General features: G+C 69.9%; 36 protein-coding genes and 2 pseudogenes. 29 read left to right on the top strand and 9 right to left on the bottom strand.

What is annotated here, in order from left to right; translation table 11 throughout:
* Positions 1–99: pseudogene (locus tag ACWELJ_RS15640) on the bottom strand (3-methyladenine DNA glycosylase); the annotation flags it as partial.
* A 6-nt stretch (positions 100–105) separates the two neighbouring features.
* Here ACWELJ_RS15640 and ACWELJ_RS15635 point away from each other — a divergent pair.
* Complete coding sequence (locus ACWELJ_RS15635; RefSeq protein WP_452366832.1) at positions 106–831, top strand: SDR family oxidoreductase; 726 nt, start codon at positions 106–108, stop codon at positions 829–831.
* A gap of 34 nt (positions 832–865) precedes the next feature.
* Here ACWELJ_RS15635 and ACWELJ_RS15630 read toward each other — a convergent pair whose 3' ends face one another.
* Positions 866–2,098 (bottom strand): lycopene cyclase family protein, encoded by a 1,233-nt coding sequence (locus ACWELJ_RS15630; protein WP_452366831.1) that lies wholly within the window; start codon positions 2,096–2,098, stop codon positions 866–868.
* A gap of 77 nt (positions 2,099–2,175) precedes the next feature.
* The gene (locus ACWELJ_RS15625; protein WP_452366830.1) at positions 2,176–2,652 is read right to left on the bottom strand and encodes a hotdog fold domain-containing protein; all 477 of its coding nucleotides are present in this window, start codon (positions 2,650–2,652) and stop codon (positions 2,176–2,178) included.
* 189 nt (positions 2,653–2,841) lie between these two features.
* Here ACWELJ_RS15625 and ACWELJ_RS15620 point away from each other — a divergent pair, with 189 nt between their 5' ends.
* The 15 genes and pseudogenes from ACWELJ_RS15620 to ACWELJ_RS15550 all read left to right on the top strand — a co-directional run bounded on the left by ACWELJ_RS15620 (position 2,842) and on the right by ACWELJ_RS15550 (position 13,375).
* A complete protein-coding gene (locus ACWELJ_RS15620) occupies positions 2,842–3,261 on the top strand; it encodes a hypothetical protein (protein WP_452366829.1) in 420 nt (139 codons plus the stop codon).
* Between the two features lie 503 nt (positions 3,262–3,764).
* Positions 3,765–4,070: a 30S ribosomal protein S10 gene (gene rpsJ / locus ACWELJ_RS15615; protein WP_040804197.1), complete on the top strand. Its 306-nt coding sequence runs from the start codon at positions 3,765–3,767 to the stop codon at positions 4,068–4,070.
* 14 nt (positions 4,071–4,084) lie between these two features.
* The gene (gene rplC / locus ACWELJ_RS15610) at positions 4,085–4,750 is read left to right on the top strand and encodes a 50S ribosomal protein L3 (RefSeq protein ID WP_452366828.1); all 666 of its coding nucleotides are present in this window, start codon (positions 4,085–4,087) and stop codon (positions 4,748–4,750) included.
* Complete coding sequence (gene rplD / locus ACWELJ_RS15605; RefSeq protein WP_379381510.1) at positions 4,747–5,418, top strand: 50S ribosomal protein L4; 672 nt, start codon at positions 4,747–4,749, stop codon at positions 5,416–5,418. The genes rplC and rplD overlap by 4 nt, the downstream gene beginning before the upstream one ends.
* On the top strand, positions 5,415–5,720 hold the full coding sequence (rplW, locus tag ACWELJ_RS15600) for a 50S ribosomal protein L23 (RefSeq protein ID WP_067712168.1): 306 nt from the start codon (positions 5,415–5,417) through the stop codon (positions 5,718–5,720). Before rplD ends, rplW begins: the two co-directional genes overlap by 4 nt.
* 32 nt (positions 5,721–5,752) lie before the next feature.
* Entirely contained in the window at positions 5,753–6,583 is an 831-nt protein-coding gene (rplB, locus tag ACWELJ_RS15595; RefSeq protein WP_213558070.1) for a 50S ribosomal protein L2, read from the top strand.
* Between the two features lie 14 nt (positions 6,584–6,597).
* Entirely contained in the window at positions 6,598–6,879 is a 282-nt protein-coding gene (gene rpsS / locus ACWELJ_RS15590) for a 30S ribosomal protein S19 (RefSeq protein WP_019931198.1), read from the top strand.
* Positions 6,876–7,277 carry a 50S ribosomal protein L22 gene (gene rplV / locus ACWELJ_RS15585; protein WP_213558069.1) on the top strand — a complete coding sequence of 134 codons (402 nt, stop codon included), beginning with the start codon at positions 6,876–6,878 and terminating at the stop codon, positions 7,275–7,277. The genes rpsS and rplV overlap by 4 nt, the downstream gene beginning before the upstream one ends.
* Positions 7,278–8,084: a 30S ribosomal protein S3 gene (gene rpsC / locus ACWELJ_RS15580; protein ID WP_033091021.1), complete on the top strand. Its 807-nt coding sequence runs from the start codon at positions 7,278–7,280 to the stop codon at positions 8,082–8,084.
* Between the two features lie 3 nt (positions 8,085–8,087).
* Positions 8,088–8,504 carry a 50S ribosomal protein L16 gene (gene rplP, locus ACWELJ_RS15575; RefSeq protein WP_452366827.1) on the top strand — a complete coding sequence of 139 codons (417 nt, stop codon included), beginning with the start codon at positions 8,088–8,090 and terminating at the stop codon, positions 8,502–8,504.
* Positions 8,504–8,743 (top strand): 50S ribosomal protein L29, encoded by a 240-nt coding sequence (gene rpmC / locus ACWELJ_RS15570; RefSeq protein ID WP_040804215.1) that lies wholly within the window; start codon positions 8,504–8,506, stop codon positions 8,741–8,743. Before rplP ends, rpmC begins: the two co-directional genes overlap by 1 nt.
* Positions 8,740–9,036: a 30S ribosomal protein S17 gene (rpsQ, locus tag ACWELJ_RS15565; protein WP_357285070.1), complete on the top strand. Its 297-nt coding sequence runs from the start codon at positions 8,740–8,742 to the stop codon at positions 9,034–9,036. The genes rpmC and rpsQ overlap by 4 nt, the downstream gene beginning before the upstream one ends.
* 240 nt (positions 9,037–9,276) lie before the next feature.
* On the top strand, positions 9,277–9,867 hold the full coding sequence (locus tag ACWELJ_RS15560; protein ID WP_452366826.1) for a hypothetical protein: 591 nt from the start codon (positions 9,277–9,279) through the stop codon (positions 9,865–9,867).
* A 139-nt stretch (positions 9,868–10,006) separates the two neighbouring features.
* Positions 10,007–10,561 (top strand): annotated as a pseudogene (locus tag ACWELJ_RS15555) (FAD/NAD(P)-binding protein); the annotation flags it as partial.
* 1,425 nt (positions 10,562–11,986) lie between these two features.
* Positions 11,987–13,375, top strand: a complete 1,389-nt coding sequence (locus ACWELJ_RS15550) for a lyase family protein (protein ID WP_452366833.1) — start codon at positions 11,987–11,989, stop codon at positions 13,373–13,375.
* A 25-nt stretch (positions 13,376–13,400) separates the two neighbouring features.
* Here ACWELJ_RS15550 and ACWELJ_RS15545 read toward each other — a convergent pair whose 3' ends face one another.
* Positions 13,401–13,823 carry a DUF5997 family protein gene (locus ACWELJ_RS15545; protein ID WP_452366825.1) on the bottom strand — a complete coding sequence of 141 codons (423 nt, stop codon included), beginning with the start codon at positions 13,821–13,823 and terminating at the stop codon, positions 13,401–13,403.
* Positions 13,824–13,883: 60 nt separating this feature from the next.
* Between ACWELJ_RS15545 and ACWELJ_RS15540 the strand changes: the two genes are divergently transcribed.
* The 4 genes from ACWELJ_RS15540 to ACWELJ_RS15525 all read left to right on the top strand — a co-directional run bounded on the left by ACWELJ_RS15540 (position 13,884) and on the right by ACWELJ_RS15525 (position 18,886).
* Positions 13,884–14,846 carry a LysR family transcriptional regulator gene (locus ACWELJ_RS15540; protein WP_452366824.1) on the top strand — a complete coding sequence of 321 codons (963 nt, stop codon included), beginning with the start codon at positions 13,884–13,886 and terminating at the stop codon, positions 14,844–14,846.
* Positions 14,847–15,048: 202 nt separating this feature from the next.
* Positions 15,049–15,561, top strand: a complete 513-nt coding sequence (locus tag ACWELJ_RS15535) for an EXLDI protein (RefSeq protein ID WP_452366823.1) — start codon at positions 15,049–15,051, stop codon at positions 15,559–15,561.
* Positions 15,562–15,599: 38 nt separating this feature from the next.
* The gene (locus ACWELJ_RS15530) at positions 15,600–17,759 is read left to right on the top strand and encodes an MMPL family transporter (RefSeq protein ID WP_452366822.1); all 2,160 of its coding nucleotides are present in this window, start codon (positions 15,600–15,602) and stop codon (positions 17,757–17,759) included.
* A 377-nt stretch (positions 17,760–18,136) separates the two neighbouring features.
* A complete protein-coding gene (locus ACWELJ_RS15525) occupies positions 18,137–18,886 on the top strand; it encodes a sulfotransferase domain-containing protein (protein ID WP_452366821.1) in 750 nt (249 codons plus the stop codon).
* 185 nt (positions 18,887–19,071) lie between these two features.
* Here the strand turns inward: ACWELJ_RS15525 and ACWELJ_RS15520 are convergent, their stop codons facing one another.
* Complete coding sequence (locus ACWELJ_RS15520) at positions 19,072–19,836, bottom strand: CPBP family intramembrane glutamic endopeptidase (RefSeq protein WP_452366820.1); 765 nt, start codon at positions 19,834–19,836, stop codon at positions 19,072–19,074.
* A gap of 46 nt (positions 19,837–19,882) precedes the next feature.
* The gene (locus ACWELJ_RS15515; RefSeq protein ID WP_452366819.1) at positions 19,883–20,815 is read right to left on the bottom strand and encodes a pseudouridine synthase; all 933 of its coding nucleotides are present in this window, start codon (positions 20,813–20,815) and stop codon (positions 19,883–19,885) included.
* Between the two features lie 123 nt (positions 20,816–20,938).
* Between ACWELJ_RS15515 and ACWELJ_RS15510 the strand changes: the two genes are divergently transcribed.
* The 3 genes from ACWELJ_RS15510 (at position 20,939) to ACWELJ_RS15500 (ending at position 25,450) form a co-directional block, all read left to right on the top strand.
* Positions 20,939–21,790 carry a DUF4190 domain-containing protein gene (locus ACWELJ_RS15510; RefSeq protein WP_452366818.1) on the top strand — a complete coding sequence of 284 codons (852 nt, stop codon included), beginning with the start codon at positions 20,939–20,941 and terminating at the stop codon, positions 21,788–21,790.
* Positions 21,791–21,884: 94 nt separating this feature from the next.
* Positions 21,885–23,717 (top strand): ABC transporter ATP-binding protein, encoded by a 1,833-nt coding sequence (locus ACWELJ_RS15505; RefSeq protein ID WP_452366817.1) that lies wholly within the window; start codon positions 21,885–21,887, stop codon positions 23,715–23,717.
* The gene (locus ACWELJ_RS15500) at positions 23,714–25,450 is read left to right on the top strand and encodes an ABC transporter ATP-binding protein (protein ID WP_452366816.1); all 1,737 of its coding nucleotides are present in this window, start codon (positions 23,714–23,716) and stop codon (positions 25,448–25,450) included. Before ACWELJ_RS15505 ends, ACWELJ_RS15500 begins: the two co-directional genes overlap by 4 nt.
* Positions 25,451–25,499: 49 nt before the next feature.
* On the opposite strand, the gene ACWELJ_RS15495 is transcribed toward ACWELJ_RS15500, so the two are convergent.
* A complete protein-coding gene (locus ACWELJ_RS15495) occupies positions 25,500–25,964 on the bottom strand; it encodes a hypothetical protein (protein WP_452366815.1) in 465 nt (154 codons plus the stop codon).
* A gap of 136 nt (positions 25,965–26,100) precedes the next feature.
* Here ACWELJ_RS15495 and ACWELJ_RS15490 point away from each other — a divergent pair, with 136 nt between their 5' ends.
* On the top strand, positions 26,101–27,396 hold the full coding sequence (locus tag ACWELJ_RS15490; RefSeq protein WP_452366814.1) for a SidA/IucD/PvdA family monooxygenase: 1,296 nt from the start codon (positions 26,101–26,103) through the stop codon (positions 27,394–27,396).
* On the opposite strand, the gene ACWELJ_RS15485 is transcribed toward ACWELJ_RS15490, so the two are convergent.
* A complete protein-coding gene (locus ACWELJ_RS15485) occupies positions 27,351–28,007 on the bottom strand; it encodes a GNAT family N-acetyltransferase (RefSeq protein WP_452366813.1) in 657 nt (218 codons plus the stop codon). The genes ACWELJ_RS15490 and ACWELJ_RS15485 overlap by 46 nt on opposite strands.
* Positions 28,008–28,161: 154 nt before the next feature.
* Here ACWELJ_RS15485 and ACWELJ_RS15480 point away from each other — a divergent pair, with 154 nt between their 5' ends.
* Genes ACWELJ_RS15480 through ACWELJ_RS15460 form a run of 5 tightly spaced genes read left to right on the top strand, consistent with a single transcriptional unit; the run spans position 28,162 to position 43,059 of the window.
* Positions 28,162–28,917, top strand: coding sequence for a thioesterase II family protein (locus ACWELJ_RS15480; RefSeq protein ID WP_452366812.1), 756 nt, complete (start codon positions 28,162–28,164; stop codon positions 28,915–28,917).
* Complete coding sequence (locus ACWELJ_RS15475) at positions 28,914–30,230, top strand: beta-ketoacyl [acyl carrier protein] synthase domain-containing protein (protein ID WP_452366811.1); 1,317 nt, start codon at positions 28,914–28,916, stop codon at positions 30,228–30,230. Before ACWELJ_RS15480 ends, ACWELJ_RS15475 begins: the two co-directional genes overlap by 4 nt.
* The gene (gene nbtC, locus ACWELJ_RS15470; protein WP_452366810.1) at positions 30,223–33,321 is read left to right on the top strand and encodes a nocobactin polyketide synthase NbtC; all 3,099 of its coding nucleotides are present in this window, start codon (positions 30,223–30,225) and stop codon (positions 33,319–33,321) included. The genes ACWELJ_RS15475 and nbtC overlap by 8 nt, the downstream gene beginning before the upstream one ends.
* 19 nt (positions 33,322–33,340) lie before the next feature.
* Positions 33,341–38,410, top strand: coding sequence for an amino acid adenylation domain-containing protein (locus ACWELJ_RS15465; RefSeq protein WP_452366809.1), 5,070 nt, complete (start codon positions 33,341–33,343; stop codon positions 38,408–38,410).
* Positions 38,407–43,059, top strand: coding sequence for an amino acid adenylation domain-containing protein (locus ACWELJ_RS15460; protein WP_452366808.1), 4,653 nt, complete (start codon positions 38,407–38,409; stop codon positions 43,057–43,059). The genes ACWELJ_RS15465 and ACWELJ_RS15460 overlap by 4 nt, the downstream gene beginning before the upstream one ends.
* Positions 43,060–43,121: 62 nt before the next feature.
* Here ACWELJ_RS15460 and ACWELJ_RS15455 read toward each other — a convergent pair.
* On the bottom strand, positions 43,122–43,879 hold a 758-nt coding region (locus tag ACWELJ_RS15455; RefSeq protein ID WP_452366807.1), incomplete at its 5' end, for an AMP-binding protein.

Genomic DNA, 43,879 nt, shown 5'->3' with positions numbered 1-43,879 from the left:
ATTGAGGGGGACGGCCGCGGGAGTGAAGAAGCGGAAGGCGTCGAAATGGGTGCAGCGGATCTGCATGGATTCGACGACCGCGTCGGTGCCGGCGGCACCCGGCGGGTGGCCGAACTCGCGGCCGCGCTGGAAGCGGGACGGCTGCACCATGTTTCGACCGCGCGGGTGGCTGGCGGCTGGGAAGGCCTGTTCACCGAGGACCTGGCCGACGTCGGCCAGCTGCTGCCCACCCCCTATCAGCGCGCCATGCTGCGGGCCGAACAGGACGTACGCGACCAGACCGCGGTGCCGTGGCGGATCTACCGGCCGTCCATCGTGATCGGCCACTCCCGCACCGGCGAGATCGACCGCATCGACGGCCCCTACTACTTCTTCCGGCTGCTGCGCATGGCCGCGCAACTGCCGCGCATCCTGCCCGTGGTGGCGCCCCAGCTCGGCGAAACCAATATGGTGCCGGTCGATTTCGTGGCCCGCGCGCTCGACCACATCGCGCACCGGCCCGGCGCCGGGCCCGACACGTACCACCTGGTGGACCCGCGCGAGCAGAGCGTCGCCGAGGCCTTCAACCTGTTCGCCGACGAGGCCGGAGCCCCGCACCTGATCGAGGTGATGCCCAAGCAGACCCTCGACGTCACGCTGCGGGTGCCCGGCATGGGGTGGGCGCTGCGGCAGCTCGGCATCCCGATGGAGGTCATCGAGGACTGCGAGTTCGCCTGCCGCTTCGACTCCCGCCACACCGCGGCCGCGCTCGCCGGGACCGATATCAAGGTGCCGCCGCTGGCCGCCTACGCCGGGGTGGTCTGGAAGTACTGGATCGAGAACTGGGTCTGACGCGCACGCCTTCCAGGGCCGAGCCGGTTTCGGCTCAGGGGGTGTTGTCCCCGGATAGCGGGCTGTCCGGGGACAGCAGCAGATCATCCAGGCTGCGGGCCCGACCGTAATCCCAACCGACCCAGCGGTTTCGATTGGTCCAGCCGACCAGGTCGTACCGCCAGGTGAACGGCCAGGTGGTCGCGACCGTCATGAACAAGGCCGACCCCAGCGCCGTGTAATCGTCGTGCGCCGACAACAGGGCGCGCTGCTGCCGCGGCGGCCGAGTGAAGAACGCCTCGAACATGGCGATGGACTGCGCGGTGGTGAGCCGCCCCAGCCCGTACACGCCGCGCATGCGCATCCAATAGACCAGCCGCGCCTGCCACGGCCACAGCGCCTCGATCGGGTCGGCGCCGCGCCGCACCGCGTCCAGCGCGGTATCGACCAGCGCCAGCGAATCCGCCACGCAATATCCGGTGATCGGATGCATCATGCCGCCGCGCGAACCGAACGGAATCACCTCGCCGCGACCGGCTTTCGGCGGCAGCTCGTCGAGCGGATAGTGGGCGGCCTCGGTCGGCTCGTCGCCGCGCAGCCGAATCCCGTGCGCCGCCAGCCGATTCAGGGTGCGCCGCCGCAACTCGTGCTGCGGCATGCCGCCGCGCAGGCCCAGACTGGTCTCCTCGAAGATGACCGTGCCGTCGCCCAGCGGCACCGAGTACAGGAACGACGGCGGCTCGTCCGGGCCCGCGCCGTTCTCGTCGCGCCAATCCAGGAGCAGCCCTTCACCGGCGGCCACCATGGGCGCGGCGATGTCCTCGTCCACGAAGATGCCGTGCGCGCTGGCGGTGCGGCGCGCGCCCGGCGTGGCCTGCCCGCGGGTGTCGAAGACGGTGGCCGCGCGCACCTCGGTGCCGTCGGCCAGCTCCACCCGGTGCGCCTCGACGGTGCGGGCGCGACCGGTGATCACGGTGGCGTCGTCGAGCGGGAGCGCGTCGAACAGGCCCTGCTTGGACAGCACGCAGTAGGGCCGTGGAACGCGGTGCTCGGCGGTGGTCCACACCGTGGGCGCCTCGATCCGGCTGGCAATGGCGCTGTGCCCCAGCCATTGCGGCAGCTCGTCCACCCAGCAGGAGAACGTCGGGGCCCACAGCCGCGTGGGCCGCGGATCCACCGCGACCACCCGCATGCCCGCCGCCATGGCACGGTGCGCCAACGCCCGGCCCGTGGGACCGAGCCCCACCACACACACGTCGGCGGCCCTGCCGACCTCCCGGCCACTCATACCCGCATTCAAACAGCCGGGACCCGCGCACGCCAGGTCGGTCCCGACTTCGCACCCCTGATTACTCGAGCGTCCGATTACTTGGGCGTCACCCAGGTGGTGATGTCGGCGTGCACGACCTCGAGCCCGGACCGGTCGTAGATCGACACCGGCACCACGAGTTCGCGCCCCTCGGTGATCCGCGCGAAGTCGGGCACCTCGTCCAGTCTCGCGACCGCCCGCAGTCCGGAGTTGGCCTTGGCCAGGTACTGCACGTTCATGGCCTTGGGGATCCACCGGTGGGTGTCGGGCACGGTGGCCTCCGACAGCATCCCCATCGCCACCTCGGCCAGGTTGCACGCCGCGATGGCGTGGAAGGTCCCCAGGTGATTGTGGATGCCGAACCACTTGGGCGCGGTCACCTCGCACAATCCCGGCTCCAGCCGCACCACGCTCGGCAGCACGGTGCCGAAGTACGGCACCCGGGCCACCATCCCGAGCGAGAACAGTGTGTGCCCGATCCGGTTGTCCGGAAGCTTCTTCCACCCGCGATACGTAGCGGTCTCTTTACCCATGCCCGTATCTTACTCAAAAGTAAGTTATCGGAAAGCCCCGCTCCGTATCCGTCATCGAATAGGTCGGCGACTTGCCTCGCCGCGCAGAACCGACCGGTTGCCAGTTATCTGAGAAGGCTGCGCCCGGAGCGCGGCTGGGAGCCGGCGCCACTCGGGCCGGCTATCGGGGAAATAGGAGTTTCCGACATCATGCGTATTCGTACCGCGGTGGCCTCCGCCGGCATCGCACTCGCCGGAGCGGCCGCCGTCACCGCGGCCGCCGGCTCGGCCGCCGCCTTCACGCCGCAGATCAACCCGGGACACGGCGTCCTCGTCTCCGTGGACCTCAACCACGACGAGACGGTGGCGCTCGCCGGCACCTGGATCCCGGCGGCGATCGACCAGATCAACGGGGCGAACAACCGGATCGCCCTCGATCCGTACTACTCGGAGATCCCGAAGATCAACGGGGCGGTGTACGGCAGCCTGACCGAGGTCGTCGGCGAAGCCGCGGCCACCCCCGGTGGGCAGGTCAGCATGGCCGTGGTCAACTCGCCGGTGATGCAGGGCGGCAACTTCCTGCTGGTGCAGGACCTCGGCGGCTGGGACTACTACCTCAACCATCGCTGATCGGCGATACGTGAGATGGCCGGTGCGGGAACGGGTTCCGCGCCGGCCGTCGCGCCGTCCGGCCCGGGGTGTCCCGACCCGGTGTGACCAGGGCCATTGAGTCCGGGGCGGGGGAGGGGTCGATTTGAAGTACCCCGGTGGCTCGAGGCATACTGTTCGGGTTGCCCACACCGGGTTGCGTCTTTTCCGTTGGATCGGCGCTGGTGGTGGGTGAGCAAGACCCAATTTTGCACCCCGCTGATTTGCGGCGTGGGTGCGTCCGGAACAATGTTCCGAGGCTTGTAAGGATTTTGGTCCGGGGCCGAGGAATGAGCGGCGGAGCGACACGCCCGACCGCGTGGACCGGATGAACCATGACAGATGAACAGCGGCGATGGATCGGGCCTCGGGCCTCGGTCGTGTGGTGGCTGATGCGTCTTCGTGTGTTCGGGCTGTGCAAATGAGGGTGGTTCGGGAGTGAAAGCTCCTGGGCCACAACGCAAGCGGAGAAAAGGACACTCAGCGTGGCGGGACAGAAGATCCGCATCAGGCTCAAGGCCTACGACCATGAGGCGATCGACGCGTCTGCGCGCAAGATCGTCGAGACGGTGACCCGTACCGGTGCCCGCGTCGTCGGCCCGGTGCCGTTGCCCACCGAGAAGAACATCTACTGCGTCATCCGGTCGCCGCACAAGTACAAGGACTCGCGCGAGCACTTCGAGATGCGTACGCACAAGCGGCTTATCGACATCCTCGACCCGACGCCGAAGACGGTTGACGCCCTGATGCGTATCGACCTGCCGGCCAGCGTCGACGTCAACATTCAGTGACGGGGACTTCGAATATGACTGACAACAAGAGCCGTCCGGCCGCGGGCATCCTGGGCACCAAGCTCGGCATGACCCAGGTCTTCGACGAGAAGAACCGCGTCGTTCCCGTGACCGTCGTCAAGGCGGGCCCGAACGTCGTTACCCAGATCCGCACCGTGGAGCGCGACGGCTACTCGGCCGTCCAGGTCGCCTACGGCGCCATCGACCCCCGCAAGGTGAACAAGCCGGTCTCCGGTCAGTTCGCCAAGGCCGGTGTCACCCCTCGCCGCCACATCGCCGAGCTGCGCGTCGCCGACGCCGCCGCCTTCGAGGTCGGCCAGGAGATCAACGCGGACGCCTTCGAAGAGGGCAGCTACGTCGACGTGACCGGCACCTCCAAGGGCAAGGGCTTCGCGGGCACCATGAAGCGCCACGGCTTCCGTGGCCAGGGTGCCTCGCACGGTGCGCAGGCCGTGCACCGTCGTCCGGGTTCCATCGGTGGTTGCTCCACCCCGGGCCGTGTCTTCAAGGGCATGCGCATGTCGGGCCGTATGGGTAACGACCGCGTCACCACGCAGAACCTCTCGGTCCACAAGGTGGACGCCGAGAACGGCCTGCTGCTGATCAAGGGCGCGATCCCGGGCCGCACCGGCGGCATCGTGATCGTCAAGAGTGCAGTGAAGGGTGGTGCCCGGGCATGAGCACCGAGACCAAGACCAACCTGACGCTCACGGTCAAGGCCGCTGGCGGCAAGACCGAGGGCACCGTCGAGCTCCCCGCGGAGATCTTCGACGTGACCGCGAACATCGCGCTGATGCACCAGGTCGTCGTGGCCCAGCAGGCCGCGGCTCGCCAGGGCACGCACGCCACCAAGACCCGCGGCATGGTCCGCGGCGGTGGCAAGAAGCCGTACCGCCAGAAGGGCACCGGCCGTGCGCGCCAGGGTTCGACCCGTGCGCCGCAGTTCGCCGGCGGTGGCACCGTCCACGGCCCGCAGCCGCGTGACTACACCCAGCGTCTGCCCAAGAAGATGAAGGTCGCCGCGCTGCGTGGCGCTCTGTCGGACCGGGCTCGCAACGAGCGCATCCACGTGATCACCGAGCTGGTCGCGGGTCAGACCCCGTCGACCAAGTCGGCCAAGTCCTTCCTCGCCGAGCTGTCGGAGCGGAAGAACATCCTGGTCGTCGTCGGCCGTGAAGATGTCACCGCGTGGAAGAGCGTGGCGAACCTGCAGGGCGTGCACCCGATCGCCCCGGACCAGCTGAACACCTACGACGTCCTGAAGTCGGACGAGATCGTGTTCTCGGTCGAGGCGCTCAACGCCTTCGTGCACGGCCCCGCCGAAGCTGCACAGGAGGAGAGCAAGTGACCACCATCGCCGATCCCCGCGACATTCTGCTGGCGCCGGTGATCTCCGAGAAGTCCTACGGACTGATCGAAGAGGGCACCTACACCTTCATCGTGCACCCGGACTCCAACAAGACGCAGATCAAGATTGCCGTCGAGAAGGTTTTCGGCGTCAAGGTGACCAGCGTCAACACCGCCAACCGTCAGGGCAAGCGCAAGCGGACCCGCTTCGGCTACGGCACGCGTAAGAGCACCAAGCGCGCGCTCGTGACCATCTCGGCCGACAGCAAGCCCATCGAGATCTTCGGAGGCCCGGTCGCGTAAGCGGCGGGGACTTCAGGAAGGCAGAAGAACTCATGGCAATTCGTAAATACAAGCCGACAACCCCGGGTCGCCGCGGCGCATCGGTCTCGGACTTCGCCGAGATCACCCGCTCGACCCCCGAGAAGTCGCTGCTGCGTCCGCTGAGCAAGACCGGTGGCCGTAACGCGCAGGGCCGCATCACCACTCGTCACAAGGGTGGTGGCCACAAGCGTGCCTACCGTCTGATCGACTTCCGTCGCCTGGACAAGGACGGCATCCCGGCCAAGGTCGCTCACATCGAGTACGACCCGAACCGCACCGCCAACATCGCGCTGCTGCACTTCGCTGACGGCGAGAAGCGCTACATCATCGCGCCCAAGGGCATCGCCCAGGGCACGAAGATCGAGTCGGGCCCCGGCGCCGACATCAAGCCCGGCAACAACCTGCCGCTGCGCTCGATCCCGACCGGTACCACGGTGCACGCCGTGGAGCTGCGTCCGGGTGGTGGCGCCAAGCTGGCTCGTGCCGCGGGCATGTCCATCCAGCTGCTGGGTAAGGAAGGCGCCTACGCCGTCCTGCGTATGCCCTCCGGTGAGATCCGTCGTGTCGATGTGCGCTGCCGCGCCACCATCGGCGAGGTCGGCAACGCCGAGCAGTCGAACATCAACTGGGGCAAGGCCGGCCGTATGCGGTGGAAGGGCGTTCGCCCGACCGTCCGTGGTGTGGTCATGAACCCGGTCGACCACCCGCACGGTGGTGGTGAGGGTAAGACCTCCGGTGGTCGCCACCCGGTCTCCCCGTGGGGCAAGCCCGAGGGCCGCACCCGTAAGCCCAACCGTCCCAGCGACAAGCTCATCGTCCGCCGCCGCGGCAAGAAGCGTTAAGGAGGAGGTTAGACATGCCACGCAGCCTGAAGAAGGGCCCGTTCGTCGACGAACACCTCCTCAAGAAGGTGGACGTCCAGAACGAGAAGGGCACGAAGCAGGTCATCAAGACCTGGTCGCGTCGTTCCACCATCATCCCCGATTTCATCGGTCACACGTTCTCGGTCCACGACGGCCGCAAGCACGTGCCGGTGTTCGTGTCGGAGAACATGGTTGGACACAAGCTCGGTGAATTCGCGCCGACCCGCACGTTCAAGAGCCACGTCAAGGAAGATCGGAAGAGCAAGCGGCGATGAGCACTGAAACTCAGAACCCGACCGCGCGCGCGACCGCCAAGCACGTTCGCGTGACGCCGATGAAGGCGCGCCGCGTCGTGGACCTGGTCCGTGGCCGCAGCGTGCAGGACGCGCTGAACATCCTGAAGTTCGCGCCGCAGGCCGCGAGCGAGCCGGTTGCGAAGGTTGTCGCCTCGGCGGCCGCCAACGCCGAGAACAACCTCGGCCTCAACCCGGCGACCCTGGTCATCTCGACGGCGTTCGTCGACGAGGGCGCGACCATGAAGCGTTTCCAGCCGCGTGCCCAGGGCCGCGCGTTCCGGATCCGCAAGCGCACCAGCCACATCACCATCGAGGTCGAGAGCGTGCCCACCGCCGGCGCTGCCACTCGTAGCCGCCGGAAGGGAGGGGCAAAGTAAATGGGACAGAAGATCAATCCCCATGGCTTCCGCCTCGGTATCACCACCGACTGGAAGTCGCGTTGGTACGCGGACAAGCAGTACGCGGACTACGTGAAGGAAGACGTCGCGATCCGCAAGCTCCTCGCCACCGGCATGGAGCGGGCCGGCATCTCGAAGGTCGAGATCGAGCGCACCCGTGACCGCGTGCGGGTGGACATCCACACCGCGCGTCCGGGCATCGTGATCGGCCGTCGTGGCGCCGAGGCCGACCGCATTCGCGCCGAGCTGGAGAAGCTCACCAAGAAGCAGGTTCAGCTGAACATCCTCGAGGTCAAGAACCCCGAGTCGGACGCTCAGCTGGTTGCTCAGGGTGTTGCCGAGCAGCTGTCCAACCGTGTGGCGTTCCGTCGCGCGATGCGCAAGGCCATCCAGTCGGCCATGCGTTCGCCGAACGTCAAGGGCATCCGTGTGCAGTGCTCCGGCCGTCTCGGCGGCGCGGAAATGTCGCGCTCGGAGTTCTACCGTGAGGGTCGCGTGCCGCTGCACACGCTGCGCGCCGACATCGACTACGGCCTGTACGAAGCGAAGACCACCTTCGGCCGCATCGGCGTGAAGGTCTGGATCTACAAGGGCGACATCGTCGGCGGCAAGCGCGAGGTCACCGCTGTGGCCCCGTCCGGCCGCGACCGTGACGACCGCCCGCGTCGCGAGCGTCCGAGCCGCCCCCGTCGCAGCGGTGCCCAGGGCACCACCGCGACCAGCACCGAGGCCGGCCGCGCCGCTACCGCTGTGGCGGAGGCTCCGGCAGAGAACCAGGAGGGCTGACCTATGTTGATGCCCCGCAAGGTCAAGCACCGTAAGCAGCACCACCCCGGCCGTTCCGGCATGGCGAAGGGCGGCACCGCGGTGTCGTTCGGTGAGTACGGCATCCAGGCTCTGGAGCCGGCGTACGTCACCAACCGTCAGATCGAGTCGGCGCGTATCGCGATGACCCGCCACATCAAGCGTGGCGGCAAGGTCTGGATCAACATCTACCCGGACCGCCCGCTCACCAAGAAGCCGGCCGAAACCCGCATGGGTTCCGGTAAGGGTTCGCCGGAGTGGTGGATCGCGAACGTCAAGCCCGGACGCGTCATGTTCGAGCTGTCGTACCCGAACGAGGAGACCGCTCGTGAGGCCCTGCGCCGCGCGATGCACAAGCTCCCGATGAAGTGCCGGATCGTGACCAGGGAGGAGCAGTTCTGATGGCTACCGCCAACCCGACTGCAGAGCTCCGCGAGCTCGACAATGAGGCGCTCGTCGCCAAGCTGCGCGAGTCCAAGGAAGAGCTGTTCAACCTGCGCTTCCAGATGGCGACCGGTCAGTTGCAGAACAACCGCCGCCTGCGCGTGGTCCGCCACGAGATCGCGCGCATCTACACGGTCATGCGCGAGCGCGAGCTCGGCCTGGCCTCCGGTCCTGAAGGCAAGGGAGACGCCGCATGAGCGACGCCAAGGGCCCGGCCAAGACGCCGGCCACCCAGGAGGAGCGGGGCCAGCGCAAGACGCGCATCGGCTACGTCGTCTCCGACAAGATGAACAAGACCATCGTGGTCGAGCTGGAGGATCGCGTGAAGCACTCGCTTTACGGCAAGATCATCCGCACCACCTCGAAGGTGAAGGCCCACGACGAGAACGAGATCGCCGGTGTCGGCGACCGCGTGCAGCTGATGGAGACCCGTCCGCTGTCCGCCACCAAGCGGTGGCGTCTGGTCGAGGTGCTGGAGAAGGCCAAGTAGCCTGCTCCATGACTTGAACCAAGTCATTGATCATCGGTCCGCTTCCCTCGGGGGAAGCGGACCGATGTGTTTTCGGGGTGAGAGTGCCGGAACCGCTTGCCATTCGGGAAGCGGTTCCTTTCTTTTTGTCCGGATACTGGCCGGTAATGCCAAATCTGGACGAGTGTGACCAAACTGAAACCCCATATGTCCAAACGGAATTGGCGTGTCGCCCGTCGAAGGCGTTAGCGTGTACGGGCTATGAGGGATGCTGCAACAACTTCCGGGGCTTGGCGGATCGACGACCGGACCGCGGTGACATTCCGCGACGCGGCCGTGGCCTGGTCCCTGGCCGCCCATGAGGTCCTGGCCGAATGCGCTTCGGGCTACGGACATTTCGTCACCGTGAATGAACTCGCCGAGCGGGTGCAGGAGATGTCGGGCATTCGCACCGACGCGCCGACTCGCACCTGGATGGACGCCATCCTGCGCAAGGTCGCGCGCCGCTGCCACAATGCCGGCGAACCGCCCCTGACCGCGCTGTGCGTCAAGCAGAACCACAAGGTCAGCGACAGCTACAAGTACGTGCTGGAGCTGGCGCACCTCCCGATTCCCGCCGATCTCGAGGTGCACGCCGCCTACGCCCGGTGGCAGTGCTATGCCGCCTACGGCGCGGACATCCCGACCGACGGTGGCATTCCGCCGCTGATTCCGCGCAATGGCGGCGCGCCGCGCCGGGTCACCGCGGCGGCCGCGGCTCCGGCGGCCAAGCCGGAACCGGAGGCGCGCAAGGCCGTGTGCGTCAACTGTTTCACCGAGCTCCCGGCCAACGGCGTCTGCTACTACTGCTGATAATTCCGGCACCGCAGACATTCCCGGCGAAGCAGACGTTCCGTACCGCTCATTCTTGAGGGCCTGTTCCACCCGCTGCTAGCCTCGGCGGCGTATCCGGATTCGGATATGGCTAATCGAGCGCGATCGGTGAGTTTGCATGCTCGACAATGTTTTACGGATCGCCATTGTTGGAGTCGGCCCCCGAGGTCTGAATGTTTTCGAACGTGTTTGCGCTAACGCTCGTCAATTAGGTATCGCCGACGGTGTCGAGCTGGTGGTCATCGACTCGAGCCGGGTCGGCACCGGCTCGGTCTGGCGGACCGATCAGTCGTCGCACCTGCTCATGAACACCGTCGCCGAGCAGGTCACGATATTCACCGACGACACCGTCGAGATGGCGGGCCCGGTCGAACGGGGCCCCAGCCTCTACGAGTGGTCGAACTTCCTGGCCAAGATCGGCAATTTCGCGGGCCTGCCCACCACCGCCTTCGGCGCGGCCCTGCGGATTCTCCCCGACACCTATCCGCCGCGCGCCTACTACGGCCACTACCTGCGCTGGGCATTCGAACGCACCCGCGATCGATACGCCGAATGGGTGCGGGTCCGCGAAATCGTGGCAACCGTGGTGGATCTGCGCGACGGCCCCGGTGGTTTCCAGGAGCTCGAGCTCAGCACCGGGGAACGGCTGCGCGGCCTGCACGCGGTGGTGCTCACCCAAGGCCATCTGCCCGAAGCCGCCCCGGCCGCGGCGGGGTCGCTCGCCGAGTCCGCGGACCGCCTGGGCCTCACCTACTTCCCGCCCGGCAATGCCGCCGACGCCGATATCGACCGGGTGCCCGAGCGTGAGCCGGTCATCCTCCGCGGCCTGGGCCTCACCTTCTTCGACTATCTGGCATTGCTGACGGCGGGCCGCGGCGGCCGGTTCAAGGAGACCGAGGCGGGCCTGGAGTACGTCGCCTCGGGCCGGGAACCGCTGATCATCACCGGCTGTCGGCGCGGCGTCCCGCATCACGCCCGTGGCGAGCATCAGAAGGGCGTCGCCGGCCGCTATCAGCCGCTGCTGCTGAACGCCGACCGCATCGCCCGATTGCGCTCGCGCGCCAGGAATTCCGGTGACGTGTCCTTTCGCCGCGACGTGTGGCCGTATATCGCCCGCGAGGTGGAGTCGGTCTACTACACCGGCGTGCTCGCCGACCGGGTGAGCCCGCCCCGGCTGTCCTCCTTCCGCGACCGCTACCTGCTGGCCCGCACGCCCGCCGACGCGGAGGAGCTGCTCGACCGCTTCGGCGTCCCGGCCGGGGACCGCTGGGACTGGGAGGCCCTGACCGATCCGACCGGCGGCCGCTGCTTCACCGATCCCGCGGATTTCCACGCCTGGCTGCTGTCCTATCTGGACGCCGACGTCCATCAGGCCCGGCTGGGCAATGTGCGCGGCCCGATGAAGGCGGCCCTGGACGTGCTGCGCGATCTGCGCAACGAGGTGCGCCTGGTGGTCGACCACGGCGGAATCGCGGGTTCCTCCTACCGCGACGACCTGGATCGCTGGTACACGCCGATGAACGCCTTCCTGTCCATCGGCCCGCCGGCGCACCGGATCTCGGAACTGGCGGCCCTGATCCGCGCGGGCGTGGTGCGGGTCGCCGGTCCGGGCATGCGGGTCCGGGCGGACGCCCGGCACGAGTGCTTCGTGGTCGATTCGCCCCGGGTGGGCGATTCGGCGGCGCGGGCACGTTCCCTCATCGACGCCTGGGTGCCCGCACCGGACCTGCATCGGACCGCGGATCCGCTGTTGCGCAACCTGTTGCGCCGCGCGGAGGTGCGCGGCTACGTGATCGCCTCGCCGGACGGCGGCCGCTACCGCACCGGCGGCCTGGCGCTGGCCCCGGGCACGCATCATCCGGTGGACGCGCAGGGCCGGATCCATCCGCGCCGCTACGCCTTCGGGGTGCCGACCGAGGCGGTGCGCTGGGTGACGGCGGCGGGCCCGCGCCCGGGCGTGAATTCGGTGACCCTGGCCGACGGCGACGCCATCGCCCGCGAGATCCTCACCGCCCATCGCTACGCGGGCCGGGCGCCGAATCAGCGTGGGGTGCAGCGGCATTCCGAACTCGTGGACGAGAGTGAAAGGCACACCGACATGACGGTGGAATGCGGGCTGCTGGCCCCGGTCGGGGCGGGTACGCCGGTGGAGTCGCTGCTGGGCGACGACGCGTGGATCGAGGCCATGCTGGAGGTCGAGCTGGCGCTGGCGCGCGCCGAGGCCCGCCTGGGCATGATCCCGGACGCCGTCACCGGCCACCTGGCCACCGCGGTGCGCGAGCACGAGTTCGACGCCCGCGAGATCGCGCGGGCGGCGCGCGGAGCCGCGAATCCGGTGGTGTGCTTCGTGGAACGCCTGCACGCCGCGGTCGCGGACGTGGATCCGGTCAGCGCGGATTACGTGCACTACGGCTCCACCAGTCAGGACATCCTGGACACCGCGACCATGGTGATCGCCTCCCGGGTGCTGGCGGTGATCGTCGCCGACCTGGACGCCATCCTCGCCGCCCTGGCGGAATTGGCCCGCCGCCATCGGGATACGCCGATCGCGGGCCGTACCCTGGCCCGGCACGCCGTGCCCACGACGTTCGGCGCGAAGGTGGCGGTGTGGATGCAGGGCCTGCTCGACGCCCGGGAGCGCCTGGCCCGGGTGCGCGGCACGCTGCCGGTCCAATTGGGCGGTGCGGCGGGCACTCTGGCCTCGTACATCGAATGCGCCCGGTGCGCGGAGTCGGAGCTGTCGGACGCGCCCGCGGCCGAGATCGTGGAGCGCCTCACCGGTGAGTTCGCCGCCGAGCTTTCGCTCGCGGCGAGCGCCGCGCCCTGGCATACCGTCCGCACCCCGGTCGCCGATCTGGCCGCCGCGCTGGCGGTCACCTCGGGCACCCTGGGCAAGCTGGCGGTCGACGTGATCTCCCAGTCCCGCGACGAGACCGCGGAACTGACCGAGCCCGCCGCACCCGGCCGCGGTGAGTCCTCGGCCATGCCGCAGAAGCGGAACCCGGTGCTGAGCACCATGATTCGCGCGGCCGCGCTGCAGGTCCCAGCCTTGGCCTCGACCTTGTTCGGGGCGCTGCTGGCCGAGGACGAGCGTTCGGCGGGGACCTGGCACGCGGAATGGCAGCCGCTGCGCGAGTGCCTACTGCTGGTCGGCGGGGCCGCGCACACGGCGGTCGAACTGGCGACCGGCCTGATCGCCGACGCCGATCGGATGGCGGAGAATCTGTCGCTCACCGAGGGGCAGATCGCGGCCGAACGCCTCTCGATCCGCTTGGCGCCCCTGCTCGGCAAGCCGATCGCCAAGAAGGCTTTGCAGGCCGCGTCATTCGAGGCGCGCGCCAATACCCGGCCGCTGGCGGAGGTGCTGGCCGAATCCCCGGATATCGCCGGGCATCTGAGCAAGCCCGAACTGATCGAGCTGCTGCGCCCCGAGAACTATCTCGGCGCGGCCCCGGATCTGGTGGATCGGGTGCTGCGCCGACTGTGAGTTCCTACTCGCCGGCTGCGAGTTCCTACTTGGGGCCGAAGAGGTTCTTGGGCGGGCGGTTGGTGGCGGCGCGGCGGGCGGCGTCCTTCTCCTTGACCCGCTCGGCTTCCTTGCGGACGGCCACCAGGTTCTCGCGTTCGCGGACCAGCCATTCCGGCGGGTCGGCGATGAGGGCGGTGATCTCCTCGGCGGTGAGCGCGTCGGACACCCCGGCGCGGCCCAGTCCGGAGTTGGAGATGCCGAGTTTGCGGGCCACCACGTCGCGCGGGAACGGTCCGTTGGCGTACAGGTCGGTCAGCCACTGCGGTGGGTTGGCGCGCAGTTCCTCGAGCTGGGCGCGGGTGATGGGTGAGCTCTGGAACTCCGCCGGGGTAGCCGGGAGGTAGATGCCGAGTTTGTTCGCCGCGGTGAGCGGCTTCATGGTCTGGGTGTTCTTGTCCGGGCTCACCGGTCCAGCGTATCGGGCGGGTGGGGAGAACCTGCTGGCCGGTGCAATAACCTGGACCCCATGACAGCTCAGGGCCGGTTGGAGTCCATCGACGTCACGCGCCTGCGCTGGTTCGTCGCGGTTGCCGAGGAATTGCACTTCGCCCGTGCGGCGCGTGGCCTGGGCATTTCCCGGCAGCGTCTGAGCGGCACGGTCATCGAGCTGGAGGAAGAGCTCGGGACCAAGCTGTTCGTGCCGGGCGCGCAGCCGACCCAGTTGAGCGAGGACGGTCGCGCGGTGCTCGAACGGGCCCGGGCGCTGATCGCGGCCGCCCCGCCGGAACCGGTCGCCGAACCCGGCCCGGTGGATCGTCTGCGCGTCGGTTTCGTCCCGGGCGTGACCGTCACCAAGTGGGAGCGCATCTGGGGTGAGCGTTTCCCCGAGATCATCCTCGACCTGATCCCGGTCCCGATGAAGGAGCAGGAGTCGGCGCTGCGCACGGACGCGGTCGACATGTGCTTCGTGCGCCTGCCGATCGACCGGGACGGCATGAGCGCGATTCCGCTCTACCGCGAGGTCCCGGTGGTCGTGGTCCCCAAGGACCATCCGATCGCCCTGTTCGATCAGGTCGCCACCGCCGATCTGGCCGATGAGCGCATGCAGGACGCCGCCGATCTTGACGACGCGGCCATGACCATGGAGTTGGTGGCCGCGGTGAGCGGCGCGGCGATCGTCCCGCATTCGATCGCCCGCCTGCACCACCGCAAGGACCTGGTCTATCGCACGGTCACCGATGTGCCCGAGACCGAGGTCGCCCTGGCTTGGCCGGCCGCCCGCACCACCGAGCTGGTGGAGGAGTTCGTCGGGGTGGTCCGCGGCCGCTCCCAGCGCAGTTCCCGGTCGCCATCGGCTCAGCAGCCCGACAAGCAGGGCAGAGCGCAGGCCGTTTCGAAGCGCAAGCCCGCCCCCGCGAAGAAGCCCGCGGTCGCGGCGAAGTCGAAGCAGGCCGGCGCGCGGAAGCCGGGTAAGCGGCGCGGTCGCTGACCGTTTCAGGGGCCGACCTGGAGAAATCTCAGGGTCGACTCAGGGTTGCTCTATACGTATACGTCTACTTATAGTGGCGTAAGACGGCGTTCAGTCGTCGGGAATCGCTGAGATCGATTGCGGCGCACCGGGAATGAGAGCCGGGGTGTCGTGTCGTACACGCATGCCCATATAAGCATCTACGAATGATTTGGAGCATCTCATGGCCCTCGAAATGGACAAGCCCGCCGTCGACCTGGTCCCGGATCCCCTGCCCGAGGGCATGCGCGAGATCACCGTGCGAGTCGGTCCCGGCGGCGGTCGCACCCAGCGCTTCGTCGGCCGCCCGCTGGCCGACGGTCGCAAGGTCACCGGGGATGGCAGCGAATCGGTCCAGGTCTTCCTGAGCCGCAAAGGCAAGCTCGTCGTCCACCGGCACTTCCTGGACTGGACCGACTTCGCGCGCGCCACCAGGAATGTCGCGGAGGAGCGGAAGGACGAGTACCTGACCGTCCGGAAGGGCTCCGACCGGTCGGACCTCTCGCTGATGGCCGAATGGCTCAAAGGTTTTGGGGGGTGGCGGGAATTCCTTCAGTTGGGTAAGGATGGATACGGCGACTTCACCCTCGACATCGTGGACTCGCCGGGGGAATTGCGTGATCTTGTTCCGGCGAAGGTCTACCGGATCGTCGCCGATGCGCTGGAGAACCCGGCCTCCCAGGTCCTCGACATCTGAATAGCGCGCGGCCGAAACCCCGAAAGGACTTCTCCCGCATGTTCTCCGGACTAGGACGCCTGGTCGTCCGTTTTCCGTGGCTGGTGATCGGCGCCTGGCTGATCGCGATCGTGGCGGTCGTCGCCACGGCGCCCAAGCTCACGGCCACCACCGAGCAATCAGACTTCCTGCCTTCGCACTACGAATCCGTCCAGGCGATGGAGTTGCAGCAGAAGGCCTTCCCCAACAGCAACACCCCGGCCGCGCTGATCGTCTTCGAGCGCTCCGACGGTGCGCCGCTGACCGATCAGGACACGGCCACCATCGCCGCGACGGCGACCAAGCTGTCGGAGCGAAAGATCAAGGACGTCACCGGCGTCCAGGCGCTGCCGCCGTCGGAGACCAAGGCCATCGGTGTGGTCGCGGTCGGTATGACCAAGCAGACCGACCAGCAGGCCAAGAACCAGACCGACGCGGTCAAGGCGCTGCGTGACGCGCTGAAGGAGCAGGTCTCCGGCACCGATCTGAAGGCCGGTGTCACCGGCACCGCGGCCCAGATGCTGGATCAGCAGGATTCCAGTCAGAAGGGCCTGGCCATCATCGGCATCGCGACCGTGGTGCTGATCCTGGTGCTGCTGCTGGTCATCTTCCGCAGCCCGATCATCGCGCTGCTGCCGATCATCGTGATCGGCATGGTGTCCGCGCTGGCGAACGGCGTGATCGCCGCGGCCAGTTCGGCTTTCGATCTCAAGATCGACAACTCGGTGCAGTCGCTGCTGGTGGTGGTGCTGTTCGGCGTCGGCACCGACTACATCCTGTTCCTGATGTTCCGCTACCGGGAGCGCCTGCGCGCCGGCGAGGACGCGAAGACGGCCATGGTCAGCTCGGTCACCCGGGTCGGCGAGGCCATCACCTCGGCCGCGGCGGCGGTGATCATCGCCTTCGGCGCGCTCACCCTGTCCACCCTGGGCATGTTCCGGTCCATGGGCATCGCCCTGGCCATCGCGGTGGCGGTGGCGCTGCTGGCGGGCCTGACCCTGGTCCCGGCCATCGTCTCGCTGTTGGGCACCAAGGTGTTCTGGCCGTCGAAGGCGTGGCAGACCGAACCCGAGGGCGCGCGCTTCCGGGCGGTCGGCAACGCGCTGGGCAAGCGCCCGGCGGTGTTCGCCGCGGTGTCCGGCGGTGTGCTGCTGGTGCTGGGCGTCTTCGCGCTGGGCTTCAACCCGACCTTCGATCTGAGCTCCGGCTCGACCTCGAACGCGGCCGAATCCACCGTGTACGGCAAGGAATTGCTCAAGGGCATGCCCGCGGGCAGCACCCAGCCGTCGCAGGTCTACCTGCGTGCCGAGCAGGGCACCCTGAACCAGGGTGAGCTCGACACCTTCCGGACGGCGCTGACCGGCGTGAGCGGGGTGGGCCAGGTGTCGCCGGCGACGCTGTCGAAGGACAACGCGGTGGCCGAGTTCCAGGTGACCCTCGCCGACAAGCCGGAATCCGATGCCGCGCTGGAGACCGTGAAGGGTCCGCTGCGCGATACCGCGCACGCGTCGGCCCCGGCCGGGACCACCGCGGTGGTGGGCGGTATGACCTCGGTGTTCGTCGACTTCCAGCACGCCATGAACCGTGACTACACGGTGGTGTTCCCGGTCGCGGGCATCCTGATCATGCTGGTGCTGGCGCTGTTGCTGCGCAGTGTGGTCGCGCCCTGGTATCTGATGGCCTCGGTGTTCCTGGGCTTCGCGGCGACGCTGGGTTCCGCGGTGCTGGTGTTCCAGCGCATTCAGGGCGAGCAGGGCCTGATCTTCCAGTTGCCGTTGATCATGTACCTGTTCGTGGTGGCGCTGGGCACCGACTACAACATCCTCATGGTGGCCCGTTTGCGGGAGGAGGCCCGGGAGGGCAATGACCCGCACACCGCCGCGGCGCTGGCGGTGCGGCATACCGGTCCGACCGTGGCGGCGGCCGGTGTCATCCTGGCGGGCACCTTCGCCTCGATGATGCTGGCGGGCAATTCGGTGCTCTCCCAGATGGGTTTCGCGATCTCGCTGGGTATCACCATCGCGGCGTTCGTCATGGCGATGTTCTTCACGCCCGCGGTGACGGCCCTGGTCGGCCGCTTCGCCTGGTGGCCGGGCCACGGCGGGGACGCGCAGAAACCCGAGGAATGGGATGCCGAATGGTCGGCGGTTGATGTGATGGGGGATACCGCCCGGCGCTGAGTTTCAATTTAATAGCCAACTGCGAACGGCCCACTTCTCGAAATGAGAAGTGGGCCGTTCGCTGATATCCTCTCGGCCAGTCGATTCCAGGTTCCTGAGGGATCGCGATGAGGGATATGCGAATGAAGAAGTCTGTCAAGACCCTTGAAAAAGGGGCCTGGACCGGCGGTGACAGGTACACCGAAGGTTTTCGTCTATTCGAAGAATGGCAGCTGCGGCGATATCACGATGAGGGATATCTCCGGCATCCGATCCAGAGTCTGAACCTGGGTTGGCGATATATGACAATGCGTCATTATTTCGGGGCGGTGCCTCCGGTCCGGCTGTGGTGGCGTAACCGGTTCGGCGGTGCGCGCGCTCTTCCGGATTTCACCTGTGTGGGAGCGCTGAAAAGCGGCACCACCGATCTGGCGGCCTATCTGATGCAGCATCCGAGTGTGGTCGCGCCGCTGACCAAGGAGATCGGGCACGGCTTCCCGGTCGCGTGGGGGCCGTACCTGCCGTCCGAGCGGGAGAAGGCCGCGGTGGCCCGGCGCACCGGCCGGGCGCTGGTCGGGCATTTCGATCCGCTGCTGCACGATCTGCCGCTGATCGACAACCTGCGCGAGTCCAGCCCGCGGGTGAAAGTCGTTCTGATGCTGCGTGATCCGGTACGGCGGGCGTACTCGCATTACAAGTGGGATCTGTTCCTGAGCGGCCGGAACGGTCTGGGCAGCGGGCGTTACGGCGCGGATTTCGGCACGTATGTCGCGCTGGCGCTGGGGTCGTTTCCGGGCCCGCCGCCGACGATGCTCCCGACGATGCCGATGCTGGCGGCCGGGATCTACGTGCATTCGGTTCGGCGCTGGCTCGACACCTACGACCGGGAGAACGTGCATCTGGTGGCGGCCGAGGACTTCTTCGCCGACGCGTCCAAGACGGTGTGCGGTATCCACGAGTTCCTCGGTCTGCCCGCGATCGAGCCGGAGCCGCACACCGAGGTGACGAACCGCAATCCGTTGGAGTTCCCGCCCGCCGACGCGGCGACGCTGACTCGGTTGCGGGAGTTCTACCGCCCGTACAACGAGGAGCTGTTCGAGCTGCTGGGCCGCGATCTGGGCTGGAACGACCCGCCCGATCAGGTCTGACATAAACACGTTTCACTTTTTTCTCGAAAGTGCCACGGGGTGATCTGGACAACCGATACAGTTTCGCCCGTCGCACAGACTCGGTTCGGCGTGGCCCAACCCGCCGAACCGACCCCGGGCCGGCTGACCATAATCCTCTGTTCCCAGGTCAGCCGGCCTCCTCTTCTTCGCCGGCGGAGCCGGCGTCAGCGCACGGTCACGTGCCACACCACCGCGGCCGCCAGCGCGCCCGCGCCGTTCACCGCCCAGTGCAGCGCGATCGGCGCGAGCAGGCTGCCGCTGCGCCGCCGCAGCCAGGTGAAGACCACGCCCGCCGCGGCCGTCGCCAGCACCGCGAGCCCGATCCCGAGGATCTGCCCGGCCGGGCCGCTGCCCAGGAATCCGGTGAGACCCTTGTTGCCGCTGGTCAATCCGAGCGACGAGGCGATGTGCCAGAGCCCGAACAACATCGACCCGGCGGCGAACACGCCGCGCGCGCCGACCACCCGGTCCAGGGTGCCGTGCAGCACGCCGCGGAAGGCCAGCTCCTCCGGAATCGCGGTCTGCAAGGGGATGACGATCATGGACGCGATGAGCGCGCCCGAGACCGCGGCATAGCGGTCGTTCAGGAAGAACGGCCGGGTGATCGGCAGTGCCGCGCCGATGGCCACGGCCGCCAGCACCACGCCCACCGCCGCCAGTGCCCAGACCGAGCCGCGCCGCCACTGCGAGGGGGAGAGTCCCAGCTCCGCCCAGCCCAGTCCGCGACGCCGGACCATGGCCACCAGCACCACCGCGGCAATCGGCACCGAGAGGATGCTGGCCCACTGGTTGGTGAAGTGCGCGATGAGGTTCGTGCAGGTCAAGACGACGACAACGACGGCAACGTCCACGTAGGCGTGCAGCTTGTGGCCGGGCGGGGTGGGCGCTTCCGGCAGTGCCGCCGCCGCGCCGTTATCGTTTCGAGACATCCCGGCCAGTGTACGAGCGAATTCTTGGAATCCGCTTCGATTGTGGTTAATCGCTCGCCCAGCCCGTGGGATCGTCCCAGGCTCGCAGCGTGCGCGCGGTTTCGAAGCGCCGAGGTTCGCGGGTGACGGGGTCGGGGAACTCCAGCGCCGAGGCCAGCAATTGCAGCGGCCGCGAGTAGTCGTCGACCGGTTTGTCGGTGAGATCCGGATAGAAGTCGTCGCCCAGGATCGGGATCCCGAGGCTGTTCATATGGATGCGGATCTGGTGGGTGCGCCCGGTCCGCGGCCGCACCCGGTAGCGGCCCAGCCCGTCGCGCTGTTCGAGGAGTTCGATGACCGTCTCGGCATTGGGCTCGCCCTCGGTCTCGTAGGCCTTGAGCACCTGCCGTTCCTTGACGATGCGGCTGACGACCGTGCGCGGCAGGTCCAGGCCGGGATCGAAGCGCGCGATGGCCTCGTACTCCTTGTGGACCAGGCGCTTGTGGAACAGGGTCTGGTACGCCCCGCGCCGGGCCGGATTGATGATGAACAGGACCAGTCCGGCGGTCACCCGGTCCAGCCGGTGCGCGGGCACCAGATCCGGCAGGTCCAGGTCGCGGCGCAGCTTCACCAGGGCGGTCTGCAGGATGTGCTGGCCGCGGGGGATGGTCGAGAGGAAGTGCGGCTTGTCCACGATCAGGATGTCGTCGTCGCGGTGGACGATGCCGATCGGGAAGGGGACCTCGGTCTCCTCGGGCAGGTCGCGGTGGAACCACACCGCGCCGCCGGGCACGTAGGGCGTATCGAGGGCGATGGGTCCCGTCAGATCCACGATGCCGCCCTCGCGCAGCAGTTCGTCGATGCGTTCGGGCCGGACTCGGGGCAGCCGTTCCACGAGGTGGTCGCGGATGGTCGCCCAGTCGCCTTCCTCGGGTAGTCGCAACCGGGCCGGATCCAATCCGTGCCGCTTCGGTAGCGGTGGTTGCTGCCTGCGTCTCACCCGGGAAACCCTAGTCCCCGGGTATGTCCGGATTGCGCGGTACGGTGGGCCGACGCCCGGAATGTCCGGGTCAGCGCCGTGATCGGGGGTCCCGTGTATCCGAACGACCAACAGCCTCAGGGCATGCCGGGGCAGCCCGGTCAGCCGCAGCCGGGCCCGTACGGCTATCCGCAGCCCGGGCAGCCGGAATACGGCCAGCCCGGGTACGGGCAGCAGGACTACGGGCAGCAGCCCCCCTATGGTCAGCCCGACTACGGCCGGCCTCAGCCGGCATATGGCCAGCCGGACTACGGCCAGTCCGGGTATCAGCCGATGCCGCCCGGCTATCCGGTGGCGCCGCCGCCCGCGCAGGGGACCAATGGTTTCGCCATCGCCGCGCTGATCTTCGGTCTGCTCGGTACCTGTCTGCTGGCCATCCCGTTCGGTGTGATCGCGCTGAATCAGACCAAGCAGCGCAATCAGGCCGGGCGGGGTCTGGCCATCGCCGGTCTGATCGCCTCGGGTCTGTGGGTGGTGTTCGCCGTGGTCATCGTGGCCATCGCCGCGGTGACCGATTCGAACACCACGGCGTCGCAGGACAATACGACCCGGACCTCGGCCCTGTCGGACTCGCCGACCTCGATCTCCATCGACGATGTGAAGACCGGCGACTGCGTGCAGACGGTGGAGGAGAACAACCACATCCGCAAGGTGACCGTGCTGCCCTGCGATTCCCCGCACGACGGCGAGGTGATCACCCAGGTGCATCTGCCGGGTTCGTGGCCGGGTTCGGGCGACGCGTCGTTCGACAAGGCGAGCGAGGCCTGCCAGGTGCAGTTGGACAAGCTGCTGGCCTCGAGCCCGGTGGTGGACAAGCTGGAGTCGTTCATCCTGTACCCGGCGAACGAGGTCCAGTGGAACAAGTCGAACGGCCGCGCGACCTGCATGGTGCACAACGCGGATGGTTCGAAGCTGACCGCGAAGGTGCCGCGCTGACCCTCGGTGTGGTCGGCAAGCAAAAGTTAGCCTAACCTATCTTCTCGCCGGTGTTCGTGGGAGCGCCGGACGGATGAAGGTGGAAGGCGGACTGATGACGGTCGAGTCACCGCCCGCGGTCGAGGCGGGCCCCGAGCCGAGCGGGCCCGACGCGAAGGCCGAGGCGAAAGCGCGGCGGCAGCGGGAAGCCGCCGCCCGCAAGGAGATCCTCGCGCCGGTGCGCGGGCCGCTCACGGCCGCCGGGCTGATCGTGGCCGTGGCCGCCGTCTGCTCGGTGGTCCCGTTCCTGCTGATCGTCTCGGCCTGCCGGGAACTGCTGCGGGAGGTTCCCGATACCGATCGAGTGTGGCGGCTGCTGCTGATCGCGGTGCTGGTCCTGGTGGCCCGCGCGATCCTGCAGGCGGTGGCGCTGACCTGGTCGCACGCCGTGGACGCGCGCTATCAGCTGACCCTGCGCCGGCTGCTGGCCGACAAGCTGACCCGGGTGCCGCTGGGCTGGTTCGGCGCCCGCGCCTCCGCCGAGGTGAAGAAGTACCTGCAGGACGATGTCGAGGCGCTGCACTATCTGGTGGCGCACGCGCGCCTGGACTTCATCGCTTCGGTGACCGCGCCGCTGGTGACCCTGGTGTACCTGGCCGCCGTCGACTGGCGGCTGACCCTGGTCCTGCTGATCCCGCTGATCGGGTACGCGCTGTGCATGCGCGCCATGCTCGACGAGCCCGGCCGTGCGCGCCTGCTCGCCTACAACGCCGCCGAACAGCGCACCCGCGCCGCCACCGTCGAATTCGTGGACGGCATCCAGGTGGTGCGCGCCTTCGGGCGAGCGGGCAAGGCGCACAGCGAGTTCCGCGCGGCCGTCGAGGAGCAGACCGACCGGCTGCGGCGGCTGAAGCTGCCCGTCATGACGGTGCAGTCGATCTCGGACACCGTGGTCTCCCCGGTGTTCGTCATGCTGCTGATCGTGGTGGCCGGGCTGGCGGGCGTCGGCCTGGACTGGCTGGAGCCGCTCGACCTGTTGCCGTTCCTGCTGGTCGGGCTGGGTTTGGGCAGTTCGCTGCTGGGCCTGGGCTACGGCACCCAGGCGCTGCGCACGGCCGGTGACGCCGCGCTGCGCTTGCACGAACTCATGGACACCCCGGAATTGGCCTCCGGCACCGGCGAATCTGCGACGCCGGACGCGCCCGCGGGCCTGATCCGCTTCGAGGGCGTGAGCTTCGGTTACCGCGCCGACCACCAGGTGCTGCGCGCCGTCGATCTCGAGCTCGCGCCCGGCACCATGACCGCCCTGGTGGGCCCGAGCGGCTCCGGCAAGTCGACGCTGGCCAAGCTGCTGCCGCGCTTCTACGACGTCGGCAGCGGCCGGATCACCATCGGCGGCAGGGATATTCGCGATATCCCGAGCGACGAGTTGTATCGCACGGTCGGCTTCGTCTTCCAGGATGTGCGCCTGATCCGCGGGACCATCGCCGAGAATCTGCGCCTGGCCCGCCCCGACGCCGGCCTCGCCGAGCTGGAACGCGTGGCCCGCGCCGCCCGCATCCACGACCGCATCACGGCGCTGCCGCGCGGGTACGACTCCGAGATCGGCGTGGATGTCGTGCTGTCCGGCGGTGAGGCGCAACGGCTTTCGATCGCCCGCACGCTACTGGCCGACACCCCGATCCTGGTGCTGGACGAGGCCACCGCCTTCGCCGACCCCGAATCCGAGGCCGCGGTGCAGGACGCGCTGGCCGAGCTGGTGGCGGGCCGCACCGTCCTGGTGATCGCGCACCGCCTGCACACCATCACCGGTGTGGACCGAATCCTGGTGCTGGAGAACGGATCCCTGATCGAACAGGGTGACCACGCGAGCCTGCGTGCCGCGGGCGGCCCGTACCAGCGGCTGTGGGAGATCAACGCGACGGTGCTCGAGGAGGAGAGCCGATGATCCGCAAGGTGCTGGGCCTGGTGCCGGGCGAATTCGCCGCGCTGACACCGCGATTGCTGCTGGCCATCGTGGCCCAGGCGCTGTCGCAGGCGGCCGCGTACGTATTGCTGGTGCCGGTGCTGAAGGCCCTGTTCGCCCAGGATCTGGGCCGGGCCTGGTGGTGGACGCTGTGGCTGGCGCTGGCCGTGGCCGGGGTCGTGGTGTTCGGCTACCTGCAGTCGGTGCTGGGCCTGCGGGTCGGTGTGGGCATGCAGCACGGCCTGCAGACCCGGCTCGGCGATCATCTGAACGCGTTGCCGCTGGGCTGGTTCGACGACCGGCACGCGGGTGAGCTGTCGCGGGTGATGGTCGAGAACGTCCGCGAGGTGCAGGGCCTGATCGCCTATCTGCTGGCGAAGATGCTGACCGGCGTGCTGGTTCCGCTGGGCGTCGCGCTGGGCATGCTGTTCGTCGACTGGCGGATCTCGCTGGCCATGCTGGTGACCGCGCCGGTGTTGTTCCTGGTGAACCTGTGGGCCAACCGTTCCTATGTGGGCGCCGACGAGCGCATGCACGAGGCCGCGACCGAGGCGAACGCCCGGGTGCTGGAATTCGCTCAGGCGCAGCCGATGCTGCGTTCGCTGGGCGCGGTCGGCGCGGGCAACCGGGCGCTGGACGCGGCCCTGGCGCGTCAGCGCAGCGCCGCCAATGGCCTGCTGGTGGCCGCTGTGCCCGGTCTGATCGGTTTCGCGCTGGTGGTGCAGGCCGTCTTCCTGGTGCTGGTGTACCTGGTGGTGGGCCGGGCCACGGATGGCGCGATCTCGGCGGCGGCGGCGATCGCCCTGATCGCGGTGAGTTCGCGTTTCATCGAGCCGCTGACCCAGGCCGCGCAGCTGGGCGGCGCGTTGCGCGCGGCCGCGGCCGCCGCCGACCGGGTGAGCGCGCTGCTGGCGGAACCGGGGCTGGCGCAGCCGGATTCCCCGGTCGAGCACGCTGCCGCGCGGGTCGAGTTCGAGGGCGTCAGCTTCGGTTACGGCCCGGGCAAGACGGTGCTGGAGGACGTCTCGTTCACCGCCGCTCCCGGCACCACCACCGCCATCGTCGGTCCCAGCGGCGCGGGCAAGTCCACGCTGCTGCGCTTGGCGGCTCGTTTCCACGACGCGGATGCGGGCCGGGTGTCGGTCGGCGGCCACGATGTCCGTGACCAGCCCGCCGAGTCGCTGCTGAGCCGTCTGGCGCTGGTCTTCCAGAGCGTCTATCTCTTCGATCGCTCTGTGCTGGAGAACATTCGGGCGGGCCGCCCGGAGGCGACCGACGCCGAGGTGCTCGCGGCCGCGCGCACCGCGCGGGTGGACGAGATCGCCGAGCGGCTGCCCGACGGCTGGCAGACCGCGGTCGGTGAGGGCGGTTCGGCGCTGTCCGGCGGTGAGCGCCAGCGGGTTTCGATCGCGCGCGCCCTGGTCAAGGATGCTCCGATCGTGCTGCTGGACGAGGCGACCAGCGCGCTGGATCCGCACAACGAGGCGGCCGTGGTGCGCGGTGTGCACGAACTCACCCGGGGCCGGACGGTTCTCGTGGTGGCGCATCGGCTGGCGACGATCGCGCACGCCGACCAGATCCTGTTCATGGACGCCGGTCGGATCGTCGAACGCGGCACCCACGCGGAGCTGATCGCTCTCGACGGCCGCTACGCCGCCTTCTGGAACGAGCGCACCCGGGCCTCGGGCTGGCGGCTGGCTCCGGTCCCCGGATAGCCGAACGGCCCCGGATTCCCTTGGAGTCCGGGGCCGTTCGAGGGTCAGCTCACAGGCTGCAGGGCAGGAAGGCCACGCTCGCCACGGTGCACTCGGACTCGCTGGACAGCTTCCAGGTGCCGTCGATCAGCTTCCAGGTCAGCGGGAAGGTGAACGGATCGAAGCCGTCGACAGCCGTCTGCAGGGTGGCCGAGAGGGTGTCGCCGTTCTCGGTGACCGGGCCCAGGATGGTCCAGCGGAAGCTCGGCGGGGCGGCGTTCATGGCGGTGCCGACCTGGTCGAGCAGCGGCAGACCGGCGTGGCCGGCCTCGAGCTCGTTGGCCCGGGCATCGGCGCCGGCGCCGGTGTTGAGGGCGGTCTGCAGCTTGGCCTCGAGGTCGCCGGTGCCGAGGGAGGCGGTGCGAGCGGGCGCGAATGCCGGTGCGGCCGTGGCGGTCACCGCGCCGGCGCCGGTTCCGGCGAGCAGGGCGGCGGTGGCGAGGGCGGCACCGAGGAGGCGCGAAGTACGGGGCATGTGTTCTGTCCAATCTTTTCGTCTCGAGCGCTTCGCAAGCGCTGCCGAATCAATATAAGGTAAGGCTATGCAAACCTAAAGTGGTTGGCGGGTTGTGCGAGGCAGGCAACAGTTGAGCAACTGGGACGGAGAAGCGGTGGAGACACTTCTGGTGGTCGGTGCGGGGCCGAAAGCCCTGGCGGTAGCGGCCAAGTCGCGGGTGCTGCGGGACCTGGGCCTGCCCGCGCCGCGGGTGACCGTGGTGGAAGCGCGGACGGTGGGCGGCAATTGGCTGCCGACCGGCGGCTGGACCGATGGACGGCACCGCCTGGGCACCAGCCCGGAGAAGGACGTGGGCTTCCCGTACCACTCCACCTGGGCCCGCGGCCGCAACCGCGAAATCGACGAGGCCATGCGGGCGTTCAGCTGGACCGCCTTCCTGGTCGAGCACGGCACCTACGCCGAGTGGATCGACCGCGGCCGGCCCAGCCCGCAGCACCACGTGTGGGCCAAGTACCTGCAGTGGGTGGCCAAGCGCTGCGATATGGACCTGGTCCAGGGTTCGGTGACCGGCATCGCCGCCGCGGCCGACGGCTGGCTGGTCTCGGTCGCCGGCGCCGACGGCCGGGTCGACGAGATCGATTGCGACGCCGTCATGATCACCGGCCCCGGCCGCAGCGACCGCGCCCTGGCCGAGCACCCGAAGGTGCTCAGCATCTGCGAGTTCTGGGAGCTGGCGGGCCGCCGGGAGCTGCCGCCGTCCTCGCGGGTCGCGGTGATCGGCGGCGGCGAGACCGCGGGTTCGGCGCTGGACGAGCTGGTCAACCACGACATGCTGACGGTCTCGGTGATCTCGCCCAAGGCGACGCTGTACACCCGCGGTGAGAGCTATTTCGAGAACTCGCTCTACAGCGATCCGACCAAGTGGGCCGGGCTGGGCATGGCCGAGCGCCGGGATGTCATCCGCCGCACCGATCGTGGCGTGTTCTCGGTGCGCGTGCAGGAGAGCCTGCTGGGCGACAACCGGGTGCATCATCTGCAGGGCCGCGTGGTGAGCCTGGCCGAGCAGGACGACCGGGTCGCCCTGACCCTGCGCAACGATCTGCGCCCGGACCAGGTGCACACCTTCGATCTGGTGGTGGACGCGACCGGCGGGCAACCGCTGTGGTTCCTGGATCTGTTCGATTCCGCCGCAACCGATCTGCTGGAGTTGGCCGTGGGCGGTCCGCTCGAGCCCGCGCGGCTGGAGGCGGCCATCGGCTACGACCTGGCGGTGTCCGGGCTGGACGCCAAGCTGTATCTGCCGAATATGGCCGCCATGGCGCAGGGTCCGGGTTTCCCGAATCTCAGCTGCCTGGGCGAGCTGTCGGACCGGATCCTGCAGCCGGTGGTGAATCCCGGTCCGCGCTACCGGATCTCGGGCCGGTCCGCCGCGGTCCGCGGCAGCGTGTAGAGCGAGATCCGACGGTCCGGCCGAATGTCGAAGTCGCCGAGGTGCTGCCACCCGATCTTCTCCAACGCCTTCCGCATGGGGGCGTTGCGGTGATCGGGTTCGCACAGCAGCCGGCGGCATTCGGGTGCGGCCGCCAGGACCGCCTGGCCGAGCCGGCGCATCCAGTCCGACATGACGCCGCGGCCCAGCAGTGTGGTGTCGGCGGTGGCGATGTGGAAGCCCATGTCGTGTGCGTCGGCGTCGTAGAGGCGGGCGATCTCGTCCTTGGCGGGCCGGTACAACTCCACATAGGCGACCTCGCGGTTACCGAGCTCGGGCTTGCCGAGTGCGGTGAAGTCGTATTCGAGAACGCAAGGCCGGGAGAAGGTTCCGGCCAGCTGGGTGGCGCAGTCGAGGCGGCGGCGGTCGGCGTCCCAGGCCTGTTCCCAGGTCTCGAGCAGGTGCGGGCGGTGCATCCATTCGGTGATGGTCTCCGGATCGCCGGATTCGACGTCCACCAGGCGCAGCGTGAACGGTGCGGGGAACTCGGGCACCACGGGTGCGGGGGCGCGGCGGATGTGGTCCGGAAGGTCCGTGAGTTCGCGCGCGAGGACGTAGGTCGTCCGGTTCATCGCTGTGGCGCTCCGTTCGTCGGTTAGCTTGATCACCCTGGTTGGTAAGGCTAGCCTATACTAACTAGGCGGTGTTACGGTTGCCCGGACATTGCAAGGGGGACAAGCAGAACCGGCGGCTGATGCGTCGGGCAGGTCGTAGGAGAGCGGGAAAATGGCACGGGAACTCGGCTGGATCAGGCAATTTCAGGCCCCGAGTGCGGAATCCGCGCCACCGCTGCTGATCTTCCCGCACGCGGGCGCGGGCGCCTCCGCCTACCGGGTCTTCGCCAAGAGGATGGCCGCCGAATTCGATGTCGTGGTGTTCCAGTACCCGGGCCGTCAGGACCGCGCCCGCGAGGCCGCGGCGGAAACGCTGCAGGACATGGCCGCCGGAGCCTTCGCGGCCTTCCGGGAATCCACGCACGACACCGGTGCGCCCCTGACGGTTTTCGGCCACAGCATGGGCGCGATCGTCGCCTTCGAGTTCGCCCGGCTGGCCGAGGCCGCCGGGTTGACCGTGCGGTTGCTGGCCGCCTCCTCGGCCGCCGCGCCCGCGCGCATCGCCGATCTGCCGAACCACCCCACCGACGACGAGGCGCTGCTCGACCACATGTCGGCGCTCAACGGCACCGGCGCGGAGGTGCTGGGCAGCCGTGAGGTGCTGCGCATGGCGCTGCCGGTGATGAAGGCCGACTACCGGGCCTTCGACGCCTACTCCTGCCCGGCCGAGGTCGCCGTGGACGCGCCCGTTCACGTGCTCGGCGGCGACGAGGACGAATTCGTCGCGCCGCGTGACCTGTTCGCGTGGGAGAGCCACAGCCGCGCGGGCATCCGGGTCACCATGTTCGCGGGCGGCCACTTCTATCTGGACCAGCACATCGACGGCATCGCCGAGCTGCTCGCCGCGGAGAAGAGCGTCGTCGCGTGACCGGAGCGGACTCCGGCGATCCGATCGTGATCGTCGGTATGGGCATCGAGGCGCCCGGCGGTATCGACACCCTCGCGGACTTCTGGTCGGCGCTGGCCTCGGGCCGCGAACTGCTGGGACCGTTCCCACACGACCGGGACTGGCCGCTGGCGGAACTGCTGAGCCTGGGCGCTCAGGACGGCTGGAGCGCGGTCCCCGACGCGGGCGGCTTCCTGACCGGCGCGACCGAGTTCGATCCGCTGTTCTTCGGCATCACCCCGCGCGAGGCGGTCGCCATGGACCCGCAGCAGCGGGCCGGGATGCGGGTGGCCTGGCGGGCGCTCGAGCAGGCGGGGATCAATCCCGCTGCGGTGGACGGTGATTCGGCCGGCTGCTGGATGGGCGTCTCGGTCATGGAGTACGGGCCCCGGGTGGCCTCGGTCAACGAGCACAGCGGGTACCGGGTCACCGGGACCGCGCTGGGCGCGGTGGCCGGGCGCATCTCGCACGGGCTGGGCCTGACCGGTCCCTCGATCAGCGTCGACACCGCGTGCGCGTCCGCGCTCACCGCCGTGCACCAGGCGGCCGCCGCGATCCGCGCGGGGGAGTGCGAGTGGGCGCTCGCGGGCGGCGTGTGCGTGATGGGCTCACCGGGCGCGTTCTACGAGTTCTCCAAGAACAACGCGCTGGCCTCCGACGGCCACTGCCGCTCCTACGCCGCCGACGCCACCGGCACGCTGTGGGGCGAGGGTGCGGGAGTCGTTGTGCTGGAACGGGAATCACGGGCTCAGGCGCTCGGGCATCGGGTGTACGGGCGGCTGCTGGGTTCGCGGGTCAACCACAACGGCAAGGGCGCCCCGATCGCCGTGCCGAGCGCGGCCGCGCAGGAACGGCTGATCCGCGACACCCTGGCGGTGTCCGGGATCGCCGCCGAGCAGGTCGGTCTCGTCGAGGGGCACGGCACCGGAACCCCGGTCGGTGATCCGCTCGAATTGGCCGCGCTCGCCGCCACTTACGGCATCGCGCGGGCCGATACCCCGCGCCTGGGCTCGGTGAAGTCGAACGGCGGTCACGCGCAGGCGGCGTCCGGGCTGCTCGCGCTGATCAAGGTGCTGCTGGCGGGGCTGCACGGCCAGATCCCGCCGACCCTGCACGCCGACCGCCCCACCGCCGAAATCGATTGGAACGCCACGAGTCTGCGTCTGGCGACCGAGCTGGAGCCGTGGCACGCGGTGGACGGCGTGCGCTACGCGGCCGTGTCCTCGTTCGGTGTCGCGGGCACCAACGCGCATGCCCTGGTCGCCCTGCCCGAGCTGGAGGAAAGCGATGTCTAGCCACCGGCTGCCCGATGGCAGCATCCCCGTTCTGCTCTCGTCCGACACCGCCGATGGCGTGCGTGCCGAGGCGGCGGGCATTCTGGACTTCCTGGAGTCGCGGCCCGCGGTCGGCCCGGATCGGGTGGCGGACATGCTGTTCCGTACCCGCGCCGCCCGCCGGTACCGGGCGCTGGCCATGGTCACCGGACGCGAGGAGCTGCTCGACGCGCTGCGCGCCGTCGCCGCCGGGACCGCGCATCCGGCGGTCGTGTCCGGTGACGGTCCCGCCACCGCGCGCCGCATCGGGTTCGTGTTCCCCGGTCAGGGCTCGCAGCGCCCGGGTATGGGCAAGCTGTACTACGAGCTGTCCCCGGCTTATCGCTCGGCGGTCGACGAGTGCTCGGGTCTGCACGCCGAGCGCTTCGGCCATGATCAGCCGCTGCACTACCTGCTCGGCGCCGAAGGGCGGTACCAGGACACGGTGTGGGAAGTGCAGCCCGCCTTGATGTTCCACATGGCCGGTCTGGCCGCCATGTGGCGGGCCGCGGGCGTCGAGCCGGCCGCGACCGTCGGCCACAGCCAGGGTGAGCTGGCCGCGGGCGCGGTCTCGGGGGTGATGTCGGTGCGTGACGCCGTGCTGGTGGTCACCCACCGCGCGCGCCTGGTCGAGCGCCTGTCCCCGCGCGGCTTCTCCATGGCCGTGCTGGCCATGGACCGCGAGGACTGCGAGGCGCTGCTGGCGCGGAACTCCGGCTGGGCCGAGCTGTCGGTGGTGAACGCCCCGCACATCATGGCCATCTCCGGTGACCGCGAGACCATCACCGACATGGTCGCCGCGGCCACCGCCCAGGGCCAGTTCGCCCGCGAGATCGGGGTCGCCTACCCGGCCCACACCTCGATCGTGGCCGAACTGCGCGAGGAGTTCGAGGGCTTCCTCGGCGGCGAGATGAGCAGCGCGACCTTCCTCGGCAGCGAGATCCCGTGCTATGGAGCGACCTTGGGCGCGCCCATCACCGCCGACCTGATCCAGGAACAGTACTGGTACTGGAACCTGCGCAACCGCGTCCGCTTCGACCGCGCCGTGGTGGCCGCGGCCCGCGACGGCATCGACACCCTCATCGAGGTGGTCGAGCACCCCGTCCTGCAGCTGGCCCTCCAGGAGAACCTCACCCTGGTCCCGCCGGACCCGGCCCGCGGCCCCCGCGACTTCAAGGTTCTCGGCACCTCCCTGCGCACCGCGACCACCCTGCGCGAATTCACCCGCAACCTGGCCACTGTCGCGGTCCACGACCTCGGCTACGACTGGAATGCCCTGTGCACCGACGCCACCCCGGCTCTCCCGCTGCGCGACTTCCCGCACACGGTGATGAACCCCAAGCGCCTGTGGGCGAACCCGGGCTACGCTCCCGAAAAGATCACCGCCCCGGCCCCGGCCGTGCCGAAACCCCAACGCCTGGTGGAGAAGTGGACCCCCTGGGAGCGCCGCTCCCTGACCGCCCCGCGCCGCCTGGCCTTCGTCGACCCGACCGGCCGCTGCGCCGACCAGCTCGCCGCCCTGCTGGCGGCCGCCGACCGCTACGGCGCCACCGCGACCGCTGAGGCCGTCTCGGCCTTGTCGGTGCCGACGTACGACAGCGTGGTGATCCTGTGGCCCGCGCTGCCGGAAGGCGACTCGGCGTGTGCGGTCGCCGAGCTGAGCGAATTCTTCGCAGGGCGTGCGTGGTTGCCCGCACTCGCGGGCGTTCGGCCCGGCGGCGACTGCTGGCTGGTGACGGTCGGTGGTGAAGCCGTGGTTCCGGGCGATGCCGTGCCGCAGCTGTTCCACAGCGCGGTGGCGTCCGGATTCCGGTGTGTCGGTGTGGAGAAGCCCGGCGTGCTGTTCCGGCACCTGGATCTGGCGGCCGACGCCGGGGCCGCCGAGTCGAATCGTATGGTGGCGGCGCTGCATACCGCGGGTGAGCCGGAGGTCGCGCTGCGCGGCGGGAAGGTCTTCGCCAAGCGCTTGGTGGCCGACGAGTCCGAGCCCGGTGCGGCCGCCGATCTCGATCATGTGCTGATCGTGGGCGGCACCGGCAAGCTCGGTCTGTTGTTCGCGGAGCATTTCGCCCGGCAGGGCGCGGGTCGGGTCACCCTGGTCAGCCGGTCCGGCGAATCCGGTGCGGTCGCCGCGGATGTGGCGCGGGTGCGGTCCGCCGGAGCCACCGAGATCGTGGTCGAGGCCTGTGACGTGAACGCCGTCGACGACGTCGCGCGCCTGGCGTCGGGGCTGGGGCAGCGGCCGGTGAGTCTGCTCGTCCACGCCGCCGTCAACTATGTGGACGCGGGCATCGAGGAGATCACCGCCGACCTGGTGGCCACCGCCGCCGCGTCGAAGGTCCTCGGCCTGGAAGCCGTGCTGGACGCGGTGCCGTTGAGCGCGACCGGCCGGGTGCTGCTGTGCTCGTCCATGGCCGCGACTCTCGGTGGGCGCGGGCAGATCCTGTACGCGGTCACCAACCGAATGCTGGATGTGCTCGCCCGCCGTGTGCGGGAGCGGGGCATCGACTGTTCGTCGCTGGAGTGGGGCCTGTGGAGTGTCGCGGGCCCGCTGGACGAGGCGGGTATGGCGCGGGTCGAGGGCGCCGGGGTGTTCCCGATGCGTCCCGCCGACGCGATCGCCGCCGGATTCACCGGGCAGCCGACGGACGCCATCGTCATCTCCGCGGACTGGCCGTTCCTGCGCGATGTCATGGGCGCGTTCGGTCAGGCGTCGGTGCTGTCGGAAGTGCCGGAGCCCGAACCGGTCCCGGCGATCGCGGCCGCGGAACCGGAAGCGCCCGTCGCGGCCGAGGTCGTCGCGCCGGAGCCCGCCGCACCCGCGCCGGTCGTCGCTGACCGCCCGCTGGCGGATCAGGTGCTCGCCGAGCTCGAACGCGTGATGGGCATCGACACCGGCGACAGCATCGACCGTTCGGTGCCGCTGGTCGCGTTGGGTCTGGATTCCTTGCAGGCCTTGGACTTCCGCAAGCGCGTGCAGGCGTCGCTGGACCGGGATCTGCCGGTCGCCGCGATTCTCGGCGGTGCGTCACTCGACGATGTCGTGCTGCTCATGGCAGCGAACACCAACTAAGGGCTAGGGGCCAGATCTCATGTCAGACACCGATGCCACCGTGACCGTGGCCGGAACCTCCGTCGCGGACCGCCGCCGGGAACTGTTGCGGCGCAAGCTGGCCGAGCAGGGTCTGGCCGTCGACGCCGCCGCCCCGGCGCGCCGCACCGCGGCGGGGGAGCGGCGGCCGCTGTCGGCCGGTCAGCGCCGCATGTGGTTCCTGCAGACCCGTGATCCCGAGGACACCACGCTGAACATCTGCGTGGCGTACCGGCTGACCGGCGCGCTGGACGAGGAGCGGCTGCGGCGGGCGGTGGCGTCGGTGTTCGCCCGGCACGACGTGCTGCGCACCACCTTCGGTGTGGACGAGAACGGCGAGCCCTTCCAGGTGTTCACCGACGACATCACCCTGCCGTGGCAGTCGCACGATCTGACCGAGCTGGCCGAGTCCGCCCGCCAGGTGCGGGTGGAGGTGCTGGCGCGACGCGAGTTCGGCCGCCCCTTCGACTTGGCGACCGAACTGCCGCTGCGGATCACCTTGGTGCGCACCGGAACCCAGGAGTGGGTGCTGCTGCTGTCGGCGCACCACGGCTGCTGGGACGACGACGCCTGGGGCGTGTTCTTCAGCGACCTGAACGCCGCCTACAACGGCGCCGCGCGGTCCGCCCCGCCCGCCCAGTTCGTCGACCTCGAGGTCCTCGACGCCCCCGCCGATGACGAGGCGGACATCGCCTACTGGCGAAACACCCTGCGCCCCTTGCCCGAACCGCTCGAGCTACCCGGCGCGGCGGTGGCCGCACCCTCCAAGCGCGCCGACCGCTGCACCGTGGCCCTGCCCGCCGACCTGCTCGACCGCGTGGACGCCTTTGCCCGCGAGCGCGCGGCCAGCCCCTTCATGGTGCTGCTCGCCGGGTACGCGGCGCTGATCCAGCGCTACACCGCCGCCGAGGACTTCCTGGTGTCCATCCCGGTCACCAACCGCCGGTCGGCCGCCGCCGAACAGCTCATCGGCTACTTCGGCAACACCCTGCTGCTGCGCGAGACCTTCGCCCGCACCCAGACTTTCGCCGGCCTGGTCGAGTCCACCAAGCGCACCTGCCTGGACGCCTTCGCGCACCAGGCCGTCGGCATCGACCGTATCGTCCGCGAGGTGAACCCGGAGCGGGTCGCCGGACGTGACGGCATGGATCAGCTGGTGCGCCTGGGCTTCAGTGTCCGCAAGAGCGCCGACGGGTTCGCGCTGCGCGAGGTCTCCTCGGTGCAGCTGGACGAGCTGGGCGCGCCGACCGCGCAGGTGCCGCTGGCCCTGGCCGTCGTCACCGAGAGCGCGCATGGCGCGGTGCTCGAGGCCGAGTACCAGGTGGACGTGCTGTCCGAGCCGCTGGTGCGGCGCATGCTGGAACACTTCGTGCGCCTGCTGGATCGGGCGCTGAGCGCGCCCGCCGCCCGTCTCGCCGACCTCGACATGCTGGGCGGCGACGACCGCACCGCGATCCTGGCGCAGTCGCGCGGCGCGCAGGTGCCCTCGGACGACACCACCATGGTCGACCTGTTCGAGGCCGCCGTCGCCGCCGGACCCGAGACTCTCGCCCTGGTGTCGGACGAGACCGAACTCACCTACGCGGACCTGAACCGCCGCGCGAATCGACTGGCGCACTGGCTGATTCGCGAGGGTCTGGGCGGCGAGGACATCGTCGCGCTGCGCATGAGCAATTCGGTCGAGTTCATCGTGGCCGTCTACGCCGTGCTCAAGGCGGGCGCGGCCTACCTGCCCATCGATCCCGCTTACCCGGACGACCGCATCGACTACTTGGTCGCCGACGCCGCCCCGCGGCTGGTGCTGGGCCGGGTCGAGCTCGACGCCGCGGAGCAGGCCGCCGCCGGTCTGCCCGACACCGACCCCTCGGACGCCGACCGCGTGCGTCCGCTGCTCCCGGCCAACCTGGCCTACGTCATCTACACCTCGGGGTCGACGGGCCAGCCCAAGGGCGTCCCGGTCTCGCACGCCGCGATCGCCGAGCACGTGGTCAGCTTCACCGCAGAATGGGGCATGACGTCGGAAGACATACTGCTGCAGTCGTCCTCGGTGTCCTTCGACGCCTCGCTGCTCGACATCTTCGTCACCCTCGCGCTGGGCGCGCGCCTGATCGTGCCCAAGCCGGAGGCGTTCCGTGACATCCGCTACGTCGCCGACCTGATCACCCGCCGCGGCGTCACCGTGCTGCACATGGTGCCGTCCATGCTCAGCACCTTCCTGCTGCTGCCCGAGGTGAGCGAGTGGCGCGCGCTGCGTCACGTCCCGGTCGGCGGCGAGGCGCTGCCCGGTGAGGTGGCCGACAAGTTCGCGACCGTCTTCGACGCCGAACTGCGCAACCACTACGGCCCGACCGAGGCCGTCGTGTGCGCCACCCATCAGCCGGTGTCGGGCCCGCAGGGCACCGGGATCGTGCCGATCGGCGTCCCCAACCAGAACGTGCACGCCTACCTGCTCGACGACGCCCTGCAGTTGGTGCCGGCGGGCGTGGTCGGCGAGATCTACCTGGGCGGTGCGCAATTGGCGCGCGGCTATCTGGGTCGTCCGGCCCTCACCGCGAGCCGTTTCGTCGCCGACCCCTTCACGCCGGGCGCGCGACTGTACCGCTCCGGAGATCTGGCCCGCCGCAACGAGTTCGGTGAGATCGACTTCGTGGGCCGCGCCGACGAACAGGTGAAGGTGCGCGGCTTCCGCATCGAACTCGGCGAGGTGGAGTCGGCGCTGGCCGCGCACCCGGCCGTCGGCCACTGCGTGGTCGTGGTGACCGAGGATCCGGCTGTCGGCGCGCAGCTGGCCGCCTACCTGGTGCCCGCCGCCGGCGCGACCGTGGACGTGGAGCAGGTCCGCGCCCAGGCCGCCGCCGCGCTGCCGGAGTACATGGTGCCCAGCGCTTTCGCCGTGATCGACGAGATCCCGCTGACCGTCAACGGCAAGCTGGACAAGCGCGCCCTGCCCGCCCCGGCTCCGGCCGTGGAGCGCGCGCACCGCGCGCCCGCCACCGCCACCGAGCGCCGCCTGTGCGGGATCTACTCGCACCTGTTCGGCGTCCCGGTCGTCGGCGCGGACGATTCGTTCTTCGAACTCGGCGGCCATTCGCTGCTGGCGGCCCGCCTGGTCGCGCAGATTCGCGCGGAGTTCGGCGTGGAACTGGATGTGCGGGTCGTGTTCGACACCCCCACCCCGGCCGGTCTCGCGGCGGGTCTGGTCGCCCGGTTCCGCGACGAGTTCGGCATCGACCTCGACGCCATGGACGACGCGGACGAGCCGGCCGAGCCGGTCGAGACCGTGGTCCCCGCACCGGTTTCCGGCCGTCCCGCGGTGACCGAACGGGAGCGCCCGCGGCGGCTGCCGCTGTCCTATTCGCAGCTGGCCATGTGGTTCCAGTACCGCATGGAGGGCCCCAGCGCGGTCGGCAACCTGCCCTTCGCCGTGCGTTTCGACGGCGGCCTCGACATTCCCGCGCTGCGCGCCGCACTCACCGACGTGGTGGCCCGGCACGAGGCGCTGCGCACCGGATTCGGTGAGCAGGACGGCATTCCGTACCAGGAGGTCCGGGCGGCCGGGGAGGTCGCGCTCGAAGTGACCGGTGTGGATCCGGAACTGCTGTCGGACGAACTCGCCGAGATCGGCCGTTACGCCTTCACCGTCGAATCCGAGCCGCTGCTGCGCGCCCGGCTGCTGGTGCTCGACCCGAGCACCCAGGTGCTGTCGCTGCTGGTGCACCACATCGTGGCCGACCACGCCTCGCTGGGCATCCTGCTCGACGACCTGATCGCCGCCTACCGCGCCCGCGTCGAGGTCGGCCGGGCCCCGGAGTGGACTCCGCTCGCCGTGCAGTACGCGGATTACGTGCTGTGGCAGCACGACGTCTTCGGGCCGGGCACGGATTCCGCGGCGCGCGACTATGGCCTGGCCCAGCTCGAGCACTGGCGCGGCGCGCTGGCCGGCGTCCCGGATCAGATCGACGTCGCACCCGACCGGGCCCGGCCCGCGGTGCTCGGCAAGCGTGGCGAGATCGCCACCTTCGCCGCCCCCGCCGCGCTGCGCACCGGGCTCGCCGCCCTCGCGGAGTCCTGTGGCGCAACCGAATTCATGGTCTACCAGGCCGCCGTCGCGACCCTGCTGCACAAGCTGGGCGGCGGCTCCGACATCGCCCTCGGCACCCCGGTGGCCGGCCGGGTCGACCCGGCCACCGCGCCGCTGGTCGGCCTGTTCGCCAATATGGCGGTGCTGCGCAACGACCTGTCCGGCACGCCGACCCTGCGCGACACCGTGCGCCGCGGCCGCGAGGTGGTGCTGGATGCCCACGCCCACCAGGAACTTCCGATCGAACGTCTGGTGGAGGCGCTCAACCCGGCGCGTTCCCGCTCCCGCAATCCGTTGTTCCAGAACATGCTGCACTTCCGCGGCGCGGACTGGGCTCCGGCGACGGTGACCGTGGCCGGAGCCACCACCGCCACCGTGCTGCCCGTCGACTTCGACGTGTCGTTCCTGGATCTCAATATCTCCGTGAACGTCACCGGCGACGGCGGACTGGCCGTGCGCGTGGTCGCCAATGCCGACCTGTACGAGCCGGAGACCGTGCGGCTCATCGGGTCCGCGCTGGTCGCCACCCTGGAGGCGTACGCGACCGCGCCCGACCGCACCGTGGTCGAACTCGAGGTGCTGCCGGTCGCCGACCTGAACCGGCTGCTCGCGCCGCCCGCGCCCGCCGCACGGGCGCTCGCGGTGGCCACCGGCGACCACGCCGCCACCGAGCGTGCGCTCATCGACCTGCTGCAGGAGCTGCTCGAGATCGACGATGTCGAGGCCGACGACAACTTCTTCGCGCTCGGCGGCGACAGCGTCATCTCCATCCAGTGGTCGGCCCGCGCCACCGCGCTCGGCCTGCCGCTCACCCCGCAGCTGGTGTTCGAGCACCTCACCATCGCCGAACTGGCCGCGGCGGTCGACGCCGCCGAACCCGCTGCCGCGCAAGCGGAGTCGATTCCACAGGAGGAATCCGCACCCATGAGCGCCTCCGGCCTCGACGCCGACGCCCTCGCCGCCCTGACCGCCTCCTGGGGCGCGCGATGACCGCCGCCGCCGGAACCCCGAGCGCCCCGCCGGCGATCGAGGACGTCCTGGCCCTGAGCCCGCTGCAGGAGGGCCTGTTCTCGCTGTCGCGGCTCGCCGGCGACGGAATCGACCTGTACACCATGCAATTCGTGGTGGACATCGACGGCCCGCTCGACCCCGGCCTGCTGCGCCGCAGCGCCCAGGCCATGCTGGACCGCCACCCCAACCTGCGGGCCGCGTTCTGGGACGAGAACGTGCCGCGGCCGGTGCAGATCGTGCCCGTCCACGCCGAGCTGCCGTGGACCGAACGCGATGCGCGGCCCGAGGAATTCGACGACCTCGCCGCGGCCGAACGGCGCGCCCCGTTCGACCTGAGCCGCGGCCCCGCCCTGCGGGTGCTGCTGCTCACCGTGCCGGAAACCGGTGCGCGCCGCATGATCCTGACCGCCCACCACATCCTGATGGACGGCTGGGCGGTGGCGATCTACTTCACCGAACTGCTGGCCGTCTACCAGGCGGGCGGATCCGTCGCGGCGCTGCCGAAACCGCGCCCGTACCGCGACTACATCGCCTGGCTCGGCGCGCAGGACACCGCGGCCGTCACCCGGCGCTGGACCGACTACCTGGCCGAGCTGACCGGCCCGCTGCTGCTGGCGGGCGGCGCGCCGATCGCCGCCGACGCGGTGCCGGAGAAGACGCGGCTGCTGCTGTCCGCCGCCGACACCGAGGCCGTCCGGTCCTGGGCCGCCGCCCACGGCCTGACCCTCAACACCGCGGTGCAGTTCGCCTGGACGGTGCTGCTCGGCCGCCTCACCGACCGCCGCGACGTCGTCTATGGCACCACCATTTCCGGCCGCCCCGACCAGCTTCCGGGCGTGGAGGGCATGGTCGGGCTGTTCATCAACACCGTGCCGGTCACCCACCGCCTGGACCGGGAACTGTCCGTGGTCGAGCAGTGCGCGCGCCTGCAGCGCGAATGCGCGGCCATGCGTGACATCGGCTACGTGAGCCTGTCCTCGGTGCAGCGCGCCGCCGGGCACGGCACCCTCTTCGACACCCTGTTCGTGTTCGAGAACGCGCCCATCGACGACGCCATCCGCACCGTCACCGCACCCGACGGAGCGCGGTTCCGGCCGGTCGAGATGGAATCCCTCGCGCACTATCCGCTCACCGTGGTCGCCCATATGAGCGGCGACGAACTGCTGGTCCAGTTCGAGGCCATGCCCGCCGCCCTGCCGTACCTGCCCGCCGCCGACCTGGGGGAGCGACTGCTGGCCGTGCTGCGGCAGCTGCCCGGGATCGGCACGGCCACACCGGATTCCCTCAGCGTGCTCATCGCCGCCGAGGCCGCGGCCTACGCCTCCACCGCGAGTCACCCGCCCGTCGGCGCGCAGAGCGGAATCGCTTCGCCGGAGCGGGATTCCGGTCGCGACGAAGCCCTGGCGACAGTGGATTCCGCCGCCGGTCCGACCGCCGGGTCGGTATGGGATCTCTTCCAGGAACAGGCCGCCGCGACGCCGGAAGCCATTGCGTTGCAGGATAGTTCGGGTCTGCGCGTGACCTATCGAGAGCTGCGGGAACTGGCCGCCCGGCAGGCCCGCGAGTTCGCGGCGCAGGGTGTCGGCCCGGAAAGCGTGGTGGCACTGGTGCTGCCGCGCTCACCCCGTTCGATCATCGCCCTGCTGGCGGCCTTCGCGGCGGGCGGCGCGTATGTGCCGGTGGACATCACGCTTCCGCCCGCCCGGATCGAATCGATCCTGCGTCAGGCGCGGCCGGCCCTGGTTGTCACCGACTCCGGCACCCGTGACCACCTCGATCCGCAGGATTCACTGTTGACCGGTGGGGGTGCCCGGCCGGTCCTGCTGGTCGATCCCGTCGTCACGAACGATCCCATTACCGGGAACCGTGATTCGGCTGACCGCGTGGAATGCCCGCCCGTCACCCGCCATCCGGACCAGCTCGCGTACCTGATCTTCACCTCCGGCTCGACCGGCGAACCCAAGGGCGTGGCCGGCACCGATGCCGCGCTCATGGCGTACTTCGCCGATCACCGCGACCGCGTCTATCGCCCCGCGATGACGCGGCTGGGCCGCCCGCTGCGCATCGCCCACGCCTGGTCGTTGAGTTTCGACGCCTCCTGGCAGCCGATGGTCGGACTGCTCGCCGGGCAGACCATCCACCTGTTCGACGCCGAGGAAGTGCGGGACGCGCACCGGTTGTGCGCGGGCATGATCGCCGCCGACATCGACATGATCGACACCACCCCGTCGATGTTCGCGCAGCTCAATGCCGCCGGTCTGGTGGACCGCGAGCTGCCGGTGCTGGCGCTGGGCGGCGAGGCCATCGACGCCGCGCTGTGGGCGCGACTGCGTGAGCTCGCCCCGCGCGAGGGCGTCGCGGCCGGTGGCCGGGGCACCGCCGTCTACAACTGCTACGGACCCACCGAGACCACCGTCGAGGCCGTGGTCGCACCCGTCGCGGACTTCGACACCCCGACCATCGGCACCCCGAACGCCGGAACCGCGGCCTATGTCCTGGATTCCAGGCTGCGCCCGGTGCCCGGCGGTGTCGTCGGTGAGCTCTACCTGTCGGGTCCGCAGCTGGCCCGCGGCTATATCGGCCGCGCGGCAACGACTTCGGATCGTTTCGTGGCCGACCCCTTCCGGCCCGGCCGCCGCATGTACCGCACCGGCGATCTGGTCCGCCGCCTGCCGCACGGCGGCCTGGGCTACCTCGGCCGGGCCGACGCCCAGGTCAAGGTGCGTGGCTATCGCATCGAGGTCGGTGAGATCGAGACCGCGCTGCGGCGGCTGCCCGGTGTCGACACCGCGGCTGTCACCGTCGTCCGTCGCGCCGGCGGGGCGAGCCTGGTGGGATTCGTGGTGGGCGAGCCCGATCGCGTGATCGACCCGGTGCGCACCCGCGCCGCGCTCGCGGAAAGCCTGCCCGCCTACATGATTCCGGCCCGGGTCCTCGCGCTGCCGCGGCTGCCGGTCAACACCAACGGCAAACTCGACGGTCCCGCCCTGACCCGGCTGGCCGAGGCCGCCCTGGCCGACACCGGCTCCGACACCGCGCCGCGCACCGCCACCGAGAAGGAACTCGCCGAACTGCTGGCCGAGCTCTTCGACGGCCGCGCGCCCGGCGTGGACGACGACTTCTTCGCCCTCGGCGTGGACAGCATCGTCGCCATCTCCCTGGTCAACAAGGCCCGCCGCCGCGGTCTCACCCTGACTCCGCGCATGGTCCTGGCCACCCCCACCATCCGGGCACTGGCCGCCGCCCTCGACGCGGCCGACACCGCCGCCGCCGAGCGGGTCGCGGATTACGGTGTGGTGCGGCCGCTTCCGGTGGTGTCGTGGATGTACGAGTACGGCGCCTACCGGCGCTTCACCCAGACCGCGCTGCTGCGCCTGCCCGTCGGCATCGACCGGCCGGCCATCGAGGCCGCGCTCCAAGGCGTCCTGGACGGCTACGACACCCTGCGCTCCAGCCTGACCGACACCGAGGACGGCCCGCGCCTGGTCACCGCGCCGCCGGGCGCGGTGCGGGCCGCCGACATCCTCACCCACATCGCCGATCCCGCCGACACCGCGAAGGCGGTGCGCAGCGTGGCCCGGGTCCTGATGGACGAGATCGACCCGCGCACCGGCGATATGGTGCGCGCGGCCTGGTTCTCCGGCACCGATCAGGGCGATGTCCTGCTGCTCAGCATCCACCACCTGGCCGTCGACGTGGTGTCCTGGCACCTGCTGATCGCCGCCCTCGGCGCGGGAGCCGCGCTGCCGGAGTCCACGTCGTACCGGGAGTTCTCCGAGCGCTTGGCCGAGCGCGCCGAGTCCGCGGAAATCCTGTCCCAGAGCGCGTATTGGCGCGACCAGCTGGACGCCCCCGACCCGGCCATCGGCCGCCGCATCCCGTACCCGGACACCGACACCTGGTCGTCGCTGCGGGTCGCGTCCGCCGTCACCCCGGTCGCCGTCACCGAACGCGTGCTGGCCTCTCTCACTCGCGACGAGGGCGTGCGCGAATTCCTGCTCACCGCCCTCACCGTCACCCTGGCGAGCTGGCGGCGCGAACGCGCCCAGGATCCCGCGCACGGCGCGCTCATCGCGCTCGAAGGGCACGGCCGCGCCGACGATCTGCTCGGCACCGACACCAGCAACACCCTCGGCTGGTTCACCACCGTGTTCCCGGTCCGCCTCGGCGCGGGCGCGACGGTGGACATCGAACGCGCCGAACAGGATCCGGCGGCGGCGCGCGCCCTGCTGGACGCGGTGACCGCGCAGCTGTCCGCCATCCCGAACGGCGGCCTGGACTACGGTCTGCTGCGCTACACCACCGGCGTGCCGGAGCTGGCCACCGCGCGGCACCCGCAGGTGGAGTTCAACTACCTGGGCCGCGTGGACCTCAGCGGCCAGGCCGCCGACTCGTGGTCGCTGCTCACCGGCCCGCTCAATGCGGAGCTGCCGCTGGATCCCGAACCGGACCTGCCGCTGCGCTACGCCCTCGATGTCATCGCGGGCATCGGCTCGACCCCGGAAGGCCCGCGCCTGACCACGAATTGGCGCTGGAGCGAGACCCTGTTCACAGAGGCGGAAGCCACCCGCCTCACCGAACTGTGGCAGCGCAGCCTGGCCGCGCTGGCGGCCGCCGCCACGCGGTAGACGAAACGAAATCGGCCGCCGACCTGGAAAAGGTCGGCGGCCGATCGGATTCGGGAAAGGATTCAGGCGGCGGCGGATTCACCGGTGTGGCGGCGGCGCGGCGCGGGGAGCATCGGCTCGATGGCCGAAGGCGTCGCGGCGGCCTGAGACCCCTCCAGATCGAGCAGCAGCCAGCCGTCGGGCGTCCACCCACCGTGAATGCCGGTCCGCACCAGGCGTCCGCCCGGTACGAACGGGTCGTCGACGAATCCCTCGGCGGCACCGTCCAATTCCAGCGCGAGCGCCGAACCGCCCACGTACACGCGGCCGGACCGGCCCGGCGGCACCAGGCGCAGCGAGTCGTCCAGCACCAGCAGCCGCGCACCCGGAATGGGCCGCACGCGCCCCGATCCGTCCAGCGGTCCGCGCGCCGCCACGCCCGCGTATTCCGGTGTGGTGTAGGCGAATCCGGTGCAGGAGCCGGGAGCCAGTTCGTGCAGCAGCCCGGACAGCGCTGCCGGGCAGTCGTTTCCGGACACATCCCAGCGGCGCACGGTGGGCAGCGCGGGCGAGGGCAGGAAGGCCAGGTTCGCCAGGACGTGGGCGTCGGCGACCACGTGGGTCGCCGCGCTCAACGCGATGAGTTCGGCCAGGGCGGCCGCGTCGGCCCGCTGCGGCGCCGTGGCCAGGACCAGTGTCGCCCCGTCGGCCAGCGCGGCCAGCAGTTCGACGGCGGCGTCGGTGGTGTCCCATCGGGTGGCCAGCAGCCGCGCGGACCGATCCCCGGTGACTGCACCAACCCCGCCTACCTCGGCTACGTGCACACCGATATCGGCGCCGA

The organism is Nocardia sp. NPDC004582, from assembly GCF_053602115.1.
Note: the sequence above shows the minus strand (reverse complement) of the source record. Positions and strands in the feature narration are given on the sequence as shown.

Coding starts and splice junctions, on each gene's coding strand:
- ACWELJ_RS15465 (WP_452366809.1), top strand. CDS start 33,341: ATGTCAGACACCGATGCCACCGTGACCGTGGCCGGAACCTCCGTCGCG.
- rpsS (WP_019931198.1), top strand. CDS start 6,598: ATGCCACGCAGCCTGAAGAAGGGCCCGTTCGTCGACGAACACCTCCTC.
- rpmC (WP_040804215.1), top strand. CDS start 8,504: ATGGCTACCGCCAACCCGACTGCAGAGCTCCGCGAGCTCGACAATGAG.
- ACWELJ_RS15535 (WP_452366823.1), top strand. CDS start 15,049: ATGGCCCTCGAAATGGACAAGCCCGCCGTCGACCTGGTCCCGGATCCC.
- rpsC (WP_033091021.1), top strand. CDS start 7,278: ATGGGACAGAAGATCAATCCCCATGGCTTCCGCCTCGGTATCACCACC.
- nbtC (WP_452366810.1), top strand. CDS start 30,223: ATGTCTAGCCACCGGCTGCCCGATGGCAGCATCCCCGTTCTGCTCTCG.
- ACWELJ_RS15530 (WP_452366822.1), top strand. CDS start 15,600: ATGTTCTCCGGACTAGGACGCCTGGTCGTCCGTTTTCCGTGGCTGGTG.
- rplD (WP_379381510.1), top strand. CDS start 4,747: ATGAGCACCGAGACCAAGACCAACCTGACGCTCACGGTCAAGGCCGCT.
- ACWELJ_RS15505 (WP_452366817.1), top strand. CDS start 21,885: ATGACGGTCGAGTCACCGCCCGCGGTCGAGGCGGGCCCCGAGCCGAGC.
- ACWELJ_RS15480 (WP_452366812.1), top strand. CDS start 28,162: ATGGCACGGGAACTCGGCTGGATCAGGCAATTTCAGGCCCCGAGTGCG.
- ACWELJ_RS15460 (WP_452366808.1), top strand. CDS start 38,407: ATGACCGCCGCCGCCGGAACCCCGAGCGCCCCGCCGGCGATCGAGGAC.
- ACWELJ_RS15540 (WP_452366824.1), top strand. CDS start 13,884: ATGACAGCTCAGGGCCGGTTGGAGTCCATCGACGTCACGCGCCTGCGC.
- ACWELJ_RS15630 (WP_452366831.1), bottom strand. CDS start 2,098: ATGAGTGGCCGGGAGGTCGGCAGGGCCGCCGACGTGTGTGTGGTGGGG.
- rplV (WP_213558069.1), top strand. CDS start 6,876: ATGAGCACTGAAACTCAGAACCCGACCGCGCGCGCGACCGCCAAGCAC.
- rplP (WP_452366827.1), top strand. CDS start 8,088: ATGTTGATGCCCCGCAAGGTCAAGCACCGTAAGCAGCACCACCCCGGC.
- rpsQ (WP_357285070.1), top strand. CDS start 8,740: ATGAGCGACGCCAAGGGCCCGGCCAAGACGCCGGCCACCCAGGAGGAG.
- ACWELJ_RS15625 (WP_452366830.1), bottom strand. CDS start 2,652: ATGGGTAAAGAGACCGCTACGTATCGCGGGTGGAAGAAGCTTCCGGAC.
- ACWELJ_RS15500 (WP_452366816.1), top strand. CDS start 23,714: ATGATCCGCAAGGTGCTGGGCCTGGTGCCGGGCGAATTCGCCGCGCTG.
- ACWELJ_RS15485 (WP_452366813.1), bottom strand. CDS start 28,007: ATGAACCGGACGACCTACGTCCTCGCGCGCGAACTCACGGACCTTCCG.
- ACWELJ_RS15495 (WP_452366815.1), bottom strand. CDS start 25,964: ATGCCCCGTACTTCGCGCCTCCTCGGTGCCGCCCTCGCCACCGCCGCC.
- ACWELJ_RS15510 (WP_452366818.1), top strand. CDS start 20,939: ATGCCGGGGCAGCCCGGTCAGCCGCAGCCGGGCCCGTACGGCTATCCG.
- ACWELJ_RS15620 (WP_452366829.1), top strand. CDS start 2,842: ATGCGTATTCGTACCGCGGTGGCCTCCGCCGGCATCGCACTCGCCGGA.
- ACWELJ_RS15520 (WP_452366820.1), bottom strand. CDS start 19,836: ATGTCTCGAAACGATAACGGCGCGGCGGCGGCACTGCCGGAAGCGCCC.
- ACWELJ_RS15550 (WP_452366833.1), top strand. CDS start 11,987: ATGACGGTGGAATGCGGGCTGCTGGCCCCGGTCGGGGCGGGTACGCCG.
- rplC (WP_452366828.1), top strand. CDS start 4,085: ATGACTGACAACAAGAGCCGTCCGGCCGCGGGCATCCTGGGCACCAAG.
- ACWELJ_RS15560 (WP_452366826.1), top strand. CDS start 9,277: ATGAGGGATGCTGCAACAACTTCCGGGGCTTGGCGGATCGACGACCGG.
- rplB (WP_213558070.1), top strand. CDS start 5,753: ATGGCAATTCGTAAATACAAGCCGACAACCCCGGGTCGCCGCGGCGCA.